Genomic DNA, 55,571 nt, shown 5'->3' on the forward strand with positions numbered 1-55,571 from the left:
AGCAGGGCCAGCCCGCTCGCGATGCCCGACTCCTCCGTGGCCTCGCGCAGCGCGGCCGCCGCCAGCGTGGCGTCCTCCGGCTCGCAGTGGCCGCCCATCTGCAGCCACATCCCCAGCTTGCGGTGGAGCGTCAGCAGCACCCGGCCGCGCGACGGGTCCACCACCAGGGCGCTGGCCGTGACGTGACCGTCCCGGCACGCCTTCCACATGCCGTCCGGGTGCTCGGCCAGGTGCTCCAGGTACGCGAGCCGCAACGCCTCCTGCCGCGCGTCACCGGACGGAGCGGGCCACTCCTTCAGCACCCGCTCCGCGTCCTCGCGAAGGCTCACGCGCCGTCCCCGCCGTCCTTCGGCGAACCGCCCTCGGAACCGTCGTCCGAGGAGTCCTTGGGATCGCGGGGGTCCCGGGATTCCGGGGCGTCCTTGGAGTCCTTCTTCAGGTCGGGCCTGCCCTGGCCACCGCTCCCGGCGGCCTCCCCGAGCATCTTGTCGAGCTCGGAGAAGTCCAGGTGCTCCCGGTGGACGAAACCGTCCGGATCGTCCAGGTCCCCGGCGGTCGGCAGCATGTCCGGGTGCTCCCACAGCGCGTCGCGGCCCTCGGCGCCGCGCGCGTCGGTGAGGGAGGCCCACAGCCGCGACGCGTCGCGCAGCCGGCGCGGGCGGAGCTCCAGGCCGATCAGGGTCGCGAAGGTCTGCTCGGCGGGGCCACCGGTCGCCCGGCGGCGGCGCAGCGTCTCGCGCAGCGCCCCGGCGGACGGCAGGTGCGGCGCGGCGGCGGCGTGCACGACCGCGTCCACCCAACCCTCGACCAGCGCCAGCGCGGTCTCCAGCCGGGCCAGGGCCGCCTTCTGCTCCGGCGAGTCCTCCGGCTGGAACATGCCCTGCTGGAGCGCCTCCTGCATCTGCTCGGGCCGCGTGGGGTCGAGCTGGCCGACGACGTCCTCCAGCTTGGAGGTGTCCACCTTGATGCCCCGGGCGTAGCCCTCGACGGCACCGAAGAGGTGCGAGCGCAGCCACGGCACGTGCGCGAACAGGCGCTGGTGGGCGGCCTCGCGCAGCGCCAGGTAGAGGCGCACCTCCTCCTGCGGCACCCCGAGACCGGAACCGAACGCCTCGACGTTCACCGGCAGCAGGGCCGCCTTGCCGGCCGGGCCCAGCGGCAGGCCGATGTCGGTGGAGCCCACGACCTCGCCTGCCAGCACGCCGACGGCCTGGCCGATCTGCGTGCCGAACATGGCACCGCCCATGCTGCGCATCATGCCCAGCAGCGGGCCGGCCATGGCCTGCATCTCCTCGGGCAGCACGTCGCCCATGGCGGAGCCGACGCGCTCGGCGACCGGGTCGACCAGCTCGCGCCACACCGGCAGGGTGGCCTCGACCCACTCCGCGCGGCTCCACGCCACGGCGGTGCCGGAGCCCGACGGGAGCGAGGTCACGCCGTCCAGCCAGAGGTCGGCCAGCCGGACGGCCTCCTGGACCGCGGCGCGCTCGCCGGCCGAGACGCTGGCGTCCTTGGAACCGTCGGCCGTGCCCTGCGCGACGGTCTGCCGCGCGATGTCCTTGGCCATGTCCCAGTTCACCGGGCCGCCCTCGTACGAGAGCATCTGGCCGAGCTGCTGGAAGGCGGCGCCCAGGTCGCCGGGGTTCATGCCCCCGAAGGCCGGGTTCCCGCCGCCGCCGAACAGCGCGGCGAAGGGATTGTCCGCGCCGCCCGCTCCGGAACCGAATCCGAACGGGTTCGTCGGATCCTGGCCACGGCCACCCTGGTCACCGCCCTTCTTCTTGCCGTTGTCGCCGTCCTCCGGCTCCTCCGGCGGAAGATTGAATCCGAATGGGGTGTCACTCACGGGTTTCCTCGGCTCCTAGGGCCGCCGGCGATGGCCGACGGCGAATGCCCGACAACACCACCCAGCGTAGACACCTCCCCGGTATGGGGGCTTGGTGCTCCACCGGCTCGGGGCCTGCGGCAGGATGGGCATCACCTGGTACGTACGGGTCATGACACAGGTGATGACACATACGTACTGAAGACAACCGCTGGAGACGCCCGGTGAGTTCCCCCGACCGAGAAGTTCGCGCAGCGCGAAACGGTTCCGCGCGAGACAGTACGAGCCCGACCGGCCGACGGCCCGTGGTCGCGGTCACCGGCGCCGCCCGCGGCGTCGGTGCGCTGCTCACCCGGCGGCTCGCCGCGTCCGAGGAGGTCAAGCACGTCCTCGCCATCGACGAGCGCCGCGGCGACGTCAGTGAGGCGCAGTGGCACGTCCTGGACGTCCGCGACCCGGCGATCGCGGAGAAGCTGCGGGGCGCCGACGTCGTCGTCCACCTCGCGCTCGACCTGGACCTGGAGACCGATCCGGCCGCCCGGACCGCCTACAACGTGCGCGGTACGCAGACCGTGCTGACGGCCGCCGCGGCGGCGGGGGTGCACCGCGTGGTGCTGTGCACCTCGGCGATGGTCTACGGCGCGCACCCGGACAACGACGTGCCCCTCGACGAGGACGCCGAGCTGCGGGCGACCGCCGAGGCCACGGGCGTCGGCGACCTGCTGGAGATCGAGCGTCTGGCCCGCCGCGCGCCCCGCGCGCACCCCGGGCTGAACGTCACCGTGCTGCGGCCCGCGATCCTCGTCGGCGGCACGGACACGGCCCTGACCCGTTACTTCGAGTCGCCGCGGCTGCTGGTGGTGGCCGGTTCCCGCCCGGTGTGGCAGTTCTGTCACGTGGAGGACCTGGTGAGCGCCCTGGAGTTCGCCGCCCTGGAGAAGGCCGAGGGCGAGCTGGCGGTGGGTTGCGACGGCTGGCTGGAGCAGGAGGAGGTCGAGGAGCTCACCGGCATCCGCCGCATGGAGCTGCCGTCGGCCGTGGCGCTGGGGGCGGCCTCCCGGCTGCACCGCCTGGGCCTGACGCCGTCCCCCGCGGGCGACCTCGAGTACACGATGCACCCCTGGGTGGTCAGCGGCCACCGGCTGCACGCCGCCGGCTGGCGGCCGCGCTGGACCAACGAGGAGGTCCTGGCGGAGTTGCTGGAGGAGGTCGCCGGACGGCACACGGTCGCCGGCCGGCGGCTCGGCCGCAAGGACGCGACGGCGGCCGGCGCGGCCGGGGCCACCGTGGCGCTGCTGGGCACGGCGGCCCTGGTACGGCGGGCGCGCAAGGCCCGGCGGCGGGTGTAGCGGGGGCCTTCGCGGCGCGGGCCGGTGCCCTCCGGGGCGGGCGCCGGCGGGAATACCGCGGTCCGGCCCGGCCGGAGGGCGGCCGGCGTACGGCACGATGGAGCGCATGTCCCGTACGTACGAAGATCCCTCCGGGCCCGCCGTCCCCGACCCGGGCCCCCTGCGCCTCGTGGCGATCCGCGAGACCCCGCTCTCCCTGGACGAGGTCTTCGCCGCGGTGGGCGACCCCGCCGCCGGCGGCACCGCGCTCTTCGTGGGCACGGTGCGCGACCACGACGGCGGAGCCTCCGTCTCCGGGCTCGGCTACTCGGCGCACCCCACGGCCGAGGAGGCGCTGCGGCGGGTGGCCGAGAAGGTGGCGGCGGACTTCCCGGTGCGGGCGCTGGCCGCGGTGCACCGCGTCGGCGAACTGACCATCGGCGACCTGGCCGTCGTCGTCGCCGTCTCCTGTCCGCACCGCGCCGAGGCGTTCGCGGCCTGCCGCCGGCTCATCGACGACCTCAAGAGCGAGGTGCCGATCTGGAAGCACCAGGTCTTCTCCGACGGCACCGAAGAATGGGTCGGCGCGTAGCGCCGTCGTTGGGGTGGTGGTCGGGTGACGGGTGACGGGCGGGAGGGTCGGCGCGTAGCGCCGTCGTCGTGGGGCCGTCGTCGTGGGGCCTGGCGCGGCCGCTTCGCGTGCCCGGAACGGGCCACCCGAGTTGCGTAACCCCCGCCCTGACGTGAGCGTTGAGACGGCAGACGATTAATGTGCTCATCGTAAGTCGCGAGGAGTAAGAGGTCGGAGGCCGTTATGGCGGCGCTCGCTTGGTTGCTGATCCCGGTTGCCGCGGCTGTGGCCGCCGCCCTGTGGGGAAGCTGGGCGGCCCGGAACCGCAAGGCAGGCGATGTCTCCGAGCTCGCGGGATACGCGAAGTTCCGCGAGGCCATGGAGCGTTCGGACTCCGGGGCCGGATCCGCCTGACGCGGTTCCACAGGGCCCCGGAAGCCGGAATTTCGCGCGACTTGGGCCCCGGCAGGCACTTCTGCCCCGTACGGACCGCCCCGGAAGTGGACTGTCAGACCTGTCCCGTACTGTCGTTCCATGCCCCGCCGCACCGCGACGATGCTCGCCTCACTGTTGACCCTGATCGCGCTGCTCTGCGCCGGCGTGCTGATCCCCGTGCCGTACGCGGAGATGTCGCCGGGGCCGACGGTGAACACCCTGGGCGACCACGACGGGGAGCCGGTGCTCCAGATCTCGGGGCACAAGACGTATCCGACCAGCGGGCACCTCAACATGACCACGGTCCGGGTCACCGGCTCGCAGTACCGGATGAACATGATCGAGGCGGTCTACGGCTGGCTGGACCACGACAGGCTGGTGGTCCCGCACAGCACGCTCTACCCGGACGACAAATCCCCGGACCAGCTCAACCAGGAGACCGCCGAGGAGTTCAGCCAGTCCCAGGAGAGCGCCAAGGTGGCGGCGCTCAAGCAGCTGGACATCCCCGTCCCCACCCGGGTCGTGGTCTCCTCCGTCGTCAAGGCGAGTCCCGCCGAGGGCGCGCTGCACGCGGGCGACGTGATCAAGGCGGTGGACGGCACGGAGGTCCGGCAGCCCGGCGACGTCGCGAAGTTCGTCACCCGGCACAAGCCCGGCGAGAAGGTCGCCTTCACGGTCGTCCCGGCCAAGGAGGCCGCCGCCGCGGAGAAGGAGAAGCGGCAGCCGCGCGGGACGGAGACCGTCACCGTGGTGACGCGTGAGGCGCCCGGTGACAAGCGGGCCATCGTGGGCATCCAGGCGGGGACGGCGCACACCTTCCCGTTCCCGATCAACATCAAGCTGGCCGACGTCGGCGGGCCGAGCGCCGGCCTCATGTTCGCCCTGGGGATAGTCGACAAGTTGACACCGGACGACCTGACCGGCGGGAAGTTCGTCGCCGGCACCGGGACGATCGACGACGACGGCAAGGTCGGGCCGATCGGCGGCATCGAGATGAAGACGGTCGGCGCCCGGAACAAGGGGGCCCGGTTCTTCCTGACCCCCAAGGACAACTGCGCGGCCGCCGCCAAGGACACCCCGTCCGGGCTGACGCTCGTCAAGGTGGAGACGATAGGCGACGCGCTGAAGTCCCTGGAGAAGATCCGCAAGGGGGACGCGGCCGGACTGCCGCGCTGCACGGCAGGCTGAGCGCCCCGCTCGGCGTACGGTTCGGGTGGCCGCGGGCCGTCCGTGACCGGCCGCGCAGTTCCCCGCGCCCCCCGCGGGGGGCGCGGTACCGCACCGGACTTCGACACGTCCGCCCGGTCACGCGTTCACGGCCGAGAAGACAGGCCGAAGGGCTCAGTCCGCGAAGGTCGCGGCCAGCGCCTCGGCCAGGCCGGGCACCAGGTCGGGGCCGGTGAGCACCTCGGTCGGCGAGTCCTTCTCGCGCAGCCGGATGGCGGACTCCCGGGCTCCGTCCCGCAGGACGGCGACCGTCATCCGCACCTCCTGCCGCTCCGGGTGCTTCGCGACCCACTTGGCGAGCTGCTTCTCGTTCATCCCGTGAGGCACGGCCCCCTCGGCGGACGGCGGGAGCATCAGCCGCTCCACGGTCAGGGCGCAGCCCGTCACCGCGTCCGGCCAGGCGATGGTGGCGAGGAACTCGTCGAGGGCGGTGCCCGCGGGCAGTTCGTCCTGCTCGATGGGGGTGTAGGAGGGGGCGGACGCGCCGCCGGCCGTCTCGTCGAGGCCGAGCTGGGCGGCCAGGTCGGGCTCCTGGGTGCGGAGCTTCGCGGTGTCGACGAGGGCGAAGAGCCGGGCGGGCTGGTCCCAGCCGAGGCCGGAGGCGTAGTCGTCGATCTCGAGGACGGCCCGGGTCAGCGGGCTGGCGGCCATCGGCGGGTTGCCCGCGTCGGGGCGGTCGGGGTGGCTCGGGGAGCCGGCATTGCTGGACATGCCCAATATCGTGCCCTGAGAGGGGCCGAAATCGGGAACCGAGTAAAGCCTCGGTAAGTTGCCACACTGGGTCCTACTATCGCCAGGGCCTGATCGACAGCTCCCTTACAGCGAACTTCGAGGTGCGCACCTTGGCTTTCCAGATGCCGGACCGCGGCGGAGGCCCGACAGGGCCACGGATCAGAGTCGGCCGACCGTCCCGGCGCGTCCGGACCCTGCTGATGACCTTGGGTGTGCTGGCCGCGCTGGCCATGCTCTTCGTCATGTTCGCGGGGTTCTGGACGGACTGGCTCTGGTACCGCTCGGCGCATTATTCGTCGGTCTTCACCACCACCCTCGGCACCAAGATCGGCCTGTTCGCCGTCTTCGGCCTGCTGATGGCCGTGGCGGTGGGGTTCAACATCTGGCTGGCGCACCGGCTGCGGCCGCCGCTGAGCGCGATGTCGGCCGAGCAGCAGAGCCTCGACCGCTACCGGATGAGCATCGCGCCGTACAAGAAGTGGGTGCTGCTGGCGGTCACCGCGCTGGTCGGTCTGGTGGCGGGCGCGTCCGCGGCCGGGCAGTGGCGCACCTGGCTCCAGTGGATCAACGGCGTCTCCTTCCACCAGAAGGACCCGCAGTTCCACAAGGACATCTCCTTCTACACGTTCGACCTGCCCTGGTACCGCTTCCTGCTGAGCTTCGGCTTCGCGGCGGCCGTGCTGTCGCTGATCGCGGCGGCCCTGGTGCACTACCTCTACGGCGGTCTGCGGCTGACCAGTCCGGGCCACCGGGCCACCGCGGCGGCCACCGGGCACCTGTCCGTCCTGCTGGGCCTGTTCGTCGCGCTCAAGGCCGTGGCGTACTGGCTGGACCGGTACGGGCTGGCCGTGAAGTCGAGCGGGCTGCGGTCGGCGGACGGCTGGACGGGTCTGCGCTATGTGGACGCCAACGCCTATCTGCCGGCCAAGACGATCCTCTTCATCATCGCGCTGATCTGCGCGGTGCTGTTCTTCGCGACGCTCTGGCGGCGCACCTGGCAGCTGCCGGTCATCGGCTTCGGCCTGATGGTGCTCTCGGCGATACTGATCGGCGGGCTCTACCCGGCGATCGTGCAGAAGTTCCAGGTCTCGCCGAACGAGCAGACCAAGGAAGCGCCGTACATCGCCAAGAACATCAAGGCGACGCGAGCGGCGTACGGGATCGACGACACCAAGGTCGACGACAGGTACCCGGGCAAGAGCGACGCCGGTGGCAAGGACAAGGACCGGCTGCGCGAGATGGCGAACTCCACCGCGAGCCTGCGGCTGCTGGACCCGAACATCGTCTCGCCCGCCTTCCAGCAGGAGCGCCAGGACCGCGGTTACTACCAGTTCCCGTCCACCCTGGACGTCGACCGCTACACGGTGCAGGGCAAGGAGCAGGACACCGTCATCGGCCTGCGCGAGCTCAACATCAAGGGCATTCCCGAGCGGAACTGGATCAACGATCACTTCAAGTACACCCACGGCTACGGCGCGGTGACCGCCAAGGGCACCTCGGTGCCCAAGGGCGGCGGCCCCGACTTCCAGTCGGACGGCACCCTGGGTTCGTACGAGCCGCGGGTGTACTACGGCGAGAAGACCACCCAGTACTCCATCGTCGGCGGGCCGCAGAAGGAGATCGACAAGCCCGGTGACGAGGGGAAGGAGAGCTTCGGCTACGACGGCAAGGGCGGTGTCGCGCTGTCCAACCCGGTCAACCGCGCGGCCTACGCCGTGGCGTTCGGCGAGCCGAAGATCCTCTACTCGGGCGCCATCGGCAAGGGCTCCAAGATCCTCTACAACCGGACGCCGAAGGAGCGCGTCGAGGCGGTGGCCCCCTGGCTGACCATCGACGGCGACGCCTATCCCGCCGTGGTGGACCACCGCATCCAGTGGATCGTGGACGCCTATACGACGACCAACGGCTATCCGTACGCCTCTCGCACCACACTGGGCGACACCACCACCGACTCGTTGACGACCGGTCAACGCGCCGTGGTCGCACAGCAGAACCAGGTCAACTACATCCGCAACTCGGTGAAGGCGACCGTCGACGCCTACGACGGCACGGTCAAGCTGTACCAGTGGGACACCGAGGACCCGGTCCTGAAGACCTGGATGAAGGCGTTCCCCGGGACCGTCAAGCCGAAGGGCGAGATCAGCACGGACCTGAAGGCGCATCTGCGCTACCCACAGGACCTGTTCAAGGTGCAGCGCGAGCTGCTGGCCCGCTACCACGTCACCGATCCGGCGGCGTTCTACACGGGCAGCCAGCGCTGGCAGGTGCCGGACGACCCGACCAACAAGGGCAACGCGGTACCGCCGTACTACCTGAGCATGCGGATGCCGGACCAGAAGGGCCAGACGTTCTCGCTGACGACGACCTTCACGCCCAAGAACCGCCCCAACCTGGGCGCGTTCATGGCGGTCGACGCGGACGCGAAGAGCGACGACTACGGCCGGATCAGAATCCTGGAACCCAAGGGCGCGGTCTGGGGCCCTGAGCAGGCGCAGAGCAATTTCAACAGCAATTCGGACGTCGCCAGTCTGATCAGGCTGCTCAAGGGCGGCGATTCCGAGGTCGAGTACGGAAATCTGCTGACGGTGCCCCTGGACGGCGGTTTCCTGTACGTGGAACCCGTGTACGTCCGCGGCGCCAGGGCGAATTACCCGCTGTTGCGGAAGGTGCTCGTCAACTACGGCGAGAAGATCGCCTTCCGGGACACCCTCGGTGAGGCCCTGGACGAGGTCTTCGGCAAACAGCAGGGCGAGACCGGTAAGCAGCCGCCGGACACCACGCGTCCGTCCACCGCCAACCCCACGGTCAAGCAGGCGGTCAAGGACGCGCAGGACGCGTGGGCCGCCGGCCAGAAGGCGCTGGAGCAGAAGGACTTGGAGGCGTACGGCAAGGCGCAGAAGAGCCTGAAGGACGCCCTCGACCGGTTGGGCAAGGCCGAGGAGGAGGCCGAGAAGAAGACGGACGGCAAGCCCGCCGGCAAGCAGGACGAGGGGAAGCGGACCGGCGGTTAGCCGATGCCCCGCCCCGCGCCGTGGTACGGTTGTTCCACAACAGCGCGGGGTGGAGCAGCTCGGTAGCTCGCTGGGCTCATAACCCAGAGGTCGCAGGTTCAAATCCTGTCCCCGCTACTGAAGACAAGGCCCGGAGTCTCGGACTCCGGGCCTTGTCGTGCGTCCGGGGCGGTGGTACGGGCCGTGCTCTGTGGCCGGCCGGCGGGGGACCACCGTTCGCATCCGGCGCCACGCTGCTCTGTGCGGGTTATGTGCGGGGCTTTTGATTAGAGTTTGGGACATCGCTGTGTCGGGAAGTCGGGAAGTCGACAAAACGCTGAAGTGACCTCACTGGCTGCGGCATTCCAGGTGTACACAGGTTGCGGGAGTGCGACGATGGGACGTATGGGGGACAAGGCGAGGCTGGTGGACACACGTCGGCTGGTAGGGGCTCCCGTCCGGGGGAGTGGGCAGAGGACCGACCGGGGGAGCACCCCGGACGGGCAAGGCGGGCAGGTCCCGTCCCAGACGTCCGCCGACGCCGCCACGGGCGCCGTCGCGGACGCCGCCGACCTGGAGCTCGAAACCGCCCGCCGCCGCGCCGAGTCCGGCGACCCCGCAGCCCTGAGCACCCTCGGCGCCCTGCTGCTGCGCCGCGGCGACCTGGATGCCGCCGAGCGCTGCCTGCGCGCCGCCACCGCCGAGGGCGACCGGTCCGCCGCCAACAACCTGGGCGTCCTGCTGCACCAGCGCGGCTACCCCGACGAGGCCGCCGGCTGGTGGCGGGTCGCCGCCGTCGCCGGTTCCGCCGCCGCCGCCCACGCCCTGGGCCGCTACCACCGCGAGCGCGGCGACGAGCCCGCCGCCGAGTACTGGCTGCGGCAGTCCGCCGAGTCCGGGCACGCCCTCGGCGCCTACGCCCTCGCCGACCTCCTGGAGCACCGCAGCGACGTGGGCGCGGAGCGCTGGTTCCGGTCCGCCGCCGAGCGGGGCCACCGCGAGGCGGCGTACCGCCTCGCCCGCATCCTCGACGGCCGCGCCCCCGGCTCCGCCGCCAACCGCCCCGGCGTCCTCCCCGGCCCGTCCCCGGCGCCCGCCGGCCGGCGCACCCCCGTCGGCGGCGGGGACACCTCCGTACGCGACCTGCGCGCCGCCGCGGCGGTCGGCAAGGAGCGCGGGCCCGCCGCCGAGGCCGAGCAGTGGTACCGCCAGGCCGCCGCCCGCGGCCACCGCCGCGCCGCCCTGCACCTGGGCACCCTGCTGGAGGCGCGCGGCGAGATCCACGAGGCGGCCCGTTGGTACCTGACCTCCGCCAAGGACGGCGAGTCCCGCGCCGCCTGCGCCCTCGGCTTTCTGCTGCGCGACGCCGGCGACAACGACAGCGCCGCCGTCTGGTGGCGCCGGGCCGCCCAGGACGGCGACGGCAACGCGGCCAACGCCCTGGGCGCCCTGCACGCCGACCGCGGCGAGGCCCAGCAGGCCGAGCGCTGGTACCGCGCCGCCCTGGACGCGGGCGACGTCAACGGCGCGTACAACCTCGCCCTGCTCTGCGCCGAGCAGGGCCGGTCCGCCCAGGCCGAGCAGTGGTACCGGCGCGCCGCCTACGCGGGCCACCGGGAGGCCGCCAACGCCCTGGCCGTCCTCCTGCTCCAGGCCGGCGACCCGGCGGGCGCCGAGCCGTGGTTCTCCAAGGCGGCCGAGGCGGGCAGCGTCGACGCCGCGTTCAACCTGGGCATCCTGTACGCCGGGAGACACGACGAGCGCGAGGCGCTGCGCTGGTACGAGCGCGCGGCCGCCGCCGGCCACACCGAGGCGGCCCTCCAGGTCGCCATGGCCCTGCTGCGGGACGGCGGCCAGGAGGACGCCGAGGAGGCCGAGCGCCACCTGCGGGTCGCGGCCCGCGGCGGCAGCGCCGAGGCCGCGTTCCGGCTCGCGAGCCTGCTGGACCGGGAGGACCGCGGCGAGGGCGCCGCGGCCGAGTGCGAGGAGTGGTACGACCGCGCCGCCCGCCAGGGGCACCGGCGGGCCCAGGTGCGGCTCGGGATGATCGTGGCGGCCCGCGGCGACGTCGTCCGGGCCGCCCGCTGGTACCGCGAGGCGGCGGAGGCGGGCAGCCGGAACGGCGCGTTCAACCTCGGGCTGCTGCTGGCCCGCGAGGGCAGCGAGCCGGAGGCCGCGCTGTGGTGGACGCGGGCCGCCGAGGCCGGGCACGGCCGCGCGGCCCTCCGGCTGGCCCTGCTGGCCGCCCGGCACGGCGACCTGACGGAGGCCCAGCTCTGGTGCGCGCAGGCGGTCGAGTACGGCCCGGCCGAGGTCGCCGAGCGGGCGGCGCGGCTGCGGGACGCCCTCCAGCAGGAGCTGTCGGCGTGACGGCGGCCCCGGCGGGGCGGACCGTGGGCCCGGGCCGAAGGGGCACGCGCCGGAGCGAACCGGCCGTGCGCCGCCGGACGGGATCACCCGTTTGCGTTGAACGCCTTGACCGGGTTACAGTTGGTTCATCGACGCGGGGTGGAGCAGCTCGGTAGCTCGCTGGGCTCATAACCCAGAGGTCGCAGGTTCAAATCCTGTCCCCGCTACTCCTGACGAAGGCCCGGATCCCAAGGATCCGGGCCTTCGTGCTGTGCTCGCACGCTGAGCGCGGGACCGGCCGTAGGCGAACGCCCCCCGTCGCTCGCCGTCCCTCACACTTCCGAGCAGCCCGGGCACACCCCGCGGTAGGTCACCTCGACCGCGGACACCCGGAACCCGAAGCGCTCCTCCGCCGGCAGCCCGGCGAGCAGGTCCCCGGAGGGGTGGACGTCGCGGATGGTGCCGCAGCGGGAGCACACCAGGTGCTGGTGCGCGTGGTGGGCGTTCGGGTCGTAGCGTTTCGCCCGGCCGTCGGTGCTCACCTCGATGATCTCGCCGAGGGACACCAGTTCGCCGAGTGTGTTGTAGACCGTCGCCCGGGAGATCTCCGGGAGCAGTTCGGTCGCCTTGGCGTGCACTTCGTCGGCGGTGTAGTGCACATGGTCCCCGTCGAGCACCTCGGCGACGACGCGCCGCTGCGCGGTCAGCCGCCAGCCACGTCCCCGGAGCCGTTCCAGCAGGTCACTCATGCCATTCACCCATCAGTCAGATAGGACCAGCCTAGCAGCGGCAGGCGTCTACCACTGGATCCGGTTTTTATGTCACCTCCATCTTGACTTAGACAAAGTCCAATGTAAGGATCGATCTCGCCGCAGGGCCGAAGAGGACCGGCCGGGCGGGCAGGACCGAGAAGACGGAGGCGTACGTGACGGTTCAGGACGAGGCCATGACCACAACGGGCCCGCTGACCACGGAGTCCGGAGCTCCGGTCGCGGACAACCAGAACAGCGAGACCGCGGGCATCGGTGGCCCCGTCCTGGTGCAGGACCAGCTGCTGCTGGAGAAGCTCGCGCACTTCAACCGCGAGCGGATCCCGGAGCGCGTGGTGCACGCCCGGGGCGCGGGCGCCTACGGCACCTTCACCGTGACGGCGGACGTCAGCCGGTGGACCCGGGCGAAGTTCCTGTCCCAGGTCGGGAAGCAGACGGAAACGTTCCTCCGCTTCTCCACCGTCGCCGGCAACCTCGGCTCGGCGGACGCGGTGCGCGACCCGCGCGGCTTCGCGCTGAAGTTCTACACCGAAGAGGGCAACTACGACCTCGTCGGCAACAACACCCCCGTCTTCTTCATCCGGGACGCCATCAAGTTCCCCGACTTCATCCACACCCAGAAGCGCGACCCGTACACCGGCTCGCAGGAGGCGGACAACGTCTGGGACTTCTGGGGCCTGTCGCCCGAGGCCACCCACCAGGTGACCTGGCTCTTCGGCGACCGCGGCATCCCCGCCTCGTACCGCCACATGGACGGCTTCGGCTCGCACACCTACCAGTGGAACAACGAGGCCGGCGAGGTCTTCTGGGTCAAGTACCACTTCAAGACCGACCAGGGCATCAAGAACCTCACGCAGGAGGAGGCCAACCGGCTCGCCGGTGAGGACCCCGACTCGCACCAGCGCGACCTGCGCGAGGCCATCGAGCGCGGCGACTTCCCGTCCTGGACGGTGTCCGTCCAGATCATGCCGGCGGACGAGGCGGCGACCTACCGCTTCAACCCGTTCGACCTGACCAAGGTCTGGCCGCACGCGGACTACCCGCTGCACGAGATCGGCAAGCTGGAGCTCAACCGCAACCCCGACAACGTCTTCGCCGAGGTCGAGCAGTCCGCCTTCTCGCCGTCGCACTTCGTGCCCGGCATCGGACCGTCCCCGGACAAGATGCTCCAGGGCCGGCTGTTCGCCTACGCCGACGCCCACCGCTACCGCGTCGGCATCAACGCCGACCAGCTGCCGGTGAACCGTCCGCACGCCACCGTGGCCCGCACCCACGGCCGGGACGGCTACGCCTACGACGGCCGCCACGGCCGGGCGAAGAACTACGAGCCGAACAGCTTCGGCGGCCCCGCCGAGACCGGCCGGCCGCTGTGGCAGCCGGTCCCCGTCACCGGGGCCACCGGCAACATCGCGACTCCCACGCACGCCGAGGACAACGACTTCGTCCAGGCGGGCAACCTCTACCGGCTGATGACGGACGAGGAGAGGGAGCGCCTGATCGCCAACCTCGCGGGCTTCATCGCCAAGGTGTCGCGCGACGACATCGTGGAGCGGGCGATCAACAACTTCCGCCAGGCGGACCCCGACTACGGCAAGCGGCTGGAGGCCGCGGTCCAGGCCCTGCGCGGCTAGGGCGCTTGCCGTAAGAAACGGAGAGGCCGGACGCCATGGGGCTCCGGCCTCTCCGGCTGCCCGCGGACGGAAGGCCGCGCGCCGTCGGCGGCACGGGCTCACGCCGGCAGCGCCGCCCCGCCCTGCCGTGGCACTCCGTGCGCCACCCAGCAGCGGATGACGTCGCGCACCGAGACCACACCCACGGTCTCCTGGCCGTCGAGCACGATCAGGTGCCGGAACTCCCCGCGCGACATGGCGGTGGCGGCCTGTTCCAGCGTCCACTCCGGCGCCGCGAAGACCACGTCGGCGGTGGTGTGGCGGTGGGCGGTCTCCCTGTCCGGGTCGCATCCGGCGCCGAGCGCGGTGAGGACGTCGCGTTCGGTGAGGATGCCGAGGCCGCTGGTGTCGGGATCGAGGACGACGGCCGCGCCGACGCGCCGCGCGGACATCAGCCGGGCGGCCTGCCGGAGGGTGTGGGCGGGGCCGATGGTGAGGACGATCGTGCTCATGGCGTCGCGGACGAGCATGGGCGGGCCACCTCCTGCGGGGCGTTTTCACGCATTCACAAGCTGCTCCTCAGCGTGACACGCGACGCCCCGGCGGGGAAGAGGACGATGACCGGCCGCTTTGCCGACTTTTTACGCCGTCTTTGAGGTTTCGGGCGGCCGAACGGGCCGTGACGTTCCTGCCACGTCCCGCCCGCCGCCGGAGCCCTTCAGGTGCGCAGGTATCCCAGCAGCTCGTCGTGGAGCAGCCCGTTGGACGCGGCGGCGTTCCCGCTGTGCGGCCCGCGCCGCCCGTCCAGCCCCGTGAACCGGCCGCCGGCCTCCTCCACGATGACGACGTTCGCCGCCATGTCCCACAGCGACAGTTCCGGCTCCGCGCAGATGTCCAACGAGCCCTCGGCGACCATCATGTACGGCCAGAAATCGCCGTAGCCACGCGTCCGCCAGCAGTCCCGCGTCAGGTCCAGGAAGCGCGGCAGCAGCCCCCGTTCCTCCCAGCCCGACAGCGAGGAGTACGCGAACGATGCGTCCGCCATGCGCTCCACCTTCGAGACCGTCAGCCGGCTCGCGGACGTCAGGCTGCGCCCGGTGTACGCGCCCGAGCCCTGCGCCGCCCACCACCTGCGGCCCAGCGCCGGGGCCGACACCACGCCGACGACCGGCTGGTACTCGATGGTGCCCTCGTGCTCCGTCTGGACCGTGAGGGAGATCAGCGTCGCCCAGACGGGCACCCCGCGCACGTAGTTCTTCGTGCCGTCGATCGGGTCGATGACCCAGCGGCGCGGGCCGAGGCCCTCGCCACCGAACTCCTCGCCGAGGACGGCGTCGCGGGGCCGTGCCCGCTGCAGATGACCGCGGATCAGCTCCTCGGCGGCCTTGTCGGCCTCGCTCACCGGGGTCATGTCCGGTTTGGTCTCGACCTTGAGGTCGAGCGCCTTGAACCGTTCCATGGTCACCGCGTCGGCGGCGTCCGCCAGGACATGGGCCAAGCGCAGATCATCGTGGTAGTCGGACATAACAGGAACACTACCCGCGGGTCCCGTCCGCGCGCGTGCGGCCCGCCCGGGCTCTTGACACCGTCTGGTGGTGCGTCAATTCTGTGGCCACAACCGTCGTGCGGCCGCCAGGCCCCGGGAGGCGACGATGCCCGCGGCACGAGAGCTCCTGCTGGACGCGGCCTACACGGCGCTCGGCATCCGGCCCTGGCACGGGGTCCGGATGGTCGACGTGGCGGCCGCCGCCGGGGTGTCCCGGCAGACCCTGTACAACGAGTTCGGCAGCAAGGACGGCCTGGCCCGGGCCCTGGTCCGGCGCGAGGCGGAGTCCTTCCTGGCCGGCGTCGAACGCTCGCTGGCCGACGTCGTCGGGCGGGAGGACGCCGACGCCGGCGACTGCTGCGCGGCCGCCGCCGTCTGGACGCTGCGCACCGCGCGGGCCAACCCGCTGGTGCGCGCGGCCCTCACCGGCTGCCGCGGCGAGCGGCTGCCCGCCCAGGCGGCCCCCGCCGTGCCGGCGCCGCGCACCCCGCCACCGCCCAGGACGGCCCGCGGCGCCCCCACGCCCGCCGCCCTGGTGGAGCGCATCACCGGCAGCACGGCCGGAGCGGCCGGCGAGGCCACCGCCAGGACCGGCCGCCCGCCGGACCCGGCCGCGCTGCGCCGGGCCTGCGAGGCCGCGGTCCGGATGACCCTGTCGTACGTGGTCGCCCCGGCCGGCTCCGACACGGAGGCGGCCGAGGAGGTGGCCGGCGTGGTCAGGACGCTGCTCGGCGACGGGCGGGAGTGAGCGGGCGGCGGTCGGGCGGGCCGGGACGAGCCGTGCGGTCAGTGCGCGGAGCCCGACAGCTGGAGCCCGATCACGCCGATGATCACGAACGCGATCGAGACCAGCTTCAGCGTGGAGACCAGGTCGTCCAGGAAGACCATGCCGTAGATCGCCGTTCCGGCCGCGCCGATGCCCGTCCACACCGCGTAGGCCGGGCCCACGTCCAGCTTCCGGAGGGAGAGCGTCAACAGGCCGAAGCTGCCGAGGGCGAAGCAGGCGAAGGCGATCGTCGGCCACAGGCGGGTGAAACCGTGCGAGAGCTTGAGACAGACGGCGAAGCCGGTTTCCAGAAGTCCTGCGACCACGACCAGCAGCCACGCCATCAGTTTTCGCCTCCCGTGTCGTCGACCGCCCCGTCCGTCCCGGTGCTGATCCACTTGCCATCGGCGGTCAAGCGCAAACGTAGGCGATCAGTCGCCTTCGCGCCGCTCCCGGGTGGCCAGAAGCCGTCGCAGCGAGTACAGCCGCTGCGGGTCGGCGTGCCCTTCCGCGACCCACTGGTCCAGCGCGCAGTCCGGCTCGTCGTGACCGCACGCGCGCGGGCAGCCCTCGGTGCCCGGCCGCAGGTCCGGGAAGGCGAGGATGACGCGCGAGGGGTCGATGTGGTTGAGCCCGAACGACCGCACGCCCGGGGTGTCGATGACCCAGCCGTCACCGCTGGGCAGCGGCAGGGCCAGCGCCGACGTGGTGGTGTGCCGACCGCGGCCGGTGACCGCGTTGACGTGCCCGGTGGCCCGCTGCCGGTCCGGGACGAGCGCGTTGACGAGCGTGGTCTTGCCGACGCCGGAGTGCCCGACGAACGCGGTCACCCGGCCGTTGAGCCGCTCCCGCACCCGCTCCGCGGCCTCCCCGACGGCCAGTTCCTCGCGGTTGGTGACCACGTACGGCAGGCCCAGCGCGCCGTAGGACTCCATCAGCTTCGCGGCCGGGGCGAGGTCCGACTTGGTCAGGACGAGCAGCGGTTCGAGCCCCGCGTCGTACGCCGCGACCAGGCAGCGGTCGATCAGCCGGGGGCGCGGCTCGGGGTCGGCCAGGGCGGTGACGATGGCCAGCTGGTCGGCGTTGGCGACCACGACCCGCTCGAACGGGTCGGTGTCGTCGGCCGTCCTGCGCAGCACCGAACAGCGCTCCTCGACCCGGACGATCCGGGCGAGGGTGTCCTTCTGCCCGCTGAGGTCGCCGACGACCGCGACCCGGTCGCCGACGACGACGCCCTTGCGGCCCAGCTCGCGCGCCTTCATGGCCATGACGATCCGGTCCTCGACGAGGACCGTCAGCCGGCCCCGGTCGACGGTGAGGACGAAGCCCTCGGCGGCGTCCTCGTGCTTGGGGCGGATGCTGGTCCGCGGCCGGTTGCCCTTGCGGTTGGGGCGGACGCGGACGTCGTCCTCGTCGGTGTGCTTGCCGTAGCGGCGCATGGTGTTCCGGTTCCCTCAGGCTCTCGGCGCCGTCGTCGCCCCCGCGACGGATCCGAGCATGCCGTGCCAGAGCTCCGGGAAGTCGGGGAGGGTCTTGGCGGTGGTCGCCACGTTCTCCACCTCGACGCCCGGGACGGTGAGGCCGAGCACCGCCGCGGCGGTGGCCAGCCGGTGGTCCTCGTAGGTGTGGAAGACGCCGCCGTGCAGCGGGCGCGGGCGAATCCGCAGGCCGTCGGCGGTCTCGGTGACGTCGCCACCGAGCTCGTTGATCTCCTTGGCCAGCGCGGCCAGCCGGTCCGTCTCGTGCAGCCGCAGGTGGGCGATGCCGCGCAGCTCGGACTCGGAGTCGGCGAGCGCGGCCACCGCGGCGATCACCGGGGTGAGCTCGCCGACCTCGTGCAGGTCCGCGTCGATGCCGGTGATCCGGCCGGTGCCGGTGAACGTCAGCCCCGCGTCGGTGAGTTCGCAGCTGCCGCCCATGGCGGTGAAGATGTCGCGCAGCGCGTCACCCGGCTGGGTGGTGCGCTCGGGCCAGTCGGGGATGGTGACCCGGCCGCCGGTGACCAGGGCCGCCGCCAGGAACGGCGCCGCGTTCGACAGGTCGGGCTCGACCACCAGGTCGCGGCCCAGCAGAGCGCTGGGGGAGACCCGCCACACGTTCGGCTCCCCGCCCGACTCGGGGGTGTCCACCTGGGCGCCGGCGGCGCGCAGCATCTCGACGGTCATCCGGATGTGCGGCAGCGAGGGCAGCGCCGAGCCGACGTGCCGTACCTCCACGCCCTGGTTGAACCGCGGGCCCGAGAGCAGCAGCGCGCTCACGAACTGGGAGGACGACGACGCGTCGATCTCCACCGGACCGCCCTCCAGCGCCCCGGCGCCGTGCACGGTCAGCGGCAGCGCGCCGCGGTCGTTGTCGTCGATCCGGGCACCCAGCGCGCGCAGCGCGTCGATCACGCCGTGCAGCGGGCGCTCGTAGCTGCGCGGGTCGCCGTCGAAGCGGACCGGGCCGTCGGAGAGCGCCGCCACCGGCGGCAGGAAGCGCATGACCGTGCCCGCGTTGCCGACGTCGACGGTGGCCGGGCCGTGCAGCCCGGCCGGGATGATCCGCCACGCCTCGCCGGAGCCGTCGTGGTCGCCCTCGGAGCTGGAGGAGACCGTCTCCTCGATGCCGACGCCCATGGCGCGCAGCGCCTCCGCCATCAGCAGGGTGTCGCGCGAGCGCAGCGGGCGGCGCAGCCAGCCGGGCTCGGCGGCGAGGGCCGCGAGGACGAGTCCGCGGTTGGTGACCGACTTGGAGCCGGGCACGGTGACGGTCGCGTCGACGGCCCCGGTCGCGGTGGGAGCGGGCCAGAGGTCGGTGGGCGCGGGGCTCTCGGTCATGCCCCTAACCTTACGGCCTCACCGGGGCGGTGACCGGGCCCTACGGCCGCGCGGACCTGGCCGCGGCGCGCCCGGAGGCCCGCCGGTTCGCCCGCCGGTTCACCTCCGGAGCAGCAGGTTGCCGCCGGCCAGCAGCGCGGCCAGCGCGACCACGTGGAAGAAGAGCAGCCACAGCACCGGCGTCATCCCGGTCAGCCGGCCGAGCTGGTCGGCGTCGGAGTCCGCCGCCGCCCCGAACCGGCGCTTGCGCTGGAGCTCGAAGGACGGCCGCACGCCCCCCAGCAGCAGGAACCACACCACCCCGTAGGCGAACGCCGCCCGCACCTCCGGGCCGGCCAGCCAGGAGACCAGGACGAAGGCCGCGCCGGTGAGCACCACCGTCAGCGCGCCGTACGCGTTGCGGATCATCACCAGCATGGCGGCCAGCAGCGCCGCCGCCACCCACAGCAGGGCCGTGACGTGCCCGGTGGACAGCGCCCAGGCGCCGGCCAGGCCGAGCAGCGACGGCGCGGGGTAGCCGGCCGCCGCGGTGAGGACCATGCCGAAGCCGGTCGGCCGGCCCCGAGAGACGGTGAGGCCCGAGGTGTCCGAGTGCAGCCTGATGCCGTCCAGGGTCCGGCCGCTGAGGAGTGCCACCAGGCCGTGGCCGCCCTCGTGGGCGATGGTGATCGCGTTGCGCGTCACCCGCCAGACCCGGGGCGGGACGATCATCGCCAGGGCGACCAGCCCGGTGCCGACGACGGTCCAGACCGAGGGCCCGGACTGGCTGCCGGCCAGACGGTCCCACAGGTCGGTGGCGGTGGTGCTGTCCATGGCGGGGCCGCTCCTTGCGCGTTCGTGGTCCGTGCTGAGGGACGGCGGAGGCCGCGTGACGGTTCCGGGCCGGAGTGTCCGACCCGTGCGGCAGCATGGTCGGCGGCAGATGTACGGAGAAGAACTGAGGGGCGGTCGGACATGTGCGGGCGGTACGCGGCGAGCCGGGGGCCGGAGGATCTGGCCGGGCTCCTGGACGTGGAGGTGTGGGAGCCGGAGGAGACGTTGGCCCCGGATTGGAACGTGGCGCCCACCAAAGAGGTGTACGCCGTCCTGGAGCGCCCGCTCAAGGGCGCGCCGGACCGGCGCCCGGTCCGACAGTTGCGCGCCCTCAAGTGGGGGCTCGTCCCCTCCTGGGCGAAGTCGCCGGAGGGGGCCGCCCGCATGATCAACGCACGGGCGGAGACGGTGCACGAGAAGCCGTCCTACCGGCGGGCGTTCGCGGAGCGGCGCTGCCTGCTCCCGGCGGACGGCTACTACGAGTGGGTCACCGGCGCACAGGAGCGCGAGCTGGAGGTGCAGGGCCGCCGCAAGCGCCCCCGGAAGCAGCCCTACTTCGTGACGCCCGCCGACGGATCGGTCATGGCGATGGCCGGCCTCTACGAGTTCTGGCGCGACCGCACCCTCCCGGACGACCACCCGGCGGCCTGGTGGGCCACCTGCTCGGTGATAACCACCGAGGCCGACGACCGCCCGTTCGCCGGCGGCGGCACCGAGGGCGGCCCGCGCTCCCTGGCGGAGATCCACCCCCGGATGCCGCTGGTCCTGCCGCCCGACCGGTGGGCCGCCTGGCTCGACCCGGCGCTCACGGACCCGGAGGAGCTGCGCCCGCTGCTCGCCCCGCCCCCGCCCGGGCTGGTGCGCGCGTACCCGGTGGCGACGGCGGTCAGCGACGTCCGCAACAACGGTCCGGAGCTGGTGGCGGAGCTGGCGGCGCCGGAGGAGACGACGTTGTTCTGACGGCGACGCCGTTCTGACGAGGTCACCGTTTGACGACGCCGCACGCCGCACGCCGCACGCCGCACGCCGCACGCCGCACGCCGCACGCCGCACGCCGCACGCCGCACGCCGCACGCCGCGGCACCGGGACGGCAGGATGGCCGCGTGACGACGAAGAAACCGCTGACGGAGAGCGTCGAGACCCCCGCGGGCGAGGCCCGCGTCCACTGGTACCCCGCGCCGGAGCCCCGCCTGGTGCTCGCCCTCGGCCATGGCGCCGGCGGCGGCGTCGAGGCCCGCGACCTCCAGGCCCTCGCCGCCGCCCTGCCCGCGCACGGGGTGACCGTGGCCCTCGTGGAGCAGCCCTGGCGGGTGGCCGGCAGGAAGGTGGCACCGGCGCCCCGCGCCCTCGACACGGCCTGGCGCGCCCTGTGGCCCGCGCTCGCCGCGCCCGGGCTCCCCGTCGTCGCGGGCGGCCGGAGCGCCGGGGCGCGCGTCGCCTGCCGGACGGCGGCGGAGCTGGGCGCGGTCGCGGTGCTCGCGCTGAGCTTCCCGCTCCACCCGCCGGGCCGGCCGGAGAAGTCCCGCGCCGGGGAGCTGCTCGACGCCGGGGTGCCGGTCCTCGTCGTCCAGGGCGCGCGCGATCCGTTCGGCCGCCCCGAGGAGTTCCCGCCGGGCGTCGAGCCGGTCGCCGTGCCCGGCGGGGACCACGGGTTCGCGGTGCCGAAGAGCGCCGCGAAGAACGGCGGCGTCACCCAGGAGGACGCACTGGCGGTGATCACGGACGCCGTGGCCGGCCGGCTGGCGGGGTGGCCGGCCGGCTGAGGCGGGTGCCGGGCCACCGGAGCCGGCCGGGGGACCGGCGGGAATGGGACGGGCCGTGCCGATGTTGAGCACCACGTACGACACGCACCCGGCACATGACAAAGGATTGGGAGACCCGCCCCATGGGTTCGATCGCATGCCTGTCCCGCCCCAGCACCGCAGACCGGGGCCGGCCGGTCGTCGTGGGCGGTCTGGCCGCCGCCGCCGGAGCGGCGGGTTCGGCCGGTTCGGCAGGTCATCGTCTATTCTCCGAATCGAGCGGGTCCGACCAGGGCTCGTCCAGGCTTTCGGAGGAGGTGGGTCCGGTCGTGGGTACCGACGCGGGGACGCACGGCGAGGAGCACCCCCCTGCCCAGGCCGCGGAGAGCACGGCGGAGCGCAACGCCCGCTTCGAGCGCGACGCGCTGACCTTCCTCGACCAGATGTACTCGGCCGCCCTGCGGATGACCCGCAATCCGGCGGACGCCGAGGACCTGGTCCAGGAGACGTACGCGAAGGCGTACGCGTCCTTCCACCAGTTCCGTGACGGCACGAACCTCAAGGCGTGGCTGTACCGCATCCTGACCAACACCTTCATCAACTCGTACCGCAAGAAGCAGCGTGAGCCGCTGCGCAGCGCGTCCGAGGAGATCGAGGACTGGCAGCTGGCGCGTGCCGAGTCGCACATGTCCCAGGGGCTGCGGTCCGCCGAGTCGCAGGCGCTCGACCACCTGCCGGACTCCGATGTCAAGGAGGCCCTTCAGGCCATTCCCGAGGAATTCCGCATAGCGGTCTACCTCGCGGACGTCGAGGGGTTTGCCTACAAGGAGATCGCGGACATCATGGGTACCCCCATCGGCACGGTGATGTCCCGCCTCCACCGGGGCCGACGGCAGCTGCGCGGTCTGCTGGAGGACTACGCCCGCGAGCGTGGCCTGGTCCCGGCCGGGGCCGCCGCACCGCACGGTTCCGACGCGTCGCACAATGGGAAGGGCTCGGACTCATGAGCTGCGGAGACCCGCACGAGACGGACTGCTCTGAAGTCCTCGACCACCTTTACGAGTACCTCGACCGCGAGATGCCGGACGGCGACTGTGCCAAGTTCGAGGTGCACATCGACGAGTGCTCCCCCTGCCTGGAGAAGTACGGGCTGGAGCAGGCGGTCAAGAAGCTGGTGAAGCGCTGCTGCGGGCACGACGATGTCCCCGCGGACCTGCGTTCCAAGGTGATGGGCCGGATCGAGCTCATCCGCGCCGGCCAGTCCGTCCCGGAGCAGGACGTGGTGGCCGAGGCCCGCGCGGCCGAGGCGGACGCCCGGAGCGTCCCGCAGGACTGAGCCGGGTGCCCGGGGGCCCGTCGCGAACGGGCCCGGAACCCGCATCAAAACGGCCGCCCGGCGAACGTCACCCGAACGGACGGCGGTTCCCGCCGATCCGGCCGTGAGCGCCGCGCGTAAGCCTATTCTCCCCATCCCGACAGCGAGTCCGGATGGGGAGGACATGTCATGGAGGCAGTCCCGGCGGCGGCGCGCGCCTGGATCTCCGGTGCCGTGGGCGCGGCGGTCCTGAGCGCGTGGCCCGCCGTACGGGACCCCGCGGCCGTCCCCTGGGGAACGACCGCGCTCCTGGCGGCCGTCGGCGCGCTCGGCGGGCTCCGGCCGCGCCGCGCGCCGGTGCCGCCGGCGCTGCTGCTGGCCGTGGTGCTGCTGCCCCCGGCGGCCGCCGCGCTGGCCGCCGTCCCGGGCGGCCTCCTCTCCCCGGCCCGCCGCCCGGACCGCGAACACCCGGACGACCGGCGCCGGTTGGGGCGCGCCGCACTCCTCGCGCTCGCCGCGGCGACCGCCGCCCTGTCCTTCGGCGCCACCCGCGCCGCCCTGCCGTCCGGCCCCCTGGGCGCACTGCCCGCCGTGCTGGCCGCCGCCCTCCTCCTCGCGCTGCCGAGCGCCGCCTTCGACGGCGTCCTCCGCGCCGGACGCCGCCCGGACGCCCGACGGCCCGCCCTCCTGGGGCCCGCGCTGGGATTCGCGCTGCTCCACGGGCCGGCCGCGCTGCTCGCGGCCGAGCTGTGGCGCAGCGCCTACGGGCCGGTGGCCGCCCTGCTGGTGCTGTTGCCGCACACCGTGCCCGCCCGGCCCGCGGCCGGCGGCCGGCGGGAGCGCGCCGACCGCGGCGCGACCGTCCGGGCGCTGGTCGGGGCCGTCGACCTCAAGGACCACTACACGCGGGGCCACGGCGAGCGGGTCGGCCTGCTCGCCCTGCGGATCGGCCGCGAACTCGGCGTGGCCGGCGACCGGCTGGAGGCCCTGCGCATCGCCGGTACCCTGCACGACCTGGGCAAACTCGGCGTCCCCACCCGGGTGTTGCGCAAGGACGGCCCGCTCACCGGCGAGGAGCGGCGCGTCATCCGGCTGCACCCCGAGTACGGGGACGAGCTGGTGCGCGGGGTCGCGATCCCCGACGAGGCGCGGGAGGCGATCCTCCACCACCACGAGCGGCTGGACGGCAGCGGCTACCCCCACGGCCTGACGGGCTGCCGGATCCCGGAGGCGGCCCGGATCGTGGCCGTCGCCGACGCCTTCGACGCCATGACCACCACCCGCACCTACAGCCGTGCCCGCCCGGTCCCCGCCGCGCTCGCCGAACTCCGCCGCTGTGCGGGCACCCAGTTCGACCCGCGCATGGTCGAGGCGCTCGCCCGGACGCTGGAACGGGACGGCCTGCCGATGGTCCCCACGCCGGACGAAACCGCAGTTCCCGATTGCGGAAACGTCCCTCTTGATCACCACGCCACGCCGCCCCTCCCCTCCCCGCTCGCCCCGGACCCGGACCGTCCGCCCGGCCCGCGCCCACCCGAGGAGTCCACGGGCGAGCATTCGTACAGCCGCCCCCGGCTCGTCCCGGACCGCGACCGTCCCCCGGGGACCGTCTGCTGCCCGCCGTCGTGCCGCCGCCCGGGCCCACCGGTGACCGCCGGGTCCGGCGCCCGGCTGGTGCGCGCCGTTCATCTGCTGGCCGGCGGCGGAGCCCTGCTCGCGCTGGCCTGGACCGCGGTCCACGGCCTCCAGCAGCCGCGGACCGCCTGCGCGTACGGACTGCTCGTCGCCCTGGGCGGGGTCGCGGGGCGGCGGCCGGAACCACTCGGGGTGCGCGGCGGCTCCCCGGTGGGCGCCGCTGGCTCCCTGGCCTACGCGCTGCTCGCGCACGGCGTGCCGCAGACCGTCGCCGTGGTGTTCGCCTCAAGCCTCGTCGGCCTCTCCGGTGCCGCGGGCCGCCCGGACCGGCTGGCCCGCCGCCTCGCCGCCACCGCCCTCGTCACCGGCTGCCGCCCCGCCCTCCTCGGCGCCGGACCGGCCGCCCCCGGGCCGGCGTGCGCCCTGTCGCTGCTGCTGCTCCTCGTCCTGGCCGTCCTCGCCGACGCCGCCCTCGCGGCGGCCCTCGCCCGGGCCCGCGCCGGCTGCCGCTACCCGGCGGCCCTCCGCGCCGAGCTGCGTGCCCTCTCCGCCACCGCCCCGGCGGTCTGTGCCACCGCGGTGGTGGCCGCCCTGGCCCCGGCCGTCACCGGACCGTGGGTGCTTCCGGTCTGCTGCCTGCCGCTGTTCGCGCTGTGGCTCGCCGGAGGGTGCGGGGAGGCGCCCGGGCGCTGCCCGCCCGCCGTCGCCTCGCTCGCCCGCGCGACCGACCTCGCGGGATGCACCCCCGCCGGTCACGCACGGCGCGTAGCCGCCCTCAGCCGTGCCGTCGGCCGGGAGCTCGGTATGGCGGAGCGCGACCTCGCCGTCGTCGAGTACGCGGCGCTGATGCACGACGTGGGCCAGCTCTCACTCGTCGACCCGGTGCCCGCCGGGGCCACCGAGCCGCTGCCCGCCGAGGAGCGGCGCCGGCTGGCGCGGCTGGGCGGGAGCGTGGCGCGGCTGGCCCCGCTGGACGCGGCGGTCGCGCCGGCCGTCGCGGACGCCGTGGAGCGCCAGGCCGACCCCTACCGCGAGCAGCCGCTCGCCGCCCGCGTGGTCCGGACCGCCAACGCCTACGACGAGCTCACGGCCCCCGCCGGCCCCGGCGGCCCCGTACGCGGTGGGCGCGGGGAATCGGCGCGCGCCCTGGAGCGGCTGCGCCGGGCGACCGCGTACGACCACGAGCCCCGGGTGGTGGAGGCGCTCGCGCGGGTGCTCGCGCGCGGCGCGCCGGTGCGCCCGGACCCGTGAGACGCCCGCGGAGTCCCGAGTAGCACGACTAACCCACGGGTAATGAGCGGGCGTCCGACGGGGCATGGTTGGATGCGAAGAGAAGGACGCGGCGTACGCAGGGAACGCGGAGCACGCAGAGGACGAACGACCGAGAATCGTGACGGGAAAGCGGGATCGGGGGGTGTCATGAGCGCTGTTGCGGCGTATGCGTCGTGGAGGGCACGGTTCCCCGGTACGGCGGCCCGGCCCGCGGGCGGGACCGTCAGCAAGGCGTGGCGGGCGGCCGTCGGGGAGGACGGCGCCGGTCACCAGAGCTCTCCGGCGTGGGTGCACGCGGGACGTCGAGAAACCAGCAGGCGGACATCGTGAGGATCTTCGGCAAGGTACGGCACCGGCCTTCCGCCTCGTGGCGGCAGGCCACCGACCGTGCCTTCACGCTCATCGGCGACGGCCGGTACGAGGACGCCGGCGCGCTCCTGACGCGCGCCGCGGACATGGAGCCGTGGCTGTCCGAGTCCTGGTTCAACCTGGCCCTGCTGCACAAGTTCCGGCACGACTGGGAGCAGGCCCGCGCCGCCGGACTGCGGGCCGTGGCGCTGCTGGACCGCGACGCGGGCGCTCCCGACTGGTGGAACGTGGGCATCGCCGCCACCGCCCTCCAGGACTGGCCGCTGGCCCGCCGCGCCTGGCAGGCGTACGGGCTGCGGGTGCCCGGCGACGGCGGCCCGGCCGGCGAGCCGCTCGGGATGGAGCTGGGCAGCGCGGCCGTGCGGCTGTCGCCCGAGGGCGAGGCCGAGGTGGTCTGGGGCCGCCGGCTCGACCCGGCCCGCATGGAGGTGCTGTCCATCCCGCTGCCGTCCTCCGGCCGCCGCTGGGGCGAGGTGGTGCTGCACGACGGCGTCCCGCACGGCGAGCGGGTGACCGCCGCCGGACCGTCGTACCCGGTCTTCGACGAGATCGAGCTGTGGGCCCCCTCGCCGGTGCCGACCTGGGTCGTCCTGCTGGAGGCCGCCACCGAGGCCGACCGGGACGCGCTGGAGCGGCTGGCGGCTGACGCCGGGTTCGCCGCCGAGGACTGGTCCTCGTCCGTGCGGCTGCTGTGCCGCACCTGCTCGGAGAGCCGGATGCCCAGCGACGAGGGCGACGGCGAGCACCTGGACCCGCACGACCACAGCGAGCCGGGCCACCCCGGCCCGCTCGGCCACCGCACGGCCGGCTCCGGCCTGCTGTGGGTGCCCGAGCGCGAGTGCGGCATCGCGGCCCCCGCCGGGCTGGTCCGCGGGCTGCTGGACGGCTGGGTCGCCGACAGTCCGGACACCCGCGAGTGGCGGGATCTGGAAGAGGTCTGCTGAGTCCCGGGCCCCGGTCCGCTTACCCTGGATGGGCCCTGGGCTCCGGGGCGTGACAGTGCATTCGGGTTGTGAGAGAGGCGTACGGCGGCGATGGCGCAGCAAGAGACCGATCAGTCGGTGAACGACGAATTCATCGTGGACACCGAGGACTGCGAGGAGCGGGAGACCGCGCACCGCGAGCGCGGCACGTCCCGTCCGATCACCGTGGTCGGCAACCCGGTCCTGCACAAGGAGTGCAAGGACGTCACGGAGTTCGACGACGACCTCGCCCGTCTCATCGACGACATGTTCGCCAGCCAGCGGACCGCCGAGGGCGTCGGCCTGGCCGCGAACCAGATCGGTGTCGACCTGAAGGTGTTCGTCTACGACTGCATGGACGACGAGGGCGTCCGGCACGTGGGCCACGTCTGCAACCCGGTCCTGGAAGAGCTCCCGGCCGGCCGCCGGATCCTCGACGACTCCAACGAGGGCTGCCTGTCCGTCCCGACGGCGTACGCCCCGCTGGCCCGCCCCGACTACGCGGTGGTGCGCGGCCAGGACATGAAGGGCAACCCGATCGCCGTCCAGGGCACCGGCTACTTCGCCCGCTGCCTCCAGCACGAGACGGACCACCTGTACGGCTACCTGTACATCGACCGCCTCTCCAAGCGCGACCGCAAGGACGCGCTCCGGCAGATGGCCGAGGGCACGCCCCGCTACCCGGTCGTCCCCAACGACTGACCCGCCGGGGCGCGCGCTCCGGGCCGGGCCGCCCGTGGCGCCCGGCCCGGCCCGGTGTCACACCAGGCCGCCCCGCCCCCGGGCCTCCTCGCGCAGCGCCTGTTCGCGGGCGGCCTCCTCGGGCGGGAGGACGTCGGCGGGGAAGTCGGCCGGCTCGAAGATCCGCCGGAGTTCGACGACGCCCTCCCGGAACGGGATCCGGGTCGCCCACTCCCGGGCCTGGTCCATCGAGTCCACCCGGATGATCCAGTAGCCGGCGATCAGCTCGCCGATCTCGTCGAACGGCCCGTCGATCACACTGGGCTTCCCGCCCGCGAACACCACCCGGGCGCCCTCCGACGACGCCCACAACCCGTCGGCGGCCAGCAGCGCGCCCGCCTTGGCCAGGGCCTCGTTGTACCGCTGCATGTCCGCGACCTGTTCCCGGGTCGGCAGCACGCCGGCCTCGGACTCCTCGGTCGCCTTGACGATCATCATGACGCGCATCAGGTGTTTCTCCTGTCCCGTTGCTGCCCCCTGACGACCAGCCTCCCCGCAGGCGGCGGCGGTTTCCGGGCACCCCGGCCGCCGTGTCGCCGGTTTTTCGCGAGAACGGGAGCGGGCCCTCCCGGAGAACTCCGGAAGGGCCCGCTCGTCACCGAGGCGTGTCGGCTCAGAACTCGTCGTCGAACGCGACCGTGCCCTCGACCGCCACCTGGTACGCGGAGGCGCGGCGCTCGAAGAAGTTGGTCAGCTCCTGGACGTTCTGCAGCTCCATGAAGGAGAACGGGTTCTCCGAGCCGTAGACCGGGGCGAAGCCGAGGCGCTGGAGGCGCTGGTCGGCGACGCACTGGAGGTACTCGCGCATGGACTCGGTGTTCATGCCCGGCAGGCCCTCGCCGCACAGGTCGCGGCCGAACTGCAGCTCGGCCTCGACGGCCTCCTTCAGCATGTCGGTGACCTGCTGCTGGAGTTCGTCGTCGAAGAGGTCGGGCTCCTCCTGGCGGACGGTGTCCACGACCTCGAACGCGAAGTTCATGTGCATCGTCTCGTCACGGAACACCCAGTTGGTGCCGGTGGCGAGGCCGTGCAGCAGACCGCGCGAGCGGAACCAGTACACGTACGCGAACGCGCCGTAGAAGAACAGGCCCTCGATGCAGGCGGCGAAGCAGATCAGGTTGAGCAGGAAGCGGCGGCGGTCGGCCTTCGTCTCCAGCTTGTCGATCTTCTCGACCGAGTCCATCCACTTGAAGCAGAACTGGGCCTTCTCCCGGATGGACGGGATGTTCTCCACGGCCGCGAAGGCGGCGGCGCGGTCGTCCGGGTCGGGCAGATAGGTGTCCAGCAGCGTCAGGTAGAACTGGACGTGCACGGCCTCCTCGAAGAGCTGCCGCGACAGGTACAGCCGCGCCTCGGGGGAGTTGATGTGCTTGTACAGCGTCAGCACGAGGTTGTTGGCCACGATCGAGTCGCCGGTCGCGAAGAACGCGACGAGGCGGCCGATCATGTGCTGTTCGCCCGGGGAGAGCTTGGCCAGGTCGGCCACGTCGGAGTGGAGGTCGACCTCCTCCACGGTCCAGGTGTTTTTGATCGCGTCGCGGTAGCGGTCGTAGAAGTCCGGGTACCGCATGGGGCGCAGGGTCAGTTCGAAGCCCGGGTCAAGGAGATTCTTCTGTTCGTTGGACATTACTGGCATGCCTCGCAGGACTCGGGGTTTTCCAGGGAGCAGGCGATGGCGTCCGCGTCGGGCGCGGCCTGCTGGACGGGGACGGGGACGGTCGCGGCGGTGGAGCCGGCCGCGCGGGCGATCCGGGTGGCCGGACGCGAGCGCAGGTAGTACGTGGTCTTGATGCCCTGCTTCCAGGCGTACGCGTACATCGAGCTGAGCTTGCCGATGGTGGGCGAGGCCATGAACAGGTTGAGCGACTGGCTCTGGTCCAGGTACGGGGTGCGGGCCGCGGCCATGTCGATCAGGGCGCGCTGCGGGATCTCCCAGGCGGTGCGGTAGAGGTCGCGCACCTCCTGCGGGATCCAGTTCATGTCCTGGATCGAGCCGTTGGCGTCGGTCATCGCGTCGCGCGTGGTGCGGTCCCAGACGCCGAGCTTCTTCAGGTCCTCCACCAGGTAGGTGTTGACCTGGAGGAACTCACCGCTGAGCGTTTCGCGCTTGAACAGGTTCGAAACCTGCGGCTCGATGCACTCGTAGACGCCCGCGATGGACGCGATCGTCGCGGTCGGCGCGATGGCCAGCAGCAGCGAGTTGCGCATGCCGACGGAGGCGATCCGGGTACGCAGCGCGTCCCAGCGCCCGGCCCAGGTCGGCTCGGTGTTCGGGTAGTGGTCCGGGTGCAGCACGCCGCGCGCGGTGCGGGTCGCGGACCAGGCCGGGTGCGGGCCGTGCCGCTCGGCGAGGTCGGCGGACGCCTCGTACGCCGCGAGCATGATCCGCTCGGAGATCCGGGTGGACAGCGCCTTCGCCTCGGGGGAGTCGAAGGGCAGGCGCAGCCGGAAGAAGACGTCCTGAAGGCCCATCAGGCCCAGACCGACCGGGCGCCAGCGGGAGTTGGAGCTCCCCGCCTGCTCGGTCGGGTAGAAGTTGATGTCCACGACGCGGTCGAGGAAGGTGACGGCCGTACGGACCGTGCGGTCCAGCTTCTCCCAGTCCATCTCGCCGTCGGCGCCCAGATGCGCGGCCAGGTTGACGGAACCGAGGTTGCAGACGCGTCTCGCGTCGTTCGTGACCTCCAGGATCTCCGTGCAGAGGTTGGAGGAGTGGACGACCTGGCCGGGCTCGGCGGTCTGGTTGGCGGTGCGGTTGGCGGCGTCCTTGAACGTCATCCAGCCGTTGCCGGTCTGCGCGAGGGTGCGCATCATCCGGGCGTAGAGCACCCGCGCCGGGATGGACTTGACGGCCTTGCCCTCGGCCTCGTACTTCCGGTACGCGGCGTCGAACTCGTCGCCGTACAGGTCGACCAGGTCGGGGGTGTCGGCCGGGGAGAACAGCGACCAGTCGGCGTCCGCCTCGACCCGGCGCATGAACTCGTCCGGGATCCAGTGCGCGATGTTGAGGTTGTGCGTACGGCGGGCCTCTTCGCCGGTGTTGTCGCGGAGCTCCAGGAACTCCTCGATGTCCGCGTGCCAGGTCTCCAGGTAGACGCAGGCCGCGCCCTTGCGCCGGCCGCCCTGGTTGACGGCGGCGACGGAGGCGTCGAGCGTCCGCAGGAACGGCACGATGCCGTTGGAGTGCCCGTTGGTGCCGCGGATCAGCGAACCGCGCGAGCGGATGCGGGAGTAGGAGAGGCCGATGCCGCCCGCGTGCTTCGACAGCCGCGCGACCTGGTGGTACCGGTCGTAGATCGAGTCCAGCTCGTCCAGCGGCGAGTCCAGCAGGTAGCAGGACGACATCTGCGGGTGGCGCGTGCCGGAGTTGAAGAGCGTGGGGGAGGAGGGGAGGTACGAGAGCGTGCTGGTGAGGCGGTAGAGCTCGGCCACGTCCTCCAGGGCGCGGACGCTGTGGTCCTCGGCCAGGCCGCAGGCCACGCGCAGCAGGAAGTGCTGCGGCGTCTCGATCACGTTCCGGGTGATCGGGTGGCGGAGCAGGTAGCGGCTGTGCAGGGTGCGCAGGCCGAAGTAGCCGAAGCGGTCGTCGGCGCCGTCGGCGAGCGCGGCGTCCACCAGCGCGTCCAGCCGCTCGGCGTGCTCGCGCACGAACGCGGCGGTGTCGTCGGCGATCAGGCCCTCGCGGTGGCCGGTGGCGACGGACGCGGAGAAGGAGACCGCGCCCTGCCCGGCCGCCTCCTCGGCGATGGCGAGCGTGAGGAGCCGCGCGGCGAGCCGCGAGTACTGGGGCTCCTCGGAGATCAGCCCGGCCGCGGCCTCGGTGGCCAGCGAGCGCAGTTCGGCCTCGTCCGACCCGGGGTGCCGGCCGCGCAGCGCGGCGGCGGCGACCTTGCCGGGGTCGGTGGCGGGCAGATCGGCGGTGAGCTCCGTCAGGGTGCGCAGGAGCGCGGTCCCGGGGCCGCCGGTCGCTACCGTGTCCGCCTCGGGCACTGAAACCGGACCTGAAGCAGGTTCCGCGGGCGCGATCGTCACGTGTGGCTCTCCCTCGCTCGGCTGGGGGCCTCGGCGAGAGGGCAGGGGGGCGCGCACGCGCAGCCGACGGCGTACGGAAGCCGTACGAGGCGTGCGCGCGGGCGTCCACCGGCCCAACCCGCGAGGCCCGGACGTGTTCAGACGCCGTACCGGGCGGGCCCGGTGCTGGCGTGCTGCCGGCAGGTCCTCGGACTGCGGAACGGGCGGATTGGGCCCGTACGTACACCGTTGCGGGACAGTTCCGGATTTCCACCGGATTCCCCTGCGGCGACAGCGAGGACGAGCATACATCTAGTGCCGACGGTCGCGCGTGCCCCCACATGTTGTGTCGTCACGTCATGGAACGGTCGCGGAATGTGCTAACGGAGGGGGCCGGAGACAGGCGCGTTCACGGAAGTGATCCCCCGTCGCGCGGCGGCAGAAGGGACGGGCGGCCCGGCTTCACGAATGCGTAGGCGCGCCGTCGGCCCCCCTCCGCCGATGGGGAGGGGGGCCGGTGGGACGGAACCCGACGATCCACTTGGGTGGAACGGGAGATCGATCACAGGCGGCCCCTCGGAGCCGCTCCGGCGGGGTCCTTCCCCGGTCCGTGCCGGCAGGGAGGTCGGCCGCGTCGTGGGCCTGCCTCCGGCCGATGAGGCGGAGGCGCTGCGCCCGGCGGCGCGGCCCGGCCGGCCGCGGCCGCGGCGGGGCGTGAGGCCGACGGCCATGGCCTGCCGCCGGCCGGGGCGTCAGCGCCCGCCCGGCGCTCCCGCCGTCGCCGGGGGCAGTTCCACCTGGACACCCGGGTCGCCCGCGTCGGCCGTGTAGTCGGACGCCTTCGTCTCGTCCACGCCGTCCGGTGTGCCGAGCGCCTTGAACACAAAGGTCAGCACGACCGCGACGAGCACGTTCAGCGCGAAGGCCGTCAGCCCGATGTACCCCTTCTCCCCGATGAAGGGGATGAGGTTGGTGTTGCCGAAGTGGTCCTGCGTGGCGCTCGGGGTGTCGTAGGCGCGCCAGGTGCCGTAGATCATGCCCGTCGCCCAGCCCGCCAGCAGCGCCCAGCGGTGGAACCAGCGGGTGAAGAGGCCACCGACCAGGGCGGGGACGGTCTGGAGGATCCAGATGCCGCCCAGCAGCTGGAAGTTGATGGCGACCGTTTTGTCCATGGTGAGGACGAAGACGAGCGCGCCGACCTTCACCAGCAGGGACGCCAGCTTGGAGACCTTCGCCTCGTGCGCCGGCGAGGCGTCCGGCCGCAGGAAGTCCTTGTAGATGTTGCGGGTGAAGAGGTTGGCGGCGGCGATGGACATGATGGCCGCCGGGACCAGGGCGCCGATGCCGATCGCCGCGAAGGCGACGCCGGTGAACCAGTCCGGGAACATGTCCTCGAAGAGCTGCGGGATGGCCAGCTGGCCGTTCTTCACCTTGATCCCCGCCGCCACCGCCATGAAGCCGAGCATCGCCAGCAGCCCCAGCATCAGCGAGTACAACGGCAGGATGGTGGTGTTGCGGCGGATGACGTTGCGGTTCTTGCTGGAGAGCACCGCCGTCACCGAGTGCGGGTAGAGGAACAGCGCCATCGCCGAGCCGAGCGCCAGCGTCGCGTACGCCCACTGCGCGTCAGGCCCGGTCGCCAGGGCGCCGCGCGGCTTGCCCGTGTCCGGGTTCTTGACGGAGAACGCCTCGCCCGCCTTGGCGAAGATGTGGTCGAACCCGCCGAGCCGCATGGGGATGTAGATGATGGCGACCGCGATGACGATGTAGATCAGCGCGTCCTTGACGAACGCGATCAGGGCCGGGGCCCGCAGCCCCGACGAGTAGGTGTAGGCCGCCAGCACGCCGAAGGCGATGAGCAGCGGCAGGTCCTTCATGAACCAGTTGGAGCCGCCGCCGATCCCCATCACGTCCAGTACGGCCTGGATGCCGACGAGTTGCAGGGCGATGTAGGGCATCGTGGCGAGGATGCCGGTGAGGGCGAGCGCCAGCGACAGCCCCCGGGAGCCGAAGCGGCCCCGGACGAAGTCGGACGAGGTGACGTAGCCGTGCTTGTGCGATACCGACCACAGCCGCGGCAGGAAGGTGAAGACCAGCGGGTAGCAGAGGATCGTGTACGGCACGGCGAAGAACCCGGCCGCGCCGCCCGCGTAGACGGCCGCCGGCACGGCGACGAAGGTGTACGCCGTGTACAGGTCGCCGCCGAGCAGGAACCAGGTGATCCAGGTGCCGAACGAGCGCCCGCCCAGTCCCCACTCGTCGAGGCTGTCGGCGCTCTCGGCCCGCCGCCACTTCGCGGCGTAGAAGCCCATGACCGTGACGCCCAGGAAGAAGATGATGAAGACGGTGAGCGCGACACCGTTGACGCCGTCCTTCACGCCCGCCCACCCCGCTTCCGCTCCCGCTCCTGCCGGCGCACCAGCACGTACGCGACGGTCGTCAGCGCCGTCGAGATGAAGACCCAGAGCATCTGGTACCAGTAGAAGAACGGGATGCCGATGAACGCGGGCTTCAGCCGGGCGTAGGAGTCGACCCAGAGCATCGCGCCGAACGGCAGGGCGAGGCAGACGCCCGCGACGACCATCGGAAGGGTCACGACCGGCTTGCGGCGGGCGTCGTCGGCGGAGGGTGGTGCGGAAGCGGGTGGTTCGGACATGCGACGGCTCCGTCCCCGTGCGGTCGGCGGCATGGCGCGACGGTCGCGGCGCGATTCCCTCGCGGTGCGATCATTCGCGTAATGCGCACGAAATCTAGGTGAGGGAGCCTCCGGTCGTCACCCCCTGTCCGGATATCGGTATGGCAACATCAACTTCCCTGGTGTGCCGGGGCGCTGGGCGTGCGCCCCGGGCGCCCCGACCGCGGCCGGGCGCGCCCCTGGCCTCGCGCATAGGCTGAAAGGCATGTGCGACAAGCCCTTTGACCTCGTCATCTTCGACTGCGACGGCGTTCTGGTGGACAGCGAGCGGATCTGTGTCCGCGTGGAGGCGGAGTACCTGGCCGAGTTGGGAGCCCCGTTCACCGAGGCGGAGATCGTGGAGCGGTTCGTGGGATCCCCGGCGGAGATCATGCGGGCGGCGGTCGCGGAACGCCTCGGCCGGCCGCTGCCCGTCGACTGGTGGAAGCCGTACGAGCAGCGCTACGTGGACGCTTTCACCGCCGAGTTGACGGCCGTGGCGGGCGTCGCCGAGACGCTGGGGGAGCTGGACGTCCCCTTCTGCGTCGCCTCCAACGGCGATCACGGCGCCATCCGGCAGAACCTGCGGCTCACCGGTCTCCACGGCCTCTTCGAGGAGGGGCGGATCTTCAGCGCCGAGGACGTGGCGTACGGCAAGCCCGCCCCCGACCTCTTCCTGTACGCCGCCCGGACCCTGGGCGCCGACCCGGCCCGGTGCGCCGTCGTCGAGGACAGCCGGTACGGCGTCCGGGCCGCCCGCGCGGCGGGGATGCGGTCCTTCGGCTATGCCGGCGGACTGACGCCCGCCGCCTGGCTGGAGGGGCCCGGCACGGTCGTCTTCGACGACATGCGGAAGCTGCCCGCGCTGCTCGCCGGCGGCTGAGCCGCCGGGCAACACGGCGCCGGGGCACGGTCCTTGTCGCGGTCCGTGGTGTCTGCAATGATCACGTGATGCTGAGCATCGGATCGGTGGTCCTTGGTGTCGACGACATGGAGCGGGCCGTGGGGTTCTGGACCCGGGCCCTCGGACACGTGCCGCGCGACGGCGCGGTCGACGCGTCGTTCACCGTCCTGGCGCCCGCCGCCGGCCGCGCCGGCGTTCAACTCGCGCTGATGCGCAGCGAGACGGCGGCCGATCGGTACCCGCGCGTCCACTTGGACCTGTACGCCGCCGACGCGGCCGAGCAGGCGGCGGAGGTGGAGCGGCTGCTGGGGCTCGGGGCCGAGCGGGTCGACTGGGACCGCTATCCGGAGGACCCGGACTTCGTCGTTCTGGCGGATCCGGAGGGGAATCGCTTCTGCGTGATCGACACGAGTCGCGACTGATCCTTCGGGCCTCATCCTTCGGTTGTTATCCGTTGGGCCTCATTCGTCGGCCCTCATCCGTCGGGCCTCAGAGGAAGTCGGCGTGCAGCGCGGACGGCACCTCGGCCGCGTACGCCCCCAGCGCGTCGTCCAAGGCGATGCGCCCGCTGGACAGCAGCTCCAACAGCTCGTTCTGCGGCCGGTAGTAGCAGGTTCCGCACAGCGCGGTGGTCCGCGGGTCCGTGGCCTGCCAGGCGGCCCGGGCGGCGCCGTCCAGGACGTCCGGCCAGCCGTCGGCGGCGACGTCGCCGAGGTCGTAGCGGGGGTCGGGGCTCACCTGGGGGCAGGGGTGGAGGTGTCCGCGGGCGTCGACGGCCGCGGTGAAGCGGCTGTAGTGGCAGCGGTCGAAGCGGGCCCGACGGCCGTCGCCGTTCGGGACGCTGCCGGCGGGGCGCGGCAGCCGGACCTCGAACGCGTCGTCCGCCAGCAGGGCGGCCCGGCGCAGGGCCGGCGCGACGCCCGCCCGGTCGTCGTACGGGCCGGAGTGCGAGCCGGTGTCGAAGCGTATGTAGTGGGCACCCGACTCGCGCGCCGCGTGGGCCGCCGCCACGATCTCCTCGCGGTTGCGTTCGTCGATCAGGTAGTGGAAGCCGATGCGGAAGTCCGGGTCGATGGCGGACTGCCGCAGGTTTCCGACGTCGTCGAGGAGCGACGCCAGCGTCGTCCGGCCGGAACCGGAGCCGCCGGCCCGGAAGCCGGCCTCGGTGCCCGCCGGGAGTGTGACGCGCACCCAGGTGTGGGTGGAGGCCACGCACTCGGCCGTGTCCGGGCGGCCGAGCCGGCTGCCGTCGGTGACCAGCCCGAGGCGGAGCCCGGCCTCGTGTCCCGCGTCGCAGACGGTCGGATATCCGGGGTGGCGGGTGGTTTCGCGGGTGCCGCGGAAGGTCACCGCCCGGCCGCCGGAGGCCGCGAATCCGCGGAGCAGGGAGGCGGCCTCCGCCGTCGGGAGGATGATTTCCGCGGGGGAATTCCCCGCGGCCGGTCCGACGGTGTCCGTTCCACCGCGGCTTTCCGGCCGGGAAATCGCGGAAGTGCCCGTGATGTCGAGCCGGACGTGCACCGGGCGGATTTCCCGGCCTTCGACGAAGCGGCGCAGCAACTCGCCGTGGGCCAGGACTTTCCGCGGGGAATGCGCCGGTTCGAGGCCCTGCGCGGGAGGCCGGCGGCCGTCGTGCCGAGCGGTTCCGTCGTGGTTCCGCACGCCCGCGGTGTCGTCCATGATCGTCCTCTCGCGAGGCAGCGGTCGGGCGCCGGTGACACTATGAGCCGCCGTGATGACCGTCAATAGGAATGGACCATGGGGGACCGTTCCCGTGGAATCGCCCTCGCCGCCCTTCCCGGAAGGCCGGACGATTCCACGGCACGCGTCCTATTCCGACGCGGGCCGCCGCAATCGCGCGACGAACTTGTAGCGGTCCCCGCGGTAGACCGAACGCACCCACTCCACCGGCGCGCCGTCCGCGTCCAGCGAGTGGCGGGAGAGCAGCAGCATGGGGAGGCCCACGTCGGTGCCGAGCAGCCCGGCCTCGCGCGGGGTGGCGAGCGAGGTCTCGATGGTCTCCTCGGCCTCGGCCAGGTGTACGCCGTAGACCTCGGCGAGCGCCGTGTACAGCGAGGTGTACTTGACGAGGTTGCGGCGCAGCGCGGGGAAGCGCTTGGCGGAGAGGTGGGTGGTCTCGATGGCCATGGGCTCGCCACTGGCCAGCCGCAGCCGTTCGATGCGCAGCACCCGGCCGCCGGGGGAGATGTCGAGCAGGCCGGCGAGGCGGTCGTCCGCCGTGACGTAGCCGATGTCGAGGAGTTGGGAGGTGGGTTCGAGGCCCTGCGCCTTCATGTCCTCCGTGTAGGAGGTGAGTTGCAGCGCCTGGGAGACCTTGGGCTTGGCGACGAAGGTGCCTTTGCCCTGGATGCGTTCCAGGCGGCCCTCGACGACCAGTTCCTGGAGGGCCTGGCGCACGGTGGTGCGCGAGGTGTCGAACTCCGCGGCGAGGGTGCGTTCGGGTGGCACCGGCGTGCCGGGGGGCAAGGTTTCGGTCATCTCCAGCAGATGACGTTTGAGCCGGTAGTACTTGGGAACGCGGGCCGTTCGCACACCGCCGGCGGTGCTGCCGTTCTCCGCTGTCCCGCCCTCGGTCGCCATGGCGTGCCTTCCCGACTCCGATCCTGCTGCCGTCACCGGCTCCTCCGTCTATCGCGGTCACATGGTGGCACGGGCAGTGCCCGAGGGGACCGGAGACGCCCAGGTCGGCCCTCAGGTGTCGGTCCGGTAACGGAGCCGACAGCGACTCTTATACACCCTTGACACCCCAAAAGGTCTAGGCCAAGCTGCGGGCACTGGTCTAAACCATTAAAGACCACTTTTCGGTCCTGAGGAGAGTGCTGTGAAGCGTGGGCTCATAGCGGCGACGGGTGTCGCGGCCTTGTTGGTGAGTGTGGCTGCTTGTGGGTCCGACGGCGGCGACAAGGACTCCGGTTCCGGGTCCGGTGACTCCAAGGGCAAGACCCTCACCGTCTGGTTCATGGACGGCTCGAACCCGCCCAAGTGGACCGAGGCCGTGAAGTCCGAGTTCGAGCAGAAGACCGGCGCCAAGCTGGATGTCCAGGTCCAGAAGTGGGACAACATCCAGCAGAAGCTCACCACCGCGCTCTCCGAGTCGACGCCGCCCGACGTCTTCGAGATCGGCAACACCCAGACGCCCTCCTACGCCGCGACCGGCGGCCTCGCCGACCTCTCCGACCTGAAGAAGGAGATCGGCAAGGACTGGACCGACTCCCTCAACAAGCCGTCGGTGTTCGAGGGGACGCAGTACGCGGCGCCCTGGTGGGCCGCCAACCGCGTCGTCATCTACAACAAGAAGGTCTGGGCAGACGCCGGCGTCAAGGACGTTCCCAAGACCCGCGCCGACCTCTTCAAGGCGTTCGAGGCCATCCAGAAGAAGGGCGACGCCGAGCCCCTCTACCTGCCCGGCCAGAACTGGTACTTCTTCGACGGCCTGACCATCGGCGCCGGCGCCGACCTGGTGAAGAAGGACGGCAACAAGTACGTCTCCAACCTCGCCGACCCCAAGGTCGGCAAGGCCATGGACGTCTACAAGCAGTACCAGGCGTTCAGCAAGGCGCCGAAGGACAAGGACGAGGCCACCCCGCAGCAGGCCGACGTCTTCGCCAAGGGCAAGACCGGCGCCTTCATCGGCATGGGCTGGGAGGCCAAGACCGCGATCAAGGCGAACCCGGCGATCGAGAAGGACCTCGGCTTCTTCACCATCCCCGGCGAGACCGCCGACAAGCCCGAGGGCGTCTTCCTCGGCGGCTCCAACCTCGCGATCGCCGAGCGGAGCAAGAAGAAGGACCTCGCCGAGGAGTTCCTGAAGATCGCGCTGTCCGACAAGAACGAGGGCGCGCTCGCCCAGGAGGTCGGCTCGATCCCCAACAAGGAGTCGCTGCTCTCCCAGGTGAAGGGCAACGCGGCCGGCGAGGCCGCGGCCCCGGCGGCCAAGGGCGGCGGCACCACCCCGCTGATCCCCGAGTGGGCGGCGGTCGAGAACGCCCCCAACCCGATCAAGGCGTACATGACCGCCGTTCTCAACGGCAAGTCGCCCGAGGACGCGGCCAAGCAGGTCGAGGGCGAGATGAACAAGCGCCTCAGCCAGAAGCAGTGACCCGCGCGGGCGGGCGGGGCGCGGGCCGGACACCGGCCGGCGCCCCGCCCGCCCCGCACCACGCACCACCGTTGTACAGGGGAGAAGGCGGACGACGATGTCAGCGCAGACCGAAGAGGCGGCGGCCCGGCCCGCCTCCCCGACCGGCAAGGGCGGCGCACCGCCGGCGCCCGGGGCGCCCAAGCGGGCGGGCAGGTCGGTCCCTTACCTGCTGATCCTGCCCGCGGCCGTCTTCACGGTGCTGCTGCTCGGCTGGATCATGGTGCAGAACGGCCTGCTGTCGTTCCAGAACCTCAACCGGCGGCAGCTCATCCGGCGCACCACCGAGTGGATCGGCATCGACAACTACTCGGACACGCTGGGGAGCGAGGAGTTCTGGCGGGTCACCCTCCGGTCCGTCGTCTTCACCGCGGCCAACGTCACCCTGGTCATGGTCGTCGGCTGTCTGATCGGTCTGCTGCTCGCCCGGCTCGGCAAGCGGACGCGGCTGCTGCTCTCCCTCGGCCTGGTGCTCGCCTGGGCCATGCCCGTTGTCGCGGCCACCACGGTCTTCCAGTGGCTGTTCGCCCAGCGGTTCGGCGTCGTCAACTACGTGCTGGACAAGCTCGGCTGGCACTCCATGGCCGAGTACAACTGGACCGGCGGGCAGTTCTCCACCTTCTTCGTGATCACCGTGCTGATCGTGTGGCAGTCCGTGCCCTTCGTCGCGATCAACCTCTACGCGGCGACGACCACGATCCCCAAGGAGCTCTACGAGGCCGCCGCGCTCGACGGCGCCGGCGTGTGGAAGCGGTTCACCTCGGTGACCTTCCCCTTCCTCAAGCCGTTCTTCTACGCCACGACGTTCCTCGAAGTCATCTGGATCTTCAAGTCGTTCACCCAGGTCTTCGTCATCAACGAGGGCGGCCCGGACCGCCTCACCGAGACCCTGCCGGTGTACGCCTTCGTCGAGGGCATGAACAACCAGCACTTCGGCATGGGCGCCGCGATCTCCATCCTGACCATCGTCATCCTGCTCGCCCTGACCGCCTACTACCTGCGCCTGGTGCTCAAGCAAGAGGAGGACGAGCTGTGAAGCGCTCCCTGATCGGCCGCGTCTGGCCGGGGGCGACGGCGGTCGTCCTGTTCCTCGGCTTCGTCTTCCCCGTCTACTGGATGTTCGCCACGGCCTTCAAGGCCAACAAGGACATCGTCGGCGACGCCCCGGTCTGGTTCCCCACCAGCCCGACCCTCGAACACTTCAAGAAGGCCGTGGACGCCGAGGGCTTCTGGACCTTCGTCGCCAACTCCTTCATCACCACGAGCGTCGCCGTCGCGCTGTCGCTGGTGATCGCGCTGCTGGCCTCCTTCGCCATCGCCCGGATGCGCTTCCGCGGCCGGCGGAGCTTCATCCTGGTGATGATGATGGCCCAGATGGCGCCCTGGGAGGTCATGGTCATCGCGTACTACATGATCGTGCGCGACGCCGACATGCTGAACAGCCTGCCGCCGCTCATCGCCGTCTACACCCTCATGGTGCTGCCCTTCACCGTCCTGACGCTCCGCGGCTATGTCGCCGCCGTGCCCAAGGAACTGGAGGAGTCCGCCATGGTCGACGGCTGCACCCGCGCCCAGGCGTTCCGCCGGGTGATCTTCCCGCTGCTGGCCCCCGGCCTGATGGCCACCTCCCTCTTCGGCTTCATCACCGTGTGGAACGAGTTCCCCTACGTGCTCATCCTGAGCAAGGACCCCTCCGCGCAGACGCTGCCGCTCTGGCTCACCGGTTTCCGGACCACCTTCGGCGACGACTGGGGCGCCACCATGGCCGCCTCCTCCCTCTTCGCCGTCCCCATCCTCATCCTGTTCGTCTTCCTGCAGCGCAGGGCCGTCGGAGGACTGACCTCCGGCGCGGTGAAGGGCTAGCACTGCACTCATGGACACGCTGACCCGAGACGCGCTCACCGTTCTCCAGCCCGGCTTCACCGGGACCACCCCGCCCGACTGGCTGCTGCGCCGGCTCGGCGAAGGACTCGCCGCCGTCGGCCTGTTCGGCCGCAACGTCGCCACGCCGGAACAACTCGCCGCCCTCACCGCCCGGCTGCGCGCCGAGCGTGACGACGTGCTCGTCGCGATCGACGAGGAGGGCGGCGACGTCACCCGCCTGGAGGTCCGCACCGGCTCCTCCTTCCCCGGCAACCTCGCGCTCGGCGCGGTCGACGACCCGGACCTGACCCGGGCCGTCGCCCGCGAACTGGGCCGCCGGCTCGCCGAGTGCGGGATCAACCTCAACTGGGCTCCCTCCGCCGACGTCAACTCCGACCCCGACAACCCCGTCATCGGCGTACGGTCCTTCGGCGCCGACCCGGACCTCGTCGCCCGGCACACCGCCGCCTACGTCGAGGGTCTCCAGGCGGCGGGCGTGGCCGCCTGCACCAAGCACTTCCCCGGCCACGGCGACACCTCCGTCGACTCCCACGACGACATGCCCCGGGTGGGCGTCGACCTGCCGACGCTCCGGGCCCGCGACCTGCCGCCCTTCCACGCGGCCGTCGCGGCCGGTTCCAAGGCCGTGATGAGCGCCCACATCCTGCTGCCCGCCCTCGACCCCCGGCTGCCGGCCACCCTCAGCCCCGACGTCCTGCACGGCCTGCTCCGGGCCCCCGTCGAGCGCGGCGGCCTCGGCTTCGACGGCCTGATCGTCACCGACGGCATCGAGATGCGGGCGATCTCCGCCGCCTGGGGCCTCGAACGCGGCGGCGTCCTGGCCCTGGCGGCCGGCTGCGACGCCATCTGCGTCGGCGGCGGACACTCCGACGAGGACACCGTCCTGCGGCTGCGCGACGCCATCGTCGACGCCGTCCGCTCGGGGGAACTCCCCGAGGAGCGGCTCTCCGACGCCGCCGCCCGCGTCCGTGCACTCGCCCGCTGGGCGTCGAAGGCGGGGGAGGGCGCGCGGGAGGGGAGCGCGCCCACCCCCGATATCGGCCTCACCGCCGCCCGCCGCGCCCTGCGCGTCACCACCCCGACCGACCCCGACGGCACACCCGGGCCGAACGGCTCGCACGGCGGTCGGACTTACGGCGGCTTGGCCCGCGGCGGTTCGGTCCAGGGCGGCTCGGACCATGACGGTCCGGTCCAGGGCGGCTCGATTCATGACGGTCCGGTCCACGGCGGTTCGGTCCATGGCGGTCCGGTCCACGGCGGTCCGGTCCACGACGGTCCGGTCCACGGCGGTTCGATCCATGACGGTCCGGTCCACGTGGCCGCGTACACCCCGTCGGCCAACTTCGCCGTGGGTGACGAGACCCCCTGGGGCATCGCCGCCGACCTGGGCCGCCTGCTCCCGGGTACCACGACCGGCAGCTACGGTCCGGACACCGCGGGCGCCGACGCCGTCTTGCGGGACGCCGCCGGGCGCCCGGTCGTCGCCGTGGTACGGGACGTCCACCGCCACCCGTGGATGGCCACCGCCCTCGCCGCCCTGGTCGCCGCCCGACCCGACACCGTCGTGGTCGAGATGGGCCTGCCCCAGGCCCCGCCGACCGGCGCCCTGCACATCGCCACCCACGGCGCGGCCCGCGTATGCGGCACGGCCGCGGCCGAGGCCATCGCGGGCCGCACCACCGGCTGAGGCGGGCCGGCTCGCCGTCTCGGACCGGCCGGGTCGACCGGCCGGTCCTCCCGGCACCGGTTCCTGCCGTGGCCGCCGGGCCGGGATGGCCGACCGGCCATCCTGGCTACCGGGCTGGCGCAGGTCCCACCCCGGGCGTGCCCGCTCTACCGGCCGGGCAGCCGACCTCCAGGCCAGGGCGGCCGCTGGTCGTCGCGAGTCCGCCGGTGGGCGTGGCCTTCCGGGTCGGGGACACCTCCCCGGGCGGCGGAGCCGGCCCGAGCGCGGCCGCCGCCCGGCGTCGGCCTTACAGTCCCTGCCAGCTCGGCTTCGCCGCGTACGTCGCGCGGAAGTAGTCGGCGAGCCGGAGCTGCGAGGCGGCCGCCTCGTCGACGACCACGGTCGCGTGCGGGTGCAGCTGGAGCGCGGACGCCGGCACCAGCGCGGACACCGGGCCTTCCACGGACCGGGCCACCGCCTCCGCCTTGCCCGCCCCGGTGGCCAGCAGTACCAGGTGCCGCGCCTCCAGGATGGTGCCGATGCCCTGGGTGATGACGTGGTGGGGGACCTCGTCGATGCTGTCGAAGAACCGGGCGTTGTCCTGCCGGGTCTGCTGGGTCAGCGTCTTGATCCGGGTGCGGGAGGCGAGGGACGAACACGGCTCGTTGAACCCGATGTGCCCGTCGGTGCCGATGCCGAGCAGCTGGAGGTCCACACCGCCCGCCTCGGACAGCGCGCGGTCGTACGCGTCGCACGCCCCCTGGACGTCCTCGGCGGTGCCGTCCGGGCCCATGAACGAGGACACGGTCAGCCCGAGCGGCTCCACCACCTGGCGGAGCACCGTCGACCGGTACGACTCCGGGTGGTCGGCGGGCAGCCCGACGTACTCGTCCAACTGGCAGATGCGGGCGCGCGAGGCGTCCAGGGAACCGGAGCGGACCATGTCCGCAAGGGCGTCGTAGACGGGCAGCGGCGTCGAGCCGGTGGCAACGCCGAGCAGAGCGTCGGGCTTGCGGCTCAGCAGGGCGGCGATGGCCTTCGCGATGAGAGCGCCGCCTGCCTTGGCGTCCGGGACGATGACAACTTCCACGCTGGGCCTGCCGATCTTGGGATTGGGGTGGTATAGACCAATCTAACAGAGCCCGGCTCGTGGAAGCTGCTGCCCGCGCGCTACAGCAGGGAACCACCCGCCGCGTCGATCCACTGCCCTGTTACCCACCGCCCCTCGGCCGAGGCCAGAAAGCCCACGACATCGGCTACGTCCTGCGGCTCCCCGACTCGCCGCAGTGGCGACGCCGCCACTATCGCCTCCCGGTTCGCCCGGTTCTCGTCGCCCCGCAGCCAGCCGGCGTTCATGTCCGTGTCGATCACTCCGGGGGCCACCGTGTTGACGGTGATGCCACGCGGGCCGACCTCCTTGGCCAGGGTCATGGTGAAGACATCAAGGGCGCCCTTGGTCATCGCGTAGGCGATGAGCTCCGGCATCATCAGTCGTCGGGACAGCCCGGTCGACACGTTCACGATCCGGCCGCCGTCCCGCATCCGCTCCAGTCCGAGCTTGGTGATAAAGAAGGGAGCCTTGGCGTTGAGGGCGAAGACGTCGTCGAACTCCTCCGGCATCGTCTCCCCGATCGGCTTGCGCGTCCCGTCGGTTCCGGCGTTGTTGACCAGGACGTCCACCCCGTCTGCCTGCTCGTCGTACGCCGCCCACAGCGCCTCCGCATCGCCCGGCACGCCGAGCCGCGCCCGCACGGGGAAGGCGGAACCGCCCGCGGCCGTGATCGCAGCGACCGTCTCCGCGGCCGCCCGCTCGTCCCGTCCGTAGTGCACGGCGACCCGGGCGCCGTCCCGTGCCAGCCGTTCGGAGATCGCCCTGCCGATGCCCCGGCTGCCACCCGTGACCAGTGCCGTCCTGCCCTTGAGCGCGCCCATGGGAGCCGCCCCCTCTTTCTCTAGGGATCGTTACAGAAAGAAGGTAGCAGAGATTCTTGAGTGGGCGCTATAAAATTCCGGCATGGCGACGAAACAGCGCGGCCGTCCCCGGTCCTTCGACCGGGCCACGGCTCTGGAGCAGGCGATCATGGCCTTCTGGGAGCACGGCTACGAGGCCACGTCCATCGCGGACCTCACGCGCAGCATGGGCATCGGCGCCCCCAGCCTCTACGCCGCGTTCGGCGACAAGAAGGCCCTGTTCAGCGCGGCTGTCGAGGAGTACGGCCACACGTACGGCGCCTTCCTCGGCCGTGCTCTCGACGAGGAGCCGACCGCGCGCCGGGGGGTCGCGCGGATACTGCGCGAGGCCGCCGCCGAGTACACCACCCCCGGCCGCCCGCCCGGCTGCCTGGTCATCTCGGCCGCCACCAACGCGACGGAGGCGTCGGCGGACGTGGTGGCGGCCCTGCGTGAGCAGCGGGAGGCGAACGTACGCGCCATGGAGCAGGCCATCGAGGCCGACAAGACCGTCGGGGAGTTGCCCCCGGACACCGACTCGCGCGCCCTCGCCCGGTTCGCGGCCGTCGTCATGCAGGGCATGTCGCAGCAGGCGTGCGACGGCGCGAGCCGCGAGGAACTCGAAGCGGTGGCGGAGCTGGCCCTCCGAGCCTGGCCGGGCGGGAGTCCGGCCGACCGCTGACGAGGCGGGGCGCGTCCGGGAACGGATGCCCGGAGAGGGGGGACGCGAATGCGCCACGGGCCGCGGCGCCTGGCGGGGACCCTCGACCCCGCCGGCACCGCAGCCCGGAGCTGATATCGGCCGGACCGGACACCGTGGGGTGTGCGGGCCCCACGTCCGGAGCGGCCGACCGGAGGCCATGGCGCGGTCAGGGCAGAGAGCGCCGGGCCTCGTGCCGCCCTCCTGTGCGGGGAGGGCGGGGCTTTACCTGTTCATTGTGGACTAGACCATTCGCCCCTGTCCATGCCCGCGCGCCGGAACTCCGCGTGTCCCGGCGGCGAATCACCGGTGTCGTGCCACGCGGGGACGGACCTTTCCGCCGTCGGCCCGGTGCGCCTTCACTTCCGCACCGGGCCGCTCCACCGGGCCGCAAAAGGAATTAGGCTCACAGCCGTGCCCTCCATGAACGATCTCGTACGCCAGCACACCGCCCTCGACGGCTCCGATCTCGAATGGCTCCACCTGCTGGTCTCGGAGTGGCAGTTGCTCTCCGACCTCTCCTTCGCCGACCTCGTCCTGTGGATTCCCACGCTCGACGGCACCCGGTACGTCTCGGTCGCCCAGATGCGCCCCAACACCGGCCCCACCTCGTACCAGGACGACATGGTGGGCCACCTCGTCCCGCGTGGACGCCGGCCCATGCTCGACGCGGCGCTCGACGAGGGGCGGATCGTGCGCGAGGGCGATCCGGAGTGGCGCGAAGAGGTGCCGGTCCGAGTGGAGTCCATCCCGGTCCGCCGCGAGGGGCGCGTCCTGGGCGTCATCGCCCGGAACACCAACCTGCTCACCGTGCGGACGCCGAGCCGGCTGGAGCTCACCTACCTCCAGAGCGCGTCGGACCTCGCCCAGATGATCGCTGCCGGAACGTTCCCCTTCCCCGGGCAACAAGTCGACATGGACGCCTCCCCGCGCGCCGGCGACGGCCTGGTCCGGCTGGACGCGGACGGCGTCGTCCAGTACGCCAGCCCGAACGCGCTCTCCGCCTACCACCGGCTCGGCCTCGCCGCCGATCTCGTCGGGCATCATCTGGGCGAGACCACCGCTCAGTTGGCGCCTTCGCGCGGTCCGGTGGACGAGGGGCTGGCCAAACTCGCCAGCGGCTGGGCGCCGCGCGAGTTCGAGGTCGAGGCCAACGGCGGCGTCATCCAGCTGCGGGTCATCCCGCTCAAACCCAAGGGCACGCACATCGGTTCGCTCGTCCTCCTCCGGGACGTCACCGAACTGCGCCGCCGCGAGCGAGAGTTGATCACCAAGGACGCCACCATCCGGGAGATCCACCACCGGGTGAAGAACAACCTCCAGACCGTCGCCGCCCTGCTGCGGCTCCAGGCCCGCCGCATCGGCTCGGCGGAGGGACGCGAGGCGCTGGAGGAGGCCGTACGCCGGGTCGGCTCGATCGCGATCGTCCACGAGACGCTCTCGCAGAACCTCGACGAACGGGTCGAATTCGACGAGATCGCCGACCGGGTGCTCGCGATGGTCGCCGAGATCTCGCCGGGGCGCGTCCACACCCGCAGGACCGGGCGGTTCGGGGTGCTCGACGCGGAGGTCGCGACTCCGCTCTCCATGGTCCTGACCGAGTTGCTGCAGAACGCCCTGGAGCACGGATTCGGCCCGGGGGAGCAGGGGACGGTCGAGGTGACGGCGGTGCGCGGGGGCACGCGGACCGACGCCCGGCTACTGATCTCGGTCCAGGACGACGGGCGCGGGCTGCCCGAGGGATTCGACCCGCACCAGGCCGGGAACCTCGGCCTCCAGATCGTCCGCACCCTGGTCGAGGGCGAGCTCGGCGGCGGGTTCGACATGGTGCCGGCCTCCGGGCGGGGCACCCGGGTCGTCCTCGACCTCCCCGTCCGGCCGGAAAAGCCCTGATCAGGCCGGTTCCGTAGGGCGCCGGCGCGGCATCGGCCCGCGCCGCGTCCGGCACAGCACTGAGCCCCGGACCGTGGCCGGTCCGGGGCTCAAAGCTTCACTGTGCGGTGCTGGTGGGCGCCCCCGATACGTCAGGGGCACTGCGCGCTGCGGCTCGGGGGCCGAGGGGGCTTCGTCAGGCGGTCGCGTTGCGAGCCCGGTTGCGGGCGGCGCGGCGCTTCATCGCGCGGCGCTCGTCCTCGCTGAGGCCACCCCAGACGCCGGAGTCCTGGCCGGACTCGAGCGCCCACTGCAGGCACTGCTCCATCACGGGGCAGCGGCGGCAGACGGCCTTGGCTTCCTCGATCTGCAGCAGCGCAGGACCGGTGTTGCCGATGGGGAAGAACAGCTCGGGGTCTTCCTCGCGGCAAACGGCGTTGTGACGCCAGTCCATGGCTGCTCCATCTCCTCGTTATTGCGGCTACGTGGCTTGTGAATGTGAACGCTTTCACGAATCCCCCCGCAACGGAAGGGCCGTTACCCAGTCGAGACTGGCTGCGGTCCAGGAAAGAGAGAGGGGGTTCGGGCAATCCGGGGAAGCCGAGATGAGCGGCTGTCCCGATCGCCATGAAGAGACTCGCAAACCTCGGCGGCGGACACAACCCCTTCTGGAAAGTTTTTTTTGATTCCTCGGTGTCAGCTAGGTCACAGCCGTACTTCCAGGGGGTGGAACCCAGGCTAAACGTTCGAGTGGAAGGACTTTAGGCCCTCGCACTCACACAATCACACGCAGTGCACGGCGAACGCCTGTGAACGTCACGCTCGTACGCAACCCGAGGTGGTCACCGTCCATCTGAAACGGGAGTGGAGCCTGCGAATGCAAGGTGAAGGAACTCTGGTCATGGAGTGACACAGCGTGTCTGCCCTCGGGTCCGCGCTCCGGTGTCGACGTCAACAGCCGGGTGATGTGGCGGCCGGCCGTGAGCGTCGAGAGCCGGGTGAGTCCCAGCACGTCAAGGCCGGTGTCGAAGGATGCGCGGGGCAGCGCGTAGATCGGCCGGTTGCCGAAGTACGTCCACGGCGACGTGTTGCAGATTATCGACATGACGAGATTCGCGAGTGGCTCCTCGCCAGGCCGTTCGAGGGTGATCGTCCCGTGCCGGCGGTTGGGTTCGCCGGCGAACTGACGCATGAACTGTCGCACGTACAGGGAGTGCGTCGAACGTTTGCCGCGCTCCCGCTGCTGCTCCACCCGGCCGACGACACCGGCGTCGAAACCGAGGCCGGCGCAGAAGGTGAACCAGCGACCGGGCGCCCCCTCGTCCTCGCTGCCCGGGGTGCCGGCCGCGTGCCCCAGGCCGATGATCCGCTCGTCGCCGTCGCGCAGCGCCTCCAGCAGGGCACCCGCGGCCTCGACGGGATCGTTCGGCAGCCCCAGCGCGCGGGCGAACACATTGGTGGAGCCGCCGGGCACCACGGCCAGGCGCGGCAGGCGCTCCGGGTCGGGGCCGTGGTGCAGCAGACCGTTGACGACCTCGTTGACCGTTCCGTCCCCGCCCAGCGCGACCACCAGCTCGGTGTTCCCGCTCTCCGCGGCGGCCCGCGCCAGGTCCCGCGCGTGCCCCCGGTACTCGGTGGTGGCGACCTCGAGCTTGAGGTCGCTGGCGAGCGCGTGCACCAGGACATCGCGCGTACGGGCACTGGTGGTGGTGGCCGAAGGGTTGACCACGAGAAGCGCACGCATGCGCGCCAGCCTACCTACCTGTCGGTACACGACCCACCTCAGGTCTCGCCGTCCCGGCCCTCCGCGTCGCCGGATCGCCCGGGGCGCGACCGGTCGGGACGGGGCGGGGCTACCCTGCTGGGGTGAGCAGCAAGCAGTCCGCGTCGAAGTCCGCCCGTAAGAGCGCCGCCCCCGAGCGCGGCGGAAGCAAGGCACCCGACGTCCCGGAGCCGGCCGGCCCGCGGCCCGCCCGGCTGACGGCCGCCGCCGCGCTGGCCGGCCTGGAGGGACTGGCCCTGCTGATCGGCGGGCTGTACATCCTGGTCATGGGGCTGCTCGGGAAGCCGGACAGCCCGCGGCAGGCGGTGACGGGCGGGGCGACCATGGTCGCGCTGGCCCTGTTGCCGCTGGCGGCGGCCCGCGGCCTGCTGCTGCGCCGCCGCTGGAGCCGGGGGCCCGCGCTCATCACCCAGCTCGTGGCGTTCCCCGTCGCCTGGTCGCTGATCAACGGCGGCGGCGGTCTGATCGCCGCGGGCGTGGTGCTGGCGCTCGCCGCCGTGGTCACCCTGGGACTGCTGGTGAACCCGACGGCCACCGAGGCGCTGGGAATCGGCCCGCGGGAGTCCTGAACCGCGGGCCCCGAGCGGGCCGCGGCGCCCGGGGGCGCCGGGCCTGATCTCCCCGGCGGCCGCTTCACGAGGAGGCGGCTACTCCTCGACGAGCAGCCGCTCGCGGAGCTGGGCGAGGGTGCGGGCGAGCAGTCGTGAGACGTGCATCTGGGAGATGCCGACCTCCTGGGCGATCTGCGACTGTGTCATGTTGCCGAAGAACCGCAGCAGAAGGATCTTCTTCTCGCGGGGCGGCAGGTCCTCCAGCAGGGGCTTGAGGGACTCGCGGTACTCGACACCCTCCAGTGCCTCGTCCTCCACGCCGAGGGTGTCGGCGACGGCGGGCGACTCGTCGTCCGTGTCCGGCACGTCGAGGGAGAGCGTGCTGTACGCGTTGGCCGACTCCAGGCCCTCCAGCACCTCCTCCTCCGAGATGCCGAGGTGTTCGGCCAGTTCGTGGACCGTGGGCGCGCGGCCGTGCCGCTGGGAGAGCTCCGCGGTGGCGGTGGTCAGCGACAGCCGCAGCTCCTGGAGCCGGCGCGGCACCCGGACCGCCCATCCCTTGTCCCGGAAGTGGCGCTTGATCTCGCCGACGACCGTGGGGGTGGCGTAGGTGGAGAACTCCACGCCCCGGTCCGGATCGAAGCGGTCCACGGACTTGATCAGACCGATGGTGGCGACCTGGGTCAGGTCGTCGAGCGGCTCGCCGCGGTTGCGGAACCGCCGCGCCAGATGCTCCACCAGCGGCAGATGCATCCGCACCAGGTGATTGCGCAGCTCCGCCCGCTCCGGCGAGCCGTCGGGAAGCGACCGCAACCGGGTGAACAGGGCGCGCGCGCCGCTGCGATCCTGCGGCTGGGAGAGCGACCGCCGCTGCTGGTCCTGCTGATCCATGTGGTCCGCCCGCTCCGGTCGGTCACTCGCCTCGTCCGGCTCCAGAGCCGCCGCGCTCCCCGGATGGTGCCGGGCGGACTGATGCGGGATGGCCGGGGTGCGTACTTCCCGCGACGATGCAGTACTCACGGAGCCCCCTCTTCCGTCACGGCTGCCCGGGGCCGGCGCCGCGCTTCTTGTGCAGGCTGATGCTGACCGTGCGGTCGTCCGCGACGGTGGAATCCACCTCGCCGGCCAGGGCGGAGAGCACCGTCCAGGCGAAGGTGTCGCGCTCGGGTGCGCGGCCGTCCGTCGTGGGTGCGGAGACCGTCACCCGGAGCGCGTCGCCGACGAGGCGGAAGACGCAGCTCAGTACGGAGCCGGGCACGGCCTGTTGCAGGAGGATCGCGCACGCCTCGTCCACGGCGATGCGCAGATCCTCGATTTCGTCGAGGGTGAAGTCCAGTCGGGCCGCGAGACCGGCTGTCGCCGTCCGCAGGACCGACAAGTAGGCACCCGCAGCGGGCAGCCGGACTTCCACGAAGTCCTGGGTCGCCCCGGACTCGCCTGCGATGGGGGACACCCTCACCTCCAAGGTGACACAAGCTTCTTGAGCTTTGACGGGCGTCGGCCGTGCACCCTCCGGGAGAGGATGGCACAAGGCCGCCGCGGCACATTTCCGGCTGCGACGCTATCGCGATCTGGAGGTCCGCGCCGCAGGCCCACGACTGTCACTCATGGTAAACCCATGAGCACGGAAAGTGGCTAGGGGCTTGCGGTCTCAAATCGAAAGAGAAGTCGCCCTGTTGGGATTTTCGTCACTCTGCGCGAGTGCCGCAAGGGCGTGGAGCGGTTCGCCCGATATCCGGTGCACCGTCCATTCGTCCATGGGCTCCGCACCGAGTGACGCGTAGAAGCGGATCGACGGTTCGTTCCAGTCCAGTACTGACCATTCGAAACGCTGGTAGCCGCGCTCCACGCAGATGCGGGCCAGTTCGGCGAGCAACGCCCGGCCGTGCCCGCCGCCCCGCGCCGCGGGCCGCACGTACAGGTCCTCCAGATAAACACCGTGCGTGCCCGTCCAGGTGGAGAAGTTGCGGAACCACAGCGCGAAACCCACCGGTTCGCCCGCCGGGGCCGCGCTGCCCTCCGTAACCCCCGCTTCGGGGCCGTCACTCTCCGCTATCAAAGCGAAGACCGCGGGGTGCGCTCCGAACAGCGCCTCACGCAGCTGATCCTCGGTCGCCCGTGCGGAGTCCAGCGCCCTTTCGTACGCCGCGAGTTCACGAATCATCGCGTGGAGGACGGGAACGTCGGCGGGCGTCGCGGATCGGATCATGCCTGCATGCTAGCGGGCGGCACCGACAGCGCTCCGGGCGCCGACCCGGCTCCGGGGCGGAAAGTCAGGGACGCGTCCGGGTCGGATCAGGGGGACGTTCGAATGGCCGCCGGGGAGGATCAGGGCAGCAGGCGCCGGTCGACGTAACACCAGCGCCAGGACTCGCCCGGCTCGAAGCTGCGCATCACCGCGTGGCCGGTCTCCTCGTAGTGGGTGGTGGCGTGCCGGTGCGGCGACGAGTCGCAGCACCCCACGTGCCCGCACACCAGGCACAAGCGGAGCTGGACGGGGTGGCTGCCGGCCGCCGCGCACTCGGGGCAGGTCTCGCTCAGCGGGACGGGCTCGGGGCGCGGCAGCCGGGCGCAGTGCGGGCACTCGATCATGATGGCCAGATTAGAAGGTGAGGACGGCATGGACATGGGTGGGCACCGATGGATGTGATGCCACTGCTGGTGCTGGTGGCCGGGAGCGCCGCCGTCGCGGGCGCCGCCCGCAGGACGCCCGTGTCCGCACCCCTGCTGCTGGTCGCGGCGGGACTCGCCGCGTCGTACCTGCCGGGCGTGCCCGACTACACCCTCGACCCGGACATCGTGCTGCCGTTGGTGCTGCCACCGCTGCTGCACACCGCCGCGCTCGACAGCTCGTACCTCGACCTGCGCGCCAACGCCCGCCCGGTGGCGCTGCTCTCGGTCGGCTATGTGCTCTTCGCCGCGCTCGCCGTCGGTTGTACCGCTTTCATGGTGGTGCCCGGCCTGCCCTTGACGGCGGCGCTCGTCCTCGGCGCCGTCGTGGCGCCGCCCGACGCGGTCGCCGCGTCCGCCATCGCCCGGCGGCTGGGGCTGCCGTCGCGCATCACCACGATCCTCCAGGGCGAGTCCCTGGTGAACGACGCCACCGCCATCACCGCGTACAAGGTGGCGCTGGCCGCCGCGGTCGGCGAGGGCGCCACCTGGGCGGGCGGACTGCGGGAGTTCGCGGTGGCGTCGCTGGGCGGCGTCGGGGTGGGCCTGGTTCTCATGGTGCCGCTGCACTGGCTGCGGAAGCGGCTGCGGGACCCGCTGCTGCAGAACACCCTCTCCCTCCTCATCCCCTTCGCCGCCTACACCGCCGCCGAACAGGTGGAGGCGTCCGGTGTGCTCGCGGTCGTGGTGGTCGGCCTCTACCTCGGACACCGCTCATGGCAGGTGGACTTCGCCACCCGGCTCCAGGAGGCGGCCGTGTGGAAAATGGTCGCCTTCGTCCTGGAGTCCGCCGTCTTCGCCCTGATCGGCCTTCAACTCCGGCTGGTGGTCGGCGGGGTGGGGGAGTACGGGACGGGCGAGGCGGCCTGGTACGCCCTCGCCGTCTTCCTCGCCGTGGTCCTCGCCCGCTTCCTCTGGGTCTACCCGGCCACGTTCCTGCCCCGGCTGCTGTCCTCGCGGATCCGCGAACGGGAACGGGAGACCACCGCCCGCGGCACCTTCGTCGTGGGCTGGGCGGGGATGCGCGGGGTCGTCTCGCTGGCCATCGCCTTCTCGATCCCCGTCACCACCCACGACGGACACGCCTTCCCGGCGCGCGACCTGGTGCTGTTCCTCACCTTCACCACGGTGATCGGCACCCTTGTGGTGCAGGGCCTCACCCTGCCCCCGCTCATCCGCGCGCTGCGGCTGCCGGGCCGCGATCCGCGGTCCGCGACGCTCGCCGAGGCGCAGGCCCAGAGCGAGGCGTCCACCGCGGCGGAGCGCCGGCTCGACGAACTCCTCGCCGACGACCGCAACGCCCTGCCCCAGCCGCTCGCCGACCGGCTGCGCGCCGTCCTGGAGCGCCGCCGCAACGCGGTGTGGGAACGGCTCGGCGCCGTGCACGAGACCACCGGGGAGTCGGCGGACGACACCTACCGGCGATTGACCCGGGAGGTCATCGAGGCCGAGCGCGAGGTCTTCGTGGCCCTGCGGGACGCGCGGCGGATCGACGACGAGATGCTGCGGACGCTGTTGCGGCGGCTGGACCTGGAGGAGGCCGCGGCGTACCGGGAGGAGGCGGCGGAATGAACGGCGCGTTCAGCGGCGGAGTGAACAGCGTATGCGGCGGAGCGAACGGCGTGTCCGACGGGCGGCGGCCCGAACCCACGGGGCGGGCGAGGGCGCCGGGCGGGCCCGGCCTCGCCCGTCCCTTCCGCCGGCTCCTACGCCTGGTGCGGCTCGGTTCGGGGATCGGGGCCGCCCGTGATGACGGCGGCGACCGTCGTGCCCGGTGCGAACGCCCCTTCCTCGACAAGTGTCGTCAGGCCGTACAACGCCTTGGCCACGTACAGCCGTTCCGGCGGCAGGCCGTGGCGGGCGGCGAAGTCGTCGGCGAAGGCGTCCAGCTCCGGGGTGGTGCGGGCGTAACCGCCGCCGTGGAAGCGGTCGTCCAGCGACCAGTCGCCCCGACGGCCGCCGAACGCCGCGGTCTGCAGCCGCTCGACCTCCGCGCCCAGGAAGCCGCCTTTGAGCACCGGGAAGCCGAGGGCCCGCGTCCCCTCGCCGAGTCCGGCGGCCAGCCCGGCGAGCGTCCCGCCCGTGCCGCAGGCGACGGCGGCGACGTCCCCCGGCCCGAGGACGGCGCCGAGTTCGCGGCCGAGCACCGCGCAGCCGTGGACGGCGGCGGCGTTGCTGCCGCCCTCGGGGACGACATGGCAGCCGTCCGCCCCGAGCGAGGCGAGTACTTCCGGTTCGGTCTTGCGGCGGTAGGTGGCCCGGTCGACGAAGCGCAGACGCATGCCGTCGGCGACGCAGCGCTCCAGAGACCAGTTCAGCGGCCGGTCCGCGAGCTCGTCGCCGCGGACGACGCCGATGGTGGAGAAGCCGAGCAGCCGGCCCGCGGCGGCGGTGGCCCGCAGGTGGTTGGAGTAGGCGCCGCCGAACGTGAGCAGCGTGGACCGGCCGGCGGCCGCGGCGGCCCGCAGGTTGGGCTCCAGCTTGCGCCACTTGTTGCCGGGCAGCCGGGGATGTATCAGATCGTCCCGCTTGAGCAGCAGCCGTACGCCGTGGCGTGCGAACCGCTCGTCGGCCAGTTCGGCGACGGGGGACGGCAGCACGGGCCGCAGGGCGGCGGGGTCCAGGGGTGCGGAGGAGGAGAGGGGGGACGGGCCGGTCACCCTCCCATTGTCGGTGGGATCCGGACGGAAAGTGTCGGCGGGATGCGCGGGAGGCCCGCCTGCGGGGCCTGCCGGAGGGCGTCGGCCGCCCGGCCGTCACATGAGCCGGTCGCGGATGCGGGCCCGCATCCGGTCCATGGTGAAGCCGCGGGGATCGATCTTTCCCGGTCGCCACTCCAGATGTCCGATGACGGACCGCTCGGACCAGCCGTGGTGCCGGCAGAGCGCTGCCGCCGCCCGTTCCACCGCCTCCAGCTGTGCTTCGGGCC

51 protein-coding genes, 2 tRNA genes, 1 pseudogene and 1 riboswitch (2 of these 55 running past the window's edge) are annotated in these 55,571 nt (G+C 72.4%); of the genes and pseudogenes, 27 read left to right on the forward strand and 27 right to left on the reverse strand.

The annotated features are described in order from the left end of the window. Both ACQEVS_RS22300 and ACQEVS_RS22305 read right to left on the reverse strand, forming a co-directional pair. Positions 1-329: the 5' portion of an NUDIX hydrolase gene (locus ACQEVS_RS22300; protein WP_433023017.1), read on the reverse strand. It extends 208 nt beyond the left edge of the window; only the first 329 of its 537 coding nucleotides appear in the window; it begins with the start codon at positions 327-329; its stop codon lies beyond the left edge, outside the window. Beyond that, positions 326-1,846 carry a zinc-dependent metalloprotease gene (locus tag ACQEVS_RS22305; protein WP_433023019.1) on the reverse strand — a complete coding sequence of 507 codons (1,521 nt, stop codon included), beginning with the start codon at positions 1,844-1,846 and terminating at the stop codon, positions 326-328. Before ACQEVS_RS22305 ends, ACQEVS_RS22300 begins: the two co-directional genes overlap by 4 nt. Positions 1,847-2,049: 203 nt before the next feature. Here ACQEVS_RS22305 and ACQEVS_RS22310 point away from each other — a divergent pair, with 203 nt between their 5' ends. The 4 genes from ACQEVS_RS22310 (at position 2,050) to ACQEVS_RS22325 (ending at position 5,347) form a co-directional block, all read left to right on the forward strand. Next, positions 2,050-3,174, forward strand: coding sequence for an SDR family oxidoreductase (locus ACQEVS_RS22310; RefSeq protein ID WP_433023021.1), 1,125 nt, complete (start codon positions 2,050-2,052; stop codon positions 3,172-3,174). 97 nt (positions 3,175-3,271) lie between these two features. Next, positions 3,272-3,745, forward strand: a complete 474-nt coding sequence (locus ACQEVS_RS22315; protein ID WP_433023023.1) for a molybdenum cofactor biosynthesis protein MoaE — start codon at positions 3,272-3,274, stop codon at positions 3,743-3,745. Between the two features lie 222 nt (positions 3,746-3,967). Then, positions 3,968-4,138, forward strand: a complete 171-nt coding sequence (locus tag ACQEVS_RS22320; protein WP_004937482.1) for a hypothetical protein — start codon at positions 3,968-3,970, stop codon at positions 4,136-4,138. Positions 4,139-4,258: 120 nt separating this feature from the next. Further along, complete coding sequence (locus tag ACQEVS_RS22325; RefSeq protein ID WP_433023026.1) at positions 4,259-5,347, forward strand: YlbL family protein; 1,089 nt, start codon at positions 4,259-4,261, stop codon at positions 5,345-5,347. A gap of 153 nt (positions 5,348-5,500) precedes the next feature. Here the strand turns inward: ACQEVS_RS22325 and ACQEVS_RS22330 are convergent, their stop codons facing one another. Continuing rightward, positions 5,501-6,097: a PPA1309 family protein gene (locus ACQEVS_RS22330; RefSeq protein ID WP_433023028.1), complete on the reverse strand. Its 597-nt coding sequence runs from the start codon at positions 6,095-6,097 to the stop codon at positions 5,501-5,503. A 143-nt stretch (positions 6,098-6,240) separates the two neighbouring features. On the opposite strand from ACQEVS_RS22330, the gene ACQEVS_RS22335 reads away from it, so the two are divergent. From ACQEVS_RS22335 to ACQEVS_RS22350, 4 genes are all read left to right on the forward strand, one after another. Then, entirely contained in the window at positions 6,241-9,129 is a 2,889-nt protein-coding gene (locus tag ACQEVS_RS22335; protein WP_433027812.1) for a UPF0182 family membrane protein, read from the forward strand. A gap of 43 nt (positions 9,130-9,172) precedes the next feature. Then, positions 9,173-9,246 (forward strand) — tRNA-Met (locus ACQEVS_RS22340). 258 nt (positions 9,247-9,504) lie between these two features. Beyond that, the gene (locus ACQEVS_RS22345; protein ID WP_433023030.1) at positions 9,505-11,478 is read left to right on the forward strand and encodes a tetratricopeptide repeat protein; all 1,974 of its coding nucleotides are present in this window, start codon (positions 9,505-9,507) and stop codon (positions 11,476-11,478) included. A 132-nt stretch (positions 11,479-11,610) separates the two neighbouring features. Further along, a tRNA-Met gene (locus ACQEVS_RS22350) sits at positions 11,611-11,684 on the forward strand. Between the two features lie 105 nt (positions 11,685-11,789). Here the strand turns inward: ACQEVS_RS22350 and ACQEVS_RS22355 are convergent. Then, a complete protein-coding gene (locus ACQEVS_RS22355) occupies positions 11,790-12,206 on the reverse strand; it encodes a Fur family transcriptional regulator (protein WP_433023032.1) in 417 nt (138 codons plus the stop codon). Between the two features lie 197 nt (positions 12,207-12,403). Here ACQEVS_RS22355 and ACQEVS_RS22360 point away from each other — a divergent pair, with 197 nt between their 5' ends. Beyond that, on the forward strand, positions 12,404-13,858 hold the full coding sequence (locus ACQEVS_RS22360) for a catalase (protein WP_433023034.1): 1,455 nt from the start codon (positions 12,404-12,406) through the stop codon (positions 13,856-13,858). 98 nt (positions 13,859-13,956) lie between these two features. Here the strand turns inward: ACQEVS_RS22360 and ACQEVS_RS22365 are convergent, their stop codons facing one another. Together ACQEVS_RS22365 and hisN are read right to left on the reverse strand one after the other, a co-directional pair. Beyond that, positions 13,957-14,367, reverse strand: coding sequence for a CBS domain-containing protein (locus tag ACQEVS_RS22365; RefSeq protein WP_433023036.1), 411 nt, complete (start codon positions 14,365-14,367; stop codon positions 13,957-13,959). A gap of 188 nt (positions 14,368-14,555) precedes the next feature. Then, a complete protein-coding gene (hisN, locus tag ACQEVS_RS22370; protein WP_433023038.1) occupies positions 14,556-15,362 on the reverse strand; it encodes a histidinol-phosphatase in 807 nt (268 codons plus the stop codon). Positions 15,363-15,489: 127 nt separating this feature from the next. On the opposite strand from hisN, the gene ACQEVS_RS22375 reads away from it, so the two are divergent. Then, positions 15,490-16,131, forward strand: coding sequence for a TetR family transcriptional regulator (locus ACQEVS_RS22375; RefSeq protein WP_433023040.1), 642 nt, complete (start codon positions 15,490-15,492; stop codon positions 16,129-16,131). 38 nt (positions 16,132-16,169) lie between these two features. On the opposite strand, the gene ACQEVS_RS22380 is transcribed toward ACQEVS_RS22375, so the two are convergent. The 4 genes from ACQEVS_RS22380 to ACQEVS_RS22395 form a co-directional block, all read right to left on the reverse strand. Continuing rightward, positions 16,170-16,493, reverse strand: coding sequence for a DMT family transporter (locus ACQEVS_RS22380; protein ID WP_004937508.1), 324 nt, complete (start codon positions 16,491-16,493; stop codon positions 16,170-16,172). An 87-nt stretch (positions 16,494-16,580) separates the two neighbouring features. After that, on the reverse strand, positions 16,581-17,588 hold the full coding sequence (gene rsgA, locus ACQEVS_RS22385; RefSeq protein ID WP_433023042.1) for a ribosome small subunit-dependent GTPase A: 1,008 nt from the start codon (positions 17,586-17,588) through the stop codon (positions 16,581-16,583). Between the two features lie 15 nt (positions 17,589-17,603). Then, positions 17,604-18,968 carry a 3-phosphoshikimate 1-carboxyvinyltransferase gene (aroA, locus tag ACQEVS_RS22390; RefSeq protein ID WP_433023044.1) on the reverse strand — a complete coding sequence of 455 codons (1,365 nt, stop codon included), beginning with the start codon at positions 18,966-18,968 and terminating at the stop codon, positions 17,604-17,606. A gap of 99 nt (positions 18,969-19,067) precedes the next feature. After that, on the reverse strand, positions 19,068-19,781 hold the full coding sequence (locus tag ACQEVS_RS22395; RefSeq protein WP_433023046.1) for a M50 family metallopeptidase: 714 nt from the start codon (positions 19,779-19,781) through the stop codon (positions 19,068-19,070). A gap of 141 nt (positions 19,782-19,922) precedes the next feature. Here ACQEVS_RS22395 and ACQEVS_RS22400 point away from each other — a divergent pair, with 141 nt between their 5' ends. The 7 genes from ACQEVS_RS22400 (at position 19,923) to def (ending at position 27,779) form a co-directional block, all read left to right on the forward strand. Beyond that, positions 19,923-20,741 carry an SOS response-associated peptidase gene (locus tag ACQEVS_RS22400; protein ID WP_433023048.1) on the forward strand — a complete coding sequence of 273 codons (819 nt, stop codon included), beginning with the start codon at positions 19,923-19,925 and terminating at the stop codon, positions 20,739-20,741. Positions 20,742-20,885: 144 nt separating this feature from the next. Continuing rightward, on the forward strand, positions 20,886-21,545 hold the full coding sequence (locus ACQEVS_RS22405; RefSeq protein WP_433023050.1) for an alpha/beta hydrolase family protein: 660 nt from the start codon (positions 20,886-20,888) through the stop codon (positions 21,543-21,545). A 296-nt stretch (positions 21,546-21,841) separates the two neighbouring features. Continuing rightward, on the forward strand, positions 21,842-22,531 hold the full coding sequence (locus tag ACQEVS_RS22410; protein ID WP_224346990.1) for a sigma-70 family RNA polymerase sigma factor: 690 nt from the start codon (positions 21,842-21,844) through the stop codon (positions 22,529-22,531). Continuing rightward, on the forward strand, positions 22,528-22,860 hold the full coding sequence (gene rsrA, locus ACQEVS_RS22415) for a mycothiol system anti-sigma-R factor (RefSeq protein WP_433023053.1): 333 nt from the start codon (positions 22,528-22,530) through the stop codon (positions 22,858-22,860). The genes ACQEVS_RS22410 and rsrA overlap by 4 nt, the downstream gene beginning before the upstream one ends. A 168-nt stretch (positions 22,861-23,028) precedes the next feature. Continuing rightward, entirely contained in the window at positions 23,029-25,725 is a 2,697-nt protein-coding gene (locus tag ACQEVS_RS22420) for an HD-GYP domain-containing protein (RefSeq protein WP_433023055.1), read from the forward strand. Between the two features lie 347 nt (positions 25,726-26,072). Continuing rightward, entirely contained in the window at positions 26,073-27,059 is a 987-nt protein-coding gene (locus ACQEVS_RS22425) for a tetratricopeptide repeat protein (RefSeq protein WP_433023057.1), read from the forward strand. Positions 27,060-27,149: 90 nt separating this feature from the next. Continuing rightward, on the forward strand, positions 27,150-27,779 hold the full coding sequence (gene def, locus ACQEVS_RS22430) for a peptide deformylase (RefSeq protein ID WP_433023059.1): 630 nt from the start codon (positions 27,150-27,152) through the stop codon (positions 27,777-27,779). A gap of 57 nt (positions 27,780-27,836) precedes the next feature. Here the strand turns inward: def and ACQEVS_RS22435 are convergent, their stop codons facing one another. From ACQEVS_RS22435 to ACQEVS_RS22455, 5 genes are all read right to left on the reverse strand, one after another. Further along, positions 27,837-28,265: a YciI family protein gene (locus ACQEVS_RS22435; protein ID WP_433023061.1), complete on the reverse strand. Its 429-nt coding sequence runs from the start codon at positions 28,263-28,265 to the stop codon at positions 27,837-27,839. A 166-nt stretch (positions 28,266-28,431) separates the two neighbouring features. Further along, a complete protein-coding gene (locus ACQEVS_RS22440; protein ID WP_433023063.1) occupies positions 28,432-29,454 on the reverse strand; it encodes a ribonucleotide-diphosphate reductase subunit beta in 1,023 nt (340 codons plus the stop codon). Further along, positions 29,445-31,850, reverse strand: a complete 2,406-nt coding sequence (locus ACQEVS_RS22445; RefSeq protein ID WP_433023065.1) for a ribonucleoside-diphosphate reductase subunit alpha — start codon at positions 31,848-31,850, stop codon at positions 29,445-29,447. The genes ACQEVS_RS22440 and ACQEVS_RS22445 overlap by 10 nt, the downstream gene beginning before the upstream one ends. 173 nt (positions 31,851-32,023) lie before the next feature. Continuing rightward, positions 32,024-32,124, reverse strand: a riboswitch (adenosylcobalamin-variant (AdoCbl-variant) riboswitch). A 457-nt stretch (positions 32,125-32,581) separates the two neighbouring features. Continuing rightward, positions 32,582-34,207 (reverse strand): monocarboxylate uptake permease MctP, encoded by a 1,626-nt coding sequence (gene mctP / locus ACQEVS_RS22450; protein WP_433023067.1) that lies wholly within the window; start codon positions 34,205-34,207, stop codon positions 32,582-32,584. After that, positions 34,204-34,485, reverse strand: a complete 282-nt coding sequence (locus ACQEVS_RS22455; RefSeq protein ID WP_433023069.1) for a DUF3311 domain-containing protein — start codon at positions 34,483-34,485, stop codon at positions 34,204-34,206. Before ACQEVS_RS22455 ends, mctP begins: the two co-directional genes overlap by 4 nt. Before the next feature lie 244 nt (positions 34,486-34,729). Between ACQEVS_RS22455 and ACQEVS_RS22460 the strand changes: the two genes are divergently transcribed. After that, positions 34,730-35,386 carry an HAD family hydrolase gene (locus tag ACQEVS_RS22460; RefSeq protein ID WP_433023071.1) on the forward strand — a complete coding sequence of 219 codons (657 nt, stop codon included), beginning with the start codon at positions 34,730-34,732 and terminating at the stop codon, positions 35,384-35,386. A 68-nt stretch (positions 35,387-35,454) separates the two neighbouring features. Continuing rightward, complete coding sequence (locus ACQEVS_RS22465; protein ID WP_433023073.1) at positions 35,455-35,829, forward strand: VOC family protein; 375 nt, start codon at positions 35,455-35,457, stop codon at positions 35,827-35,829. Between the two features lie 67 nt (positions 35,830-35,896). Here the strand turns inward: ACQEVS_RS22465 and ACQEVS_RS22470 are convergent, their stop codons facing one another. Further along, positions 35,897-37,087: a radical SAM protein gene (locus ACQEVS_RS22470; RefSeq protein ID WP_433023075.1), complete on the reverse strand. Its 1,191-nt coding sequence runs from the start codon at positions 37,085-37,087 to the stop codon at positions 35,897-35,899. Between the two features lie 150 nt (positions 37,088-37,237). Continuing rightward, the gene (locus ACQEVS_RS22475; protein WP_433027814.1) at positions 37,238-38,008 is read right to left on the reverse strand and encodes a GntR family transcriptional regulator; all 771 of its coding nucleotides are present in this window, start codon (positions 38,006-38,008) and stop codon (positions 37,238-37,240) included. A 241-nt stretch (positions 38,009-38,249) separates the two neighbouring features. Here ACQEVS_RS22475 and ACQEVS_RS22480 point away from each other — a divergent pair, with 241 nt between their 5' ends. From ACQEVS_RS22480 to ACQEVS_RS22495, 4 genes are all read left to right on the forward strand, one after another. Next, a complete protein-coding gene (locus ACQEVS_RS22480) occupies positions 38,250-39,527 on the forward strand; it encodes an extracellular solute-binding protein (protein WP_433023077.1) in 1,278 nt (425 codons plus the stop codon). A gap of 97 nt (positions 39,528-39,624) precedes the next feature. Further along, positions 39,625-40,602 carry a carbohydrate ABC transporter permease gene (locus tag ACQEVS_RS22485; protein WP_433023079.1) on the forward strand — a complete coding sequence of 326 codons (978 nt, stop codon included), beginning with the start codon at positions 39,625-39,627 and terminating at the stop codon, positions 40,600-40,602. Continuing rightward, positions 40,599-41,429, forward strand: a complete 831-nt coding sequence (locus tag ACQEVS_RS22490; RefSeq protein ID WP_433023081.1) for a carbohydrate ABC transporter permease — start codon at positions 40,599-40,601, stop codon at positions 41,427-41,429. Before ACQEVS_RS22485 ends, ACQEVS_RS22490 begins: the two co-directional genes overlap by 4 nt. 10 nt (positions 41,430-41,439) lie before the next feature. Further along, positions 41,440-43,137: a glycoside hydrolase family 3 protein gene (locus ACQEVS_RS22495; protein WP_433023083.1), complete on the forward strand. Its 1,698-nt coding sequence runs from the start codon at positions 41,440-41,442 to the stop codon at positions 43,135-43,137. A 286-nt stretch (positions 43,138-43,423) separates the two neighbouring features. Here the strand turns inward: ACQEVS_RS22495 and nagB are convergent, their stop codons facing one another. Beyond that, a complete protein-coding gene (gene nagB / locus ACQEVS_RS22500; protein ID WP_433023085.1) occupies positions 43,424-44,206 on the reverse strand; it encodes a glucosamine-6-phosphate deaminase in 783 nt (260 codons plus the stop codon). 80 nt (positions 44,207-44,286) lie between these two features. Next, on the reverse strand, positions 44,287-45,048 hold the full coding sequence (locus ACQEVS_RS22505) for an SDR family oxidoreductase (RefSeq protein ID WP_433023087.1): 762 nt from the start codon (positions 45,046-45,048) through the stop codon (positions 44,287-44,289). Positions 45,049-45,130: 82 nt separating this feature from the next. On the opposite strand from ACQEVS_RS22505, the gene ACQEVS_RS22510 reads away from it, so the two are divergent. Beyond that, the gene (locus tag ACQEVS_RS22510; protein ID WP_433023089.1) at positions 45,131-45,748 is read left to right on the forward strand and encodes a TetR/AcrR family transcriptional regulator; all 618 of its coding nucleotides are present in this window, start codon (positions 45,131-45,133) and stop codon (positions 45,746-45,748) included. A 441-nt stretch (positions 45,749-46,189) separates the two neighbouring features. Then, on the forward strand, positions 46,190-47,659 hold the full coding sequence (locus ACQEVS_RS22515; RefSeq protein ID WP_433027816.1) for a sensor histidine kinase: 1,470 nt from the start codon (positions 46,190-46,192) through the stop codon (positions 47,657-47,659). Positions 47,660-47,834: 175 nt separating this feature from the next. On the opposite strand, the gene ACQEVS_RS22520 is transcribed toward ACQEVS_RS22515, so the two are convergent. After that, positions 47,835-48,092: a WhiB family transcriptional regulator gene (locus tag ACQEVS_RS22520; RefSeq protein WP_004937597.1), complete on the reverse strand. Its 258-nt coding sequence runs from the start codon at positions 48,090-48,092 to the stop codon at positions 47,835-47,837. 321 nt (positions 48,093-48,413) lie between these two features. Further along, positions 48,414-49,382, reverse strand: coding sequence for a diacylglycerol/lipid kinase family protein (locus ACQEVS_RS22525; protein WP_433023091.1), 969 nt, complete (start codon positions 49,380-49,382; stop codon positions 48,414-48,416). Positions 49,383-49,504: 122 nt separating this feature from the next. Between ACQEVS_RS22525 and ACQEVS_RS22530 the strand changes: the two genes are divergently transcribed. Beyond that, positions 49,505-49,990 carry a hypothetical protein gene (locus tag ACQEVS_RS22530; RefSeq protein WP_433023092.1) on the forward strand — a complete coding sequence of 162 codons (486 nt, stop codon included), beginning with the start codon at positions 49,505-49,507 and terminating at the stop codon, positions 49,988-49,990. Between the two features lie 78 nt (positions 49,991-50,068). Here ACQEVS_RS22530 and ACQEVS_RS22535 read toward each other — a convergent pair whose 3' ends face one another. The 4 genes from ACQEVS_RS22535 to ACQEVS_RS22550 all read right to left on the reverse strand — a co-directional run bounded on the left by ACQEVS_RS22535 (position 50,069) and on the right by ACQEVS_RS22550 (position 52,564). Next, complete coding sequence (locus ACQEVS_RS22535; RefSeq protein WP_433023093.1) at positions 50,069-50,992, reverse strand: RNA polymerase sigma factor SigF; 924 nt, start codon at positions 50,990-50,992, stop codon at positions 50,069-50,071. Positions 50,993-51,008: 16 nt separating this feature from the next. Beyond that, positions 51,009-51,425, reverse strand: coding sequence for a hypothetical protein (locus ACQEVS_RS22540; protein ID WP_004937609.1), 417 nt, complete (start codon positions 51,423-51,425; stop codon positions 51,009-51,011). Positions 51,426-51,623: 198 nt separating this feature from the next. Then, complete coding sequence (locus ACQEVS_RS22545; RefSeq protein WP_433023094.1) at positions 51,624-52,181, reverse strand: N-acetyltransferase family protein; 558 nt, start codon at positions 52,179-52,181, stop codon at positions 51,624-51,626. A 119-nt stretch (positions 52,182-52,300) separates the two neighbouring features. Further along, positions 52,301-52,564 carry a UBP-type zinc finger domain-containing protein gene (locus ACQEVS_RS22550; RefSeq protein ID WP_433023095.1) on the reverse strand — a complete coding sequence of 88 codons (264 nt, stop codon included), beginning with the start codon at positions 52,562-52,564 and terminating at the stop codon, positions 52,301-52,303. Between the two features lie 48 nt (positions 52,565-52,612). Here ACQEVS_RS22550 and ACQEVS_RS22555 point away from each other — a divergent pair, with 48 nt between their 5' ends. Further along, a complete protein-coding gene (locus ACQEVS_RS22555; protein WP_433023097.1) occupies positions 52,613-54,214 on the forward strand; it encodes a Na+/H+ antiporter in 1,602 nt (533 codons plus the stop codon). 134 nt (positions 54,215-54,348) lie between these two features. Here ACQEVS_RS22555 and ACQEVS_RS22560 read toward each other — a convergent pair whose 3' ends face one another. Together ACQEVS_RS22560 and ACQEVS_RS22565 are read right to left on the reverse strand one after the other, a co-directional pair. Continuing rightward, positions 54,349-55,302: a 1-aminocyclopropane-1-carboxylate deaminase/D-cysteine desulfhydrase gene (locus tag ACQEVS_RS22560; RefSeq protein ID WP_433023099.1), complete on the reverse strand. Its 954-nt coding sequence runs from the start codon at positions 55,300-55,302 to the stop codon at positions 54,349-54,351. 96 nt (positions 55,303-55,398) lie between these two features. Further along, positions 55,399-55,571, reverse strand: a pseudogene (locus tag ACQEVS_RS22565) (N-acetylmuramoyl-L-alanine amidase); it runs 405 nt beyond the window's last position.

Origin of the sequence: Streptomyces sp. CA-181903, assembly GCF_050937075.1 — a bacterium.
Taxonomy (GTDB): Bacteria; Actinomycetota; Actinomycetes; order Streptomycetales; family Streptomycetaceae; genus Streptomyces.

Bases quoted from the DNA above. Each gene is read 5' to 3' on its own strand.
- ACQEVS_RS22315 (WP_433023023.1), top strand. From the start codon at position 3,272: ATGGAGCGCATGTCCCGTACGTACGAAGATCCCTCCGGGCCCGCCGTC.
- ACQEVS_RS22320 (WP_004937482.1), top strand. From the start codon at position 3,968: ATGGCGGCGCTCGCTTGGTTGCTGATCCCGGTTGCCGCGGCTGTGGCC.
- ACQEVS_RS22325 (WP_433023026.1), top strand. From the start codon at position 4,259: ATGCCCCGCCGCACCGCGACGATGCTCGCCTCACTGTTGACCCTGATC.
- ACQEVS_RS22330 (WP_433023028.1), bottom strand. From the start codon at position 6,097: ATGTCCAGCAATGCCGGCTCCCCGAGCCACCCCGACCGCCCCGACGCG.
- ACQEVS_RS22335 (WP_433027812.1), top strand. From the start codon at position 6,241: ATGCCGGACCGCGGCGGAGGCCCGACAGGGCCACGGATCAGAGTCGGC.
- ACQEVS_RS22345 (WP_433023030.1), top strand. From the start codon at position 9,505: ATGGGACGTATGGGGGACAAGGCGAGGCTGGTGGACACACGTCGGCTG.
- ACQEVS_RS22355 (WP_433023032.1), bottom strand. From the start codon at position 12,206: ATGAGTGACCTGCTGGAACGGCTCCGGGGACGTGGCTGGCGGCTGACC.
- ACQEVS_RS22360 (WP_433023034.1), top strand. From the start codon at position 12,404: ATGACCACAACGGGCCCGCTGACCACGGAGTCCGGAGCTCCGGTCGCG.
- ACQEVS_RS22365 (WP_433023036.1), bottom strand. From the start codon at position 14,367: ATGCTCGTCCGCGACGCCATGAGCACGATCGTCCTCACCATCGGCCCC.
- hisN (WP_433023038.1), bottom strand. From the start codon at position 15,362: ATGTCCGACTACCACGATGATCTGCGCTTGGCCCATGTCCTGGCGGAC.
- ACQEVS_RS22375 (WP_433023040.1), top strand. From the start codon at position 15,490: ATGCCCGCGGCACGAGAGCTCCTGCTGGACGCGGCCTACACGGCGCTC.
- ACQEVS_RS22380 (WP_004937508.1), bottom strand. From the start codon at position 16,493: ATGGCGTGGCTGCTGGTCGTGGTCGCAGGACTTCTGGAAACCGGCTTC.
- rsgA (WP_433023042.1), bottom strand. From the start codon at position 17,588: ATGCGCCGCTACGGCAAGCACACCGACGAGGACGACGTCCGCGTCCGC.
- aroA (WP_433023044.1), bottom strand. From the start codon at position 18,968: ATGACCGAGAGCCCCGCGCCCACCGACCTCTGGCCCGCTCCCACCGCG.
- ACQEVS_RS22395 (WP_433023046.1), bottom strand. From the start codon at position 19,781: ATGGACAGCACCACCGCCACCGACCTGTGGGACCGTCTGGCCGGCAGC.
- ACQEVS_RS22400 (WP_433023048.1), top strand. From the start codon at position 19,923: ATGTGCGGGCGGTACGCGGCGAGCCGGGGGCCGGAGGATCTGGCCGGG.
- rsrA (WP_433023053.1), top strand. From the start codon at position 22,528: ATGAGCTGCGGAGACCCGCACGAGACGGACTGCTCTGAAGTCCTCGAC.
- ACQEVS_RS22420 (WP_433023055.1), top strand. From the start codon at position 23,029: ATGGAGGCAGTCCCGGCGGCGGCGCGCGCCTGGATCTCCGGTGCCGTG.
- def (WP_433023059.1), top strand. From the start codon at position 27,150: ATGGCGCAGCAAGAGACCGATCAGTCGGTGAACGACGAATTCATCGTG.
- ACQEVS_RS22435 (WP_433023061.1), bottom strand. From the start codon at position 28,265: ATGCGCGTCATGATGATCGTCAAGGCGACCGAGGAGTCCGAGGCCGGC.
- ACQEVS_RS22440 (WP_433023063.1), bottom strand. From the start codon at position 29,454: ATGCCAGTAATGTCCAACGAACAGAAGAATCTCCTTGACCCGGGCTTC.
- ACQEVS_RS22455 (WP_433023069.1), bottom strand. From the start codon at position 34,485: ATGTCCGAACCACCCGCTTCCGCACCACCCTCCGCCGACGACGCCCGC.
- ACQEVS_RS22460 (WP_433023071.1), top strand. From the start codon at position 34,730: ATGTGCGACAAGCCCTTTGACCTCGTCATCTTCGACTGCGACGGCGTT.
- ACQEVS_RS22465 (WP_433023073.1), top strand. From the start codon at position 35,455: ATGCTGAGCATCGGATCGGTGGTCCTTGGTGTCGACGACATGGAGCGG.
- ACQEVS_RS22470 (WP_433023075.1), bottom strand. From the start codon at position 37,087: ATGGACGACACCGCGGGCGTGCGGAACCACGACGGAACCGCTCGGCAC.
- ACQEVS_RS22475 (WP_433027814.1), bottom strand. From the start codon at position 38,008: ATGGCGACCGAGGGCGGGACAGCGGAGAACGGCAGCACCGCCGGCGGT.
- ACQEVS_RS22485 (WP_433023079.1), top strand. From the start codon at position 39,625: ATGTCAGCGCAGACCGAAGAGGCGGCGGCCCGGCCCGCCTCCCCGACC.
- ACQEVS_RS22495 (WP_433023083.1), top strand. From the start codon at position 41,440: ATGGACACGCTGACCCGAGACGCGCTCACCGTTCTCCAGCCCGGCTTC.
- ACQEVS_RS22505 (WP_433023087.1), bottom strand. From the start codon at position 45,048: ATGGGCGCGCTCAAGGGCAGGACGGCACTGGTCACGGGTGGCAGCCGG.
- ACQEVS_RS22510 (WP_433023089.1), top strand. From the start codon at position 45,131: ATGGCGACGAAACAGCGCGGCCGTCCCCGGTCCTTCGACCGGGCCACG.
- ACQEVS_RS22515 (WP_433027816.1), top strand. From the start codon at position 46,190: ATGAACGATCTCGTACGCCAGCACACCGCCCTCGACGGCTCCGATCTC.
- ACQEVS_RS22520 (WP_004937597.1), bottom strand. From the start codon at position 48,092: ATGGACTGGCGTCACAACGCCGTTTGCCGCGAGGAAGACCCCGAGCTG.
- ACQEVS_RS22525 (WP_433023091.1), bottom strand. From the start codon at position 49,382: ATGCGTGCGCTTCTCGTGGTCAACCCTTCGGCCACCACCACCAGTGCC.
- ACQEVS_RS22545 (WP_433023094.1), bottom strand. From the start codon at position 52,181: ATGATCCGATCCGCGACGCCCGCCGACGTTCCCGTCCTCCACGCGATG.
- ACQEVS_RS22550 (WP_433023095.1), bottom strand. From the start codon at position 52,564: ATGATCGAGTGCCCGCACTGCGCCCGGCTGCCGCGCCCCGAGCCCGTC.
- ACQEVS_RS22555 (WP_433023097.1), top strand. From the start codon at position 52,613: ATGGATGTGATGCCACTGCTGGTGCTGGTGGCCGGGAGCGCCGCCGTC.